General features: G+C 69.7%; 42 protein-coding genes, 3 tRNA genes, 1 other RNA gene and 1 pseudogene (1 of these 47 only partly in view). 15 read left to right on the top strand and 32 right to left on the bottom strand.

Going from position 1 to position 45,173, the window contains the following annotated elements:
- Positions 1-1,370: 1,370 nt before the first annotated feature.
- Positions 1,371-1,443, bottom strand: a tRNA-Ala gene (locus AC07FN_RS03080).
- Between the two features lie 148 nt (positions 1,444-1,591).
- Here AC07FN_RS03080 and AC07FN_RS03075 point away from each other — a divergent pair.
- Positions 1,592-2,926, top strand: coding sequence for a phenylacetate--CoA ligase family protein (locus AC07FN_RS03075; protein WP_478394072.1), 1,335 nt, complete (start codon positions 1,592-1,594; stop codon positions 2,924-2,926).
- On the opposite strand, the gene AC07FN_RS03070 is transcribed toward AC07FN_RS03075, so the two are convergent.
- From AC07FN_RS03070 to AC07FN_RS03050, 5 genes are all read right to left on the bottom strand, one after another.
- The gene (locus AC07FN_RS03070) at positions 2,909-3,538 is read right to left on the bottom strand and encodes a UdgX family uracil-DNA binding protein (RefSeq protein WP_478394071.1); all 630 of its coding nucleotides are present in this window, start codon (positions 3,536-3,538) and stop codon (positions 2,909-2,911) included. The genes AC07FN_RS03075 and AC07FN_RS03070 overlap by 18 nt on opposite strands.
- A 4-nt stretch (positions 3,539-3,542) precedes the next feature.
- Positions 3,543-4,880, bottom strand: coding sequence for an NAD(P)/FAD-dependent oxidoreductase (locus AC07FN_RS03065; protein WP_478394070.1), 1,338 nt, complete (start codon positions 4,878-4,880; stop codon positions 3,543-3,545).
- Complete coding sequence (locus AC07FN_RS03060; RefSeq protein WP_132482330.1) at positions 4,873-5,112, bottom strand: DUF6158 family protein; 240 nt, start codon at positions 5,110-5,112, stop codon at positions 4,873-4,875. The genes AC07FN_RS03065 and AC07FN_RS03060 overlap by 8 nt, the downstream gene beginning before the upstream one ends.
- Before the next feature lie 216 nt (positions 5,113-5,328).
- Positions 5,329-6,597 (bottom strand): MFS transporter, encoded by a 1,269-nt coding sequence (locus tag AC07FN_RS03055; RefSeq protein WP_478394069.1) that lies wholly within the window; start codon positions 6,595-6,597, stop codon positions 5,329-5,331.
- A 136-nt stretch (positions 6,598-6,733) separates the two neighbouring features.
- On the bottom strand, positions 6,734-7,555 hold the full coding sequence (locus AC07FN_RS03050; RefSeq protein ID WP_452617928.1) for a GNAT family N-acetyltransferase: 822 nt from the start codon (positions 7,553-7,555) through the stop codon (positions 6,734-6,736).
- Positions 7,556-7,718: 163 nt separating this feature from the next.
- Between AC07FN_RS03050 and AC07FN_RS03045 the strand changes: the two genes are divergently transcribed.
- Both AC07FN_RS03045 and AC07FN_RS03040 read left to right on the top strand, forming a co-directional pair.
- Complete coding sequence (locus AC07FN_RS03045; protein WP_478394068.1) at positions 7,719-9,368, top strand: DUF885 domain-containing protein; 1,650 nt, start codon at positions 7,719-7,721, stop codon at positions 9,366-9,368.
- A gap of 230 nt (positions 9,369-9,598) precedes the next feature.
- Positions 9,599-11,557, top strand: coding sequence for a UvrD-helicase domain-containing protein (locus AC07FN_RS03040; RefSeq protein WP_478394067.1), 1,959 nt, complete (start codon positions 9,599-9,601; stop codon positions 11,555-11,557).
- Positions 11,558-11,604: 47 nt separating this feature from the next.
- Here AC07FN_RS03040 and AC07FN_RS03035 read toward each other — a convergent pair whose 3' ends face one another.
- A complete protein-coding gene (locus AC07FN_RS03035) occupies positions 11,605-12,009 on the bottom strand; it encodes a MarR family winged helix-turn-helix transcriptional regulator (protein ID WP_478394066.1) in 405 nt (134 codons plus the stop codon).
- Between the two features lie 83 nt (positions 12,010-12,092).
- Here AC07FN_RS03035 and AC07FN_RS03030 point away from each other — a divergent pair, with 83 nt between their 5' ends.
- Complete coding sequence (locus AC07FN_RS03030) at positions 12,093-12,821, top strand: SDR family oxidoreductase (protein WP_478394065.1); 729 nt, start codon at positions 12,093-12,095, stop codon at positions 12,819-12,821.
- A gap of 65 nt (positions 12,822-12,886) precedes the next feature.
- Here AC07FN_RS03030 and AC07FN_RS03025 read toward each other — a convergent pair whose 3' ends face one another.
- Positions 12,887-13,882, bottom strand: coding sequence for an aldo/keto reductase (locus AC07FN_RS03025; protein ID WP_478394064.1), 996 nt, complete (start codon positions 13,880-13,882; stop codon positions 12,887-12,889).
- A 61-nt stretch (positions 13,883-13,943) separates the two neighbouring features.
- Here AC07FN_RS03025 and AC07FN_RS03020 point away from each other — a divergent pair, with 61 nt between their 5' ends.
- From AC07FN_RS03020 to AC07FN_RS03010, 3 genes are all read left to right on the top strand, one after another.
- Complete coding sequence (locus AC07FN_RS03020; RefSeq protein ID WP_478394063.1) at positions 13,944-14,843, top strand: LysR substrate-binding domain-containing protein; 900 nt, start codon at positions 13,944-13,946, stop codon at positions 14,841-14,843.
- A gap of 164 nt (positions 14,844-15,007) precedes the next feature.
- Positions 15,008-16,222, top strand: coding sequence for an MFS transporter (locus AC07FN_RS03015; protein ID WP_478394062.1), 1,215 nt, complete (start codon positions 15,008-15,010; stop codon positions 16,220-16,222).
- A gap of 84 nt (positions 16,223-16,306) precedes the next feature.
- Complete coding sequence (locus tag AC07FN_RS03010; RefSeq protein WP_478394061.1) at positions 16,307-16,972, top strand: hypothetical protein; 666 nt, start codon at positions 16,307-16,309, stop codon at positions 16,970-16,972.
- Here the strand turns inward: AC07FN_RS03010 and AC07FN_RS03005 are convergent.
- Both AC07FN_RS03005 and AC07FN_RS03000 read right to left on the bottom strand, forming a co-directional pair.
- Positions 16,945-18,216 carry an MFS transporter gene (locus AC07FN_RS03005; protein WP_478394060.1) on the bottom strand — a complete coding sequence of 424 codons (1,272 nt, stop codon included), beginning with the start codon at positions 18,214-18,216 and terminating at the stop codon, positions 16,945-16,947. The two genes, AC07FN_RS03010 and AC07FN_RS03005, sit on opposite strands and share 28 nt — an antisense overlap.
- The gene (locus tag AC07FN_RS03000; RefSeq protein WP_478394059.1) at positions 18,213-19,706 is read right to left on the bottom strand and encodes an amidohydrolase family protein; all 1,494 of its coding nucleotides are present in this window, start codon (positions 19,704-19,706) and stop codon (positions 18,213-18,215) included. The genes AC07FN_RS03005 and AC07FN_RS03000 overlap by 4 nt, the downstream gene beginning before the upstream one ends.
- Before the next feature lie 126 nt (positions 19,707-19,832).
- Between AC07FN_RS03000 and AC07FN_RS02995 the strand changes: the two genes are divergently transcribed.
- The gene (locus tag AC07FN_RS02995) at positions 19,833-20,831 is read left to right on the top strand and encodes an Lrp/AsnC family transcriptional regulator (RefSeq protein ID WP_478394058.1); all 999 of its coding nucleotides are present in this window, start codon (positions 19,833-19,835) and stop codon (positions 20,829-20,831) included.
- Between the two features lie 138 nt (positions 20,832-20,969).
- On the opposite strand, the gene AC07FN_RS02990 is transcribed toward AC07FN_RS02995, so the two are convergent.
- From AC07FN_RS02990 to AC07FN_RS02975, 4 genes are all read right to left on the bottom strand, one after another.
- The gene (locus AC07FN_RS02990; RefSeq protein ID WP_478394057.1) at positions 20,970-21,632 is read right to left on the bottom strand and encodes a response regulator; all 663 of its coding nucleotides are present in this window, start codon (positions 21,630-21,632) and stop codon (positions 20,970-20,972) included.
- Entirely contained in the window at positions 21,629-22,771 is a 1,143-nt protein-coding gene (locus tag AC07FN_RS02985; protein WP_478394056.1) for a sensor histidine kinase, read from the bottom strand. Before AC07FN_RS02985 ends, AC07FN_RS02990 begins: the two co-directional genes overlap by 4 nt.
- 17 nt (positions 22,772-22,788) lie before the next feature.
- Positions 22,789-24,240 (bottom strand): alpha/beta fold hydrolase, encoded by a 1,452-nt coding sequence (locus AC07FN_RS02980; RefSeq protein ID WP_478394055.1) that lies wholly within the window; start codon positions 24,238-24,240, stop codon positions 22,789-22,791.
- A gap of 160 nt (positions 24,241-24,400) precedes the next feature.
- Entirely contained in the window at positions 24,401-24,862 is a 462-nt protein-coding gene (locus AC07FN_RS02975) for a MarR family winged helix-turn-helix transcriptional regulator (protein WP_452618305.1), read from the bottom strand.
- A 70-nt stretch (positions 24,863-24,932) separates the two neighbouring features.
- On the opposite strand from AC07FN_RS02975, the gene AC07FN_RS02970 reads away from it, so the two are divergent.
- Positions 24,933-25,331, top strand: a complete 399-nt coding sequence (locus tag AC07FN_RS02970) for a tautomerase family protein (RefSeq protein WP_478394054.1) — start codon at positions 24,933-24,935, stop codon at positions 25,329-25,331.
- A 92-nt stretch (positions 25,332-25,423) separates the two neighbouring features.
- Entirely contained in the window at positions 25,424-26,296 is an 873-nt protein-coding gene (locus AC07FN_RS02965) for a DUF3626 domain-containing protein (RefSeq protein ID WP_478394053.1), read from the top strand.
- Positions 26,297-26,347: 51 nt separating this feature from the next.
- Here AC07FN_RS02965 and AC07FN_RS02960 read toward each other — a convergent pair whose 3' ends face one another.
- The 9 genes and pseudogenes from AC07FN_RS02960 to AC07FN_RS02920 all read right to left on the bottom strand — a co-directional run bounded on the left by AC07FN_RS02960 (position 26,348) and on the right by AC07FN_RS02920 (position 32,721).
- Entirely contained in the window at positions 26,348-26,482 is a 135-nt protein-coding gene (locus tag AC07FN_RS02960; RefSeq protein ID WP_478394088.1) for a hypothetical protein, read from the bottom strand.
- A gap of 13 nt (positions 26,483-26,495) precedes the next feature.
- Positions 26,496-26,945 (bottom strand): annotated as a pseudogene (locus AC07FN_RS02955) (TetR/AcrR family transcriptional regulator C-terminal domain-containing protein); the annotation flags it as partial.
- Between the two features lie 171 nt (positions 26,946-27,116).
- Positions 27,117-27,487: a transfer-messenger RNA gene (gene ssrA, locus AC07FN_RS02950) on the bottom strand.
- 83 nt (positions 27,488-27,570) lie between these two features.
- Positions 27,571-28,470 (bottom strand): amidohydrolase family protein, encoded by a 900-nt coding sequence (locus tag AC07FN_RS02945; protein ID WP_478394052.1) that lies wholly within the window; start codon positions 28,468-28,470, stop codon positions 27,571-27,573.
- Positions 28,470-28,946 (bottom strand): SsrA-binding protein SmpB, encoded by a 477-nt coding sequence (smpB, locus tag AC07FN_RS02940; RefSeq protein ID WP_132482298.1) that lies wholly within the window; start codon positions 28,944-28,946, stop codon positions 28,470-28,472. Before smpB ends, AC07FN_RS02945 begins: the two co-directional genes overlap by 1 nt.
- A gap of 78 nt (positions 28,947-29,024) precedes the next feature.
- Positions 29,025-29,927, bottom strand: a complete 903-nt coding sequence (gene ftsX, locus AC07FN_RS02935) for a permease-like cell division protein FtsX (RefSeq protein ID WP_478394051.1) — start codon at positions 29,925-29,927, stop codon at positions 29,025-29,027.
- Between the two features lie 266 nt (positions 29,928-30,193).
- Positions 30,194-30,883, bottom strand: coding sequence for a cell division ATP-binding protein FtsE (gene ftsE / locus AC07FN_RS02930; protein ID WP_093262250.1), 690 nt, complete (start codon positions 30,881-30,883; stop codon positions 30,194-30,196).
- Between the two features lie 114 nt (positions 30,884-30,997).
- Positions 30,998-32,104: a peptide chain release factor 2 gene (prfB, locus tag AC07FN_RS02925; protein ID WP_478394050.1), complete on the bottom strand. Its 1,107-nt coding sequence runs from the start codon at positions 32,102-32,104 to the stop codon at positions 30,998-31,000.
- Positions 32,105-32,223: 119 nt separating this feature from the next.
- Complete coding sequence (locus tag AC07FN_RS02920) at positions 32,224-32,721, bottom strand: PadR family transcriptional regulator (protein ID WP_478394049.1); 498 nt, start codon at positions 32,719-32,721, stop codon at positions 32,224-32,226.
- A gap of 276 nt (positions 32,722-32,997) precedes the next feature.
- Between AC07FN_RS02920 and AC07FN_RS02915 the strand changes: the two genes are divergently transcribed.
- The gene (locus AC07FN_RS02915; RefSeq protein WP_452618312.1) at positions 32,998-33,297 is read left to right on the top strand and encodes a hypothetical protein; all 300 of its coding nucleotides are present in this window, start codon (positions 32,998-33,000) and stop codon (positions 33,295-33,297) included.
- A gap of 62 nt (positions 33,298-33,359) precedes the next feature.
- Here AC07FN_RS02915 and AC07FN_RS02910 read toward each other — a convergent pair.
- The 3 genes from AC07FN_RS02910 to AC07FN_RS02900 all read right to left on the bottom strand — a co-directional run bounded on the left by AC07FN_RS02910 (position 33,360) and on the right by AC07FN_RS02900 (position 36,965).
- A tRNA-Met gene (locus AC07FN_RS02910) sits at positions 33,360-33,433 on the bottom strand.
- A 408-nt stretch (positions 33,434-33,841) separates the two neighbouring features.
- Positions 33,842-33,918: transfer RNA gene (locus tag AC07FN_RS02905), tRNA-Met, on the bottom strand.
- A 152-nt stretch (positions 33,919-34,070) separates the two neighbouring features.
- The gene (locus AC07FN_RS02900) at positions 34,071-36,965 is read right to left on the bottom strand and encodes a UPF0182 family protein (protein WP_478394087.1); all 2,895 of its coding nucleotides are present in this window, start codon (positions 36,963-36,965) and stop codon (positions 34,071-34,073) included.
- Positions 36,966-37,165: 200 nt separating this feature from the next.
- On the opposite strand from AC07FN_RS02900, the gene AC07FN_RS02895 reads away from it, so the two are divergent.
- Positions 37,166-37,696: a PPA1309 family protein gene (locus AC07FN_RS02895; protein ID WP_478394048.1), complete on the top strand. Its 531-nt coding sequence runs from the start codon at positions 37,166-37,168 to the stop codon at positions 37,694-37,696.
- 54 nt (positions 37,697-37,750) lie between these two features.
- Here AC07FN_RS02895 and AC07FN_RS02890 read toward each other — a convergent pair whose 3' ends face one another.
- A complete protein-coding gene (locus tag AC07FN_RS02890) occupies positions 37,751-38,776 on the bottom strand; it encodes a YlbL family protein (protein WP_478394047.1) in 1,026 nt (341 codons plus the stop codon).
- 80 nt (positions 38,777-38,856) lie between these two features.
- Here AC07FN_RS02890 and AC07FN_RS02885 point away from each other — a divergent pair, with 80 nt between their 5' ends.
- Positions 38,857-40,266 carry a zinc-dependent metalloprotease gene (locus AC07FN_RS02885; protein ID WP_478394046.1) on the top strand — a complete coding sequence of 470 codons (1,410 nt, stop codon included), beginning with the start codon at positions 38,857-38,859 and terminating at the stop codon, positions 40,264-40,266.
- Positions 40,267-40,311: 45 nt separating this feature from the next.
- On the opposite strand, the gene AC07FN_RS02880 is transcribed toward AC07FN_RS02885, so the two are convergent.
- Positions 40,312-40,869 carry a M48 metallopeptidase family protein gene (locus AC07FN_RS02880; protein WP_452618316.1) on the bottom strand — a complete coding sequence of 186 codons (558 nt, stop codon included), beginning with the start codon at positions 40,867-40,869 and terminating at the stop codon, positions 40,312-40,314.
- A 224-nt stretch (positions 40,870-41,093) separates the two neighbouring features.
- Here AC07FN_RS02880 and AC07FN_RS02875 point away from each other — a divergent pair, with 224 nt between their 5' ends.
- Together AC07FN_RS02875 and AC07FN_RS02870 are read left to right on the top strand one after the other, a co-directional pair.
- Positions 41,094-41,243 (top strand): DUF5679 domain-containing protein, encoded by a 150-nt coding sequence (locus tag AC07FN_RS02875; RefSeq protein ID WP_010693945.1) that lies wholly within the window; start codon positions 41,094-41,096, stop codon positions 41,241-41,243.
- Positions 41,244-41,566: 323 nt separating this feature from the next.
- Positions 41,567-42,877, top strand: coding sequence for an ABC1 kinase family protein (locus tag AC07FN_RS02870; protein WP_452618317.1), 1,311 nt, complete (start codon positions 41,567-41,569; stop codon positions 42,875-42,877).
- A 33-nt stretch (positions 42,878-42,910) separates the two neighbouring features.
- Here the strand turns inward: AC07FN_RS02870 and AC07FN_RS02865 are convergent, their stop codons facing one another.
- The 4 genes from AC07FN_RS02865 to AC07FN_RS02850 all read right to left on the bottom strand — a co-directional run.
- On the bottom strand, positions 42,911-43,795 hold the full coding sequence (locus AC07FN_RS02865) for a class I SAM-dependent methyltransferase (protein WP_478394045.1): 885 nt from the start codon (positions 43,793-43,795) through the stop codon (positions 42,911-42,913).
- A 232-nt stretch (positions 43,796-44,027) separates the two neighbouring features.
- Positions 44,028-44,246, bottom strand: coding sequence for a hypothetical protein (locus AC07FN_RS02860; RefSeq protein ID WP_452618319.1), 219 nt, complete (start codon positions 44,244-44,246; stop codon positions 44,028-44,030).
- On the bottom strand, positions 44,243-44,626 hold the full coding sequence (locus AC07FN_RS02855) for a WhiB family transcriptional regulator (RefSeq protein WP_132483284.1): 384 nt from the start codon (positions 44,624-44,626) through the stop codon (positions 44,243-44,245). The genes AC07FN_RS02860 and AC07FN_RS02855 overlap by 4 nt, the downstream gene beginning before the upstream one ends.
- Positions 44,627-45,105: 479 nt before the next feature.
- Positions 45,106-45,173: the end of an ATP-dependent DNA helicase UvrD2 gene (locus tag AC07FN_RS02850; protein WP_478394044.1), read on the bottom strand. The gene runs 2,020 nt beyond the window's last position; only the last 68 of its 2,088 coding nucleotides appear in the window; the start codon falls outside the window, past its right edge — the gene reads right to left on this strand; its stop codon occupies positions 45,106-45,108.

The raw sequence follows: 45,173 nt of genomic DNA, 5'->3' as shown, positions 1-45,173 counted from the left end.
GAATACGGATCGTTCGTGCGGACTCGAAGTTCTACACAGCCGGCGTGGTCGCCGCCTGCCGCCGGGCCGGAGCGCATTTCTCGTTGTCCACAGGCCAATAAAGATCTGGCCAGCGATCTGCTTAGAGCTCGTTGGATCGGCGCTTTCACAAGCCGCGGTAACGAATTAACGAGGGATAGCTTTGACGCGGTGTTCCGGAACAATTCCAGCCTTGAGTCAGTGCGCATACTACTACCCGATCCCGACGTGAATGGACCAGGCTCATGGCTTGGTCGGCGAGAAGCGGAGGTCTCCCGACATGACCCTGGATTTCATGAAGGATCGCTCGCTAACCAAATTCAAAGCAACATCAACTACATATCCGAACGGATCACGACGCTATCCGACACAGAATTGCGACTGTACAACTTCCCCCACCTTTGCCGAATCATCGCAACTGATAGCGTTGTTTATATGACCGTATACACTGCAGGCGACCATGGTCGCAACTCACCGTGCCTGGTATTTCGGCGCCCCAGTGTGATGTACGACTTTGCTATTCGCATATTTTGGTCCGCATGGAAAGACGCGCGCTCACCACATCATACCCGAAGATAGCCTGTCCGGTGTGGCGCTCTAGGGTGCGCGGACATTTGCCATCCACGGCCGATCAGGCTTCGAAATAAGACCCTCTTCAATTGGCAAGTAGATACAATACACGCAATCTGAACTCGCGAAATGAGACACCCTCTTAGATAACCACAGCCAGGCAACCACATTCGTGCAGCACGACTTGAATCAAATTGGACCTCGCGTGCTTCCATCGCAGAGGGGCCACAGCCGGGAAACCGCTTACGCCGCCGGAGCGTTGGCATGCCCGTAGGAACTGGCAAGCCGCCCACCCTCGCAGCATGCCCAGCACTGGTCCGTTGAACCTGTTCGGGAGAGCACCTAAGACGCGGGCGTCTCCGGCTCGGAATCCAGGTGCATCTCTCGATGCCTCGGCGGCATAGTGCTCGCCGTGCTCCTGGCTCTGGTCGTTCTGGTGCTTGGGCTTCGGTTCATCATTGCGGCTCCTGCGCGGTTCCTGGCCGCCTGCCTTCCTTCTGCGCCCCGGCCGCCGGGGTCGCCGGGACCGGCGCCAGCCGCAGCCCGGCGTGCCCCAGGCCTGGCCGGGGCTCGCATACAGCAGGCAGGCGGCCCCGCAGGGGCCGCCCTTGGTGAAGTAGAGAAAGTTGAACACCGCACGCTAGGGCGAAAGGCCAGATCAGCCTGGTCCCCAGATGGTCCCCAACTCCGAGCCGTGCGAGTCGCCGTTCAAGTCGCCCGCAGAACGACCAGAGGGCCGGTTACCTGGGATTTCTCCCTGGTAACCGGCCCTCTGAATTGGGTGGAGCTGACGGGATTCGAACCCGTGACCCCTTGACTGCCAGTCAAGTGCGCTACCAGCTGCGCCACAGCCCCTTGTTCTGTTTTCCCGAGGTGTTCGGTTCGTTTCCGCCCCGCTCACCTCGTGTGCCATAACAGTACAACAGGCTCCGGAGGGGTTTTCAGGGGGGTCCCCCCTGTTGGATCTACCCACGGGCTCGGTCGAGCTGCTACACCGTGGGGCGTGGCGACAGCACAGCGCGTGCATCCTCCGCTGGTGGCTCCCGAGGCCGAGGGCGTGACCCCCGAGCAACGCCGTGAGCTGCAGGAACGACGGTTGCGGCAGTTGGTCGACCGGCTGTTGGCCGCCGGGGGCCTGCAGGCCGGGCGGCTTCGGGAGCGCGGCGTCTCGGCCGGCTCCGACGTGCGGCTCGAAGACCTGCACCGGTTGCCGTTCGTCTCGAAGCAGGACTTCTGGGATCACTACCCGTTCGGGCTTCGCGCGGCGGCCGAGGACGACATCGTCTGCGTGCACGGCACGTCCGGCACGATGGGCCGCCCGACCCTGGTGCCCTACACCGCGCATGACATCGAGGTGTGGACACAGGTCATGGCCCGGGCGCTGGGCGGCGCCGGCGTGACGCGGCGCAGCGTCGTGCACTGCGCCTACGGGTACGGCCTGTTCACCGGCGGGCTCGGCGTCCATCACGGGGCGACGCGGCTGGGTGCGACCGTGCTCCCGGTTTCCAGCGGCGCGACCGATCGGCAGCTGCGGTTGTTGCTCGATCTGAGTCCTGATGTGTTGTGCTGCACACCGTCGTACGCGACCTACCTCGGCGAGGCGCTCGCTTCTACCGGGATCACCGCCGATCAGCTGTCGCTGCGGGTGGGCTTGTTCGGCGCCGAGCCCTGGACCGAGGAGATGCGGCAGGGCATCGAGGGGCTCCTGGGGTTGCGGGCGCTCAACGTCTACGGGCTCGCCGAGGTGATCGGGCCGGGCGTCGCTTGCGAGTCGCTGGACTCCGGGGGCTTGCTGAACATCGCCGAGGACCACTTCTTCCCCGAGGTCGTCGGCCCGGACGGCGAGCCGCTGCCCGACGGCGAGGTCGGGGAGCTCGTGTTCACGACCTTGACGAAGTCCGGCACCCCGCTGCTGCGCTACCGGACCGGCGATGTGGCGTCGCTGAGCGGGCCCGCCCCCGGTTCGCCGCGGACGCTGCGCCGGATGAGCCGGGTGCTGGGGCGCACCGACGACATGGTGGTCATCCGCGGTGTCAACGTGTTCCCGTCGGAGATCGAGGCCGTGCTGCTGGCCGATCGGCGGGTGGCGCCGCACTACCTGATCGTCGAGGACCGCCGGGACCGGTCGCGCCCGGAGCTGCGGGTCGCGGTCGAGCCGCGGGATCCGAACGGCGACACCGAGCTCCTGGCGCGCGAGCTGGCGGCCGCGCTGCTCGCCCGGCTCGACATCTCGTGCATCGTCCGGGTGCTCGACCACGTGCCGCGGGTCGCCACCGGCAAGGCGCAGCGCCTGGTGCGGTGGGAGCACGGGGTCAGCCCGCTACCCGGCATCGAGTGAGCGCAGGGCCCGCGCCGCCACCCGCAGGTCCGCGACGAACCCCTGGTACATCGCCTCCCTGTCGTCGGAGCGGAGGATCGCCGACGGGTGGATCGTGGCGAGCACGTGGGCGTCGCGGTCCGGGAGGTCCAGCACCGTGCCGCGATCCTTCGTGATGCGGAACGACGTGCCCAGCATCGCCTGCGCGGCGGTCGCCCCGAGGCAGATCACCAGCCGAGGCGCGACGACCCGCAGTTCGGCATCCAGCCACGGGCGGCACGCATTGACCTCGGTCTGGGACGGCTTCCGGTGGATTCGCCGCTTCCCGCTGGTGCGCTCGAACTTGAAGTGCTTGGTGGTGTTGGTGACGTAGACGTCGTCACGCCGGATGCCGGCCTCCGCCAGCGCGCGGTCCAGCATCCCGCCCGCAGGCCCGACGAACGGCACGCCCCGCCGGTCTTCCTGGTCGCCGGGTTGCTCGCCGATCACCACGACCTCCGCCGTCTCCGGGCCGGCACCGAACACGGCCTGGGTCGCGTCGCGGTAGAGGCCGCAGCCCTGGCAGTCCTGAACCGCTTTCCGCAGGCCGGGCAACCGGGCCCTGGACGGGACGAACTCCTCGGCGCCGGACATGGGGTCAGACGGCGTGGCCGTGGGGTTTCGGGAGGCCGCGGGTATTGGCCGCCTTGACGAACTCGGCGCGGGGATCGTGCAGTTCGCCGAGCGCGACGACCTGGCGGCGGAACGGCAGTTCCAGCAGCCAGTCGCCGAGGATGCGCGCCTTGTGGGACGCGGTCGGCATCTTCGCGAGGTGGTAGGTGCGGTGCAGCAACCACGCCGGGAAGCCCTTGAGCTTGATCCCGTAGACCTCGGCGGCGCCCTGGAACAGGCCGAGCCCGGCCACCGATCCCGCGTACTTGTGCTTGTAGTTGACGAGCGGTTCGCCGCGCAGCATCGCGAGGAGGTTGTCCGCCAGCACCTTGGCCTGGCGGACCGCGTGCTGCGCCGACGGACTGCACAGCGCGTCCGGGTCGCTGCTGGTCAGGTCCGGCACCGCGGCGCAATCGCCGGCCGAGAACGCGTTGTGGGTGCCGCGGACCTGGAGCTTGGCCGTGCATTCGAGGCGGCCCTTGGCATCCCTCGGCAGGTCGCTGTCCTCCAGCATCGGGTGCGGCTTGACGCCCGCCGTCCACACCAGGGTGTCGGTGTCGAACTCGTCTCCGTCGGAGAGCACCGCATGTCCGTCCACGAAGGACTTCGCGGTGGTGTTCAGCTTCACCTCGATGCCCCGTTCCTCCAGCCGCTGCCTGGTGTACTCGCTCATCGGCGGGCTGACCTCGGGCATGATCCGGCCCATCGCCTCCACCAGCACCCAGCGCATGTCCCTCGCCGAGACCTGCGGGTAGCTGCGGATCGCGTAGCGGGCCATGCTCTCCAGCTCGGCCATCGCCTCGATGCCCGCGTAGCCGCCGCCGACGAACACGAACGTCAGCAGCCGCCGGCGGAGTCGCTCGTCGGTCGTGCTCGCTGCGATGTCCAATCTGGACAGCACGTGGTTGCGGAGGAAGATCGCCTCGCCGATGGTCTTGAACCCGACGCCCTGCTCGGCCAGGCCGGGGATGGGCAGCGCCCGCGAGATCGACCCCGGGACCACCACCAGCATGTCGTAGCCGAAGCGCTCGACGGTGCCGTCGCCGAGGGTCGCGGTCAGCTGCTGGGTGGCGTGGTCGATGGCGGAGACCTGCGCGGTCAGCACCTCGCACCGGCGCAGCGCCTCCCGCAGCGGCACCACGACGTGCCGCGGTTCGAGCGATCCGGCCGCGGCCTCGGGCAGGAACGGCTGGTAGGTCATGTGCGGCTGGGTGTCGATCACCGTGACCTTGGCCTCGCCGGGCTTCATCTTCCGCTGCAGGCGAAGCGCGAGCGTCAGGCCGACGTGTCCGCCGCCGACGATCACGACACGTGGTTCAGGCATTTTGCGGCTCTCCTCTCGCACCGGATCGGGTGCGGCGGGGATCCACCTCGCGCTCCGGGTGCCGCCGCAGGTACTCCTGTTCGAGCTCGAAGGTGCGCGCCGTGTGCTCCCGCAACGCGTCCGGCGAGCCGTGCAGGAAGGTGTCGTTGCGGGTCGCGTGCAGGTGGCGGAGCTCCTGCAACAGCAGTTCCTCGGCCAGCTCGAAGCCGGGGATTCCGGTTGTCGTGCTCATATCGTCCTCCCGCATCGCAGGCAGACTCGGATCACGACGCCGCGGGATCGACGTCAGTGCCGGGATACCCAACGATCCACGGCCGGACACCTGCCCCATCGTTCCCCAGCCTGCGGCGCGACGGAGCGTTCGGCGACTCGATCGAGTTCAGGGTTCCGCTAGGCCCGGAGCGGGGTCGGGGGTGGCGATTTCGCGCGAAATCGCCCTGGCCGACGGTTACGCCGCGTCGGCGGCCGGGGCGGGACGGGGCGCGGCGGACGGGCGGGTTTCGGGGGCACCGATCCAGGCCACCAGGCCGAGGACCGCGGTGAAGCCGGTGACGGCGAACGCCGCCTGGTAGGACACCGTGTCGGCGAGGACCCCGGCGATCAGCGGGCCGAGGATCGCGCCGAAGTCGGCGGACATCTGGAACGCGGCCAGCACCGGCCCGCCCTTGCCCTTCGCGCCGACGATGTCGGCGACCGCCGCGTTCTGGGCCGGGTTGAGGATTCCGGCGCCCATGCCCGCGATCAGCGAGGCGGCGAGGAACCACGGGACGGAGTCGGCGAAGCCCAGCGAGGCGGTGGCCAGGCCGGAGACCAGGAGGCCGACGAGCACCAGCGGTTTGCGGCCGCGCTTGTCGGCCATCCGGCCCGACAGCAGCAGCACCGCGGCGTTTCCGACGGCGAACACGGAAAGCGCGACGCCGGCCATCGACTGGGTGGATCGCAGCGCCTCGACCACGAACAGCGGCACGAGCGCGATGCGGACGCCGTAAACGGCCCAGCCGTTGCTGAAGTTCGACAGCATGGCCGCCCGGTAGGCGCGCTGGCTCAGCGCTTGGCGGACCGTCATCGACGGCGCTCCGTTGTCGGGCTGCGGCGCGGCGAGCGTCGACTTCCGCAGCAGCAGCCAGCCGATGAACGCCGCGATGAACAAAGCGATCCCGTAGGTGATGAACGGCAGGCGCAGCGAGTAGCCGACCATGACGCCGCCGATGATCGGCCCGGAGACGTTGCCCAGCAGGAAGCTCGTCGCCCACACGCCGGAAGCGCGGCCGCGCAGGTGCGGCGGGGCGAGGCGGACCAACAGCGCCACGGCCGACACCGTGAACATCGTCGAGCCGGTGCCGCCGAGCGCGCGGAAGATCAGCAGCTGCCAGTAGGAACCCGCGAACGCGCAGGCGGCGGTGCTGATGCCGACGATGGTGATGCCCCACACGTAGATCGAGCGCTCGCCGAAGAACGACACCAGGCGGCCGCTGACCGGCGCGAAGGCCAGCCGCATCAGGGCGAACGCGCTGATCACGAAGGAGGCGGCGGTGACGCCGACGTCGAAGCTGGTGGCGAACGTCGGCAGCGCGGGCGCGACGATGCCCATGCCGACGGCGACGATGAAGCTGCCGACGACGAGGATCCAGATCTCGCGGGGTAGGGAGCTGATGCCGGCGTCGCCGCTGTCGACGGGTTCGGTGGTCTCGTCCGCCGTGACCGGGCTGCTCGACACCGTTCCTCCCAAGTGTTTAGGCAAACTAAGGGAAGCAGCGCACTGCGGCGCGGTCAATCGAGTTACCGCGCCGCAGGCACTGTTTCGTCAGTGTTAACGCCTGCCCCGCACCGCTATTCCGGGCGAGCGGCGCACATCACAGGAGTTCGTCGATCCGGCGCGCGTAGGCGGTCACTCCGTAGACCACCTCGAAACCGCAGGCCTCCGCGAACCGCTCGGCCGTGCCGCCTTCTTCGGTGTGCGCCGCGACCAGCAGCGATCCCCGCTCGCGCAGCTCGTCGACGACGTCGGCGACCAGCTCCCGGCCCACGCCGCGGCGCCGGCGACCGGGCCGCACGATCACCTGCTCGACCAGGCCGATGCCGCGCTCGATGAAACCCTGCGCGAACCCGGCGATGCGGTCGGCGCCTGGGTCGTCGACGACGCGCAGCACGCAGCGCGGGTCGTCGATCCGGTGCCCGAGGTTGCGCAGCAGCCGGCGCTCGCCCGCGTCGGAGAGCTCGGCGTCATCGGCGATCAGGTCCACGATCGCGGGCAGGTCGCGGTCTTCGGCCGGGCGCGCTTCTCCCCTGGCGTACTGGCGATTCCTGTGCAGCATCGCCACGAGTTCTTCCACCGCACGCCATCCGGCGTCGTCGGCGATGCCCTCGATCTCCGCGACCGTCGTCGGCGAGGCGTAGACGACGGCCTCGTCGCGGCCGGCCTCGGCGAAGACCTGCTCCAGTTCCAGCAGGGTTCCGGCGACCTCGGCGAGCGTTCCCCACAGCGCGCAGGCGTGGTTCGCGGCCGGCAGCGGGTTGTCCTGGTTGAGCACCACGGTCGCGGCGCCCACTCGTGTGCGCAGGCCGTACCGCACGATGGCCGAGGCCAGCCTCGCGGTCTCGACGAGCCCGGCGAGATCGCGGGCCTGGCGCGGGTCGAGCAGGGCTTCGTCGTCAGGGTCGTGCAACGGGTCCACGCATTCATTGTCCCCGCCCCATTCGATGCAGCGCGCAGAAGAGTGGTTCAAATGTGGTTTGCGTGGCGGCGCGGGTAGCGGAACAAGCTGTGTCCTAGACCGCAAGCCGCTACCGCCGCTCAAGACAGACTCCCGTCGGGAGATTGAGGCAGGATGGAGTGCTGTGAGCACGCCCACTGAACTCGCCGACGAGCTGCTGTCCGTCATGTTCGACGCCGACCCGGTCAGCGCGACGCTTTACGGGATCCGGGACCGCGACGACCGGCTGCCGAGCATTTCCGCGGAAGCCGAGCTGGCGCTGCGAACGCGCGCCGAGGACATCCGCGTCCGCGCGATGGCGGTGGACACCTCGCACGCCGACCTGGAGCAGCGGCTGACGATCGCGGTGGTCGTGCAGCAGGCTCAGGCGCTGGTCGACGAGTTCGACGCCCGCCCCGCCGAGTACACCGTGATCGGGAACCTGTTCGCGCCGGTCGCGGGCCTGCTGTTCCACCTGGGCCAGGTGCCGGTGGCCGACGCCCGGCAGGGCGAGGACTTCCTGCAGCGGTTGCGGCGGATCCCCGAGTTCACCGCATCCGCGGCGCAACGGCTCCGCGACGGGATCGCCGCCGGACGCGTCCCGGTGCGGCCGCTCGTGGGCAACGCGATCGAGCACCTCGACGACTACCTCGCCACGCCCGAAGCCGACCCGCTGCTGACCCCGGAGCTGCCCGAACCGACCCTCGAAGCCGAGCGCAAGCGCCTGCTCGCCGACGCGGTGCACCCGGCGCTGCGGCAGTACCGGAACGTGCTCGCCGAGGAGATCGCGCCGCACGCCCGCCCCGCCGACGAGCCCGGGCTGTGCTGGATCAACGGCGGCCGCGAGACCTACCGGCGGCTGGTGCACGCCCAGACCACCACCGATCGCACCCCGCAGGAGCTCCACGAGACCGGACGGTCCCACCTCGCGTCGCTGCGCGGCGAGGTCGGCGAGCTCGGCACGAGGATCTGGGGCGAAGCCGATTCCGACGCGGTGTTGCGCCGCCTGCAATCCGATCCGGAGCTGTACTGGCGCGACGGCGAGGAGATGCTGGCCGCGGCGCGCGAGGCGATCAGCCGGGCCGAAGCCGTTGCGCCGCAGTGGTTCGGGCTGCTGGCGAGCCAGCCGTGCGAGGTGCGGCCGGTGCCGGGCACCGCGTCGGACAGCACGCCGATCGGCTTCTACATCTCGCCCGCGCTCGACGGATCGCGGCCCGGCGTGTACTTCGCGAACACCCAGGGGGCCGAGCAGCGACCCCGCTTCGCCGCGGAGGTGATCGCCTTCCACGAGGTCGTGCCCGGCCACCACCTGCAGCTCGGCCTGGCCCAGGAACGCACCGATCTCCCGCTGCTGCGCAGGCTGGTCGGCATCACCGCCTACAGCGAGGGCTGGGGCCTCTACACCGAGCGGCTGGCCGACGAGATGGGGCTGTACTCCAGCGACCTGGCACGGCTGGGCATGGTCGTGCAGGACCTGCTGCGCGCCGCCCGGCTGGTGGTCGACACCGGGCTGCACGAGTTCGGCTGGAGCCGGCAGCAGGCGCTCGACTTCATGCTCTCGCACACGACGTTGTCCCCACTGGAAGCGGCGTCCGAGGTCGACCGCTACATCAGCATTCCCGGCCAGGCGCTGTCGTACCTGGTGGGACGGTTGGAGATCGAGCGGATCCGCGCCGCGGCCCGCGACCGGCTCGGCGACGCCTTCGACATCCGCCGCTTCCACGACGCGATCCTGCGGCACGGCGCGCTTCCGCTGTCCACGCTGGACGTTCTGGTCCGCGAGGAGCTCGCCTGACGGCTCCTGCGACATCCAGGTGATCCCGCCCGAGGGCGCCCGAAAACGACACGCAACGCATTAATGTCGATACCGAGCGTGCTCTTACCGTGGTCGACCCTCGGCGGCTCCGGCCGTCGACCGGGGGCGGGTTTCCCATCGGATGCCGGAGGCGTCATGAGCGACGATCTCGATTTCCGCGCTCGTGCCGGCCGTCCGGCCGTGGGTGCCCCGCGAGATTTGGAGGCGCCGTGACCGGGACCTTCCACCACCGCCAGGAGAGGCTGCGCCGCGAGGCCGAGGCGGAACTGCGCGACAGGCTCCTGCCGACCTGGCAGAAACGGGTGCTGCAGCGGTTCGCCGTGGAGCGCGACAACGGCTGGTACCCGCTGCTCAACCAGTTCGCGCCGCACACCCCGGCCAATCGCCCCGATGCCGTGCTGGTCGGGCCGACCGGGGTGCTGGTGATCCTGCTGCGCGAAGCCGAACCCGGCTGGGAGGACTCGCGGGCGGCGTTCCTGTGGATCGCGGAACTGCTGGCCGGGGCGTCGATCGGGCCGGGCGTGCTGACCGAGTCCGCGGCCCGGACGGTGGTCGTGCATCCCGTCGACCACCAGGGCCGCCGCGGGCACACCGGCGAGCACCTCGCGATCACCGAGGCCGAGCTGGACCGGATCCTGGGGCGCGGCGACGAGGTGTTCACGGCCGCGGATGCGCTGGCGATCGCCCGGTACCTGGACAGCCGCACCTTCGACCTGACGCCGATCATGTGGAACCCGAAGCGGATCCCGCAGCAACGCGGGCCGGGCCAACCGGGCTCCGCGGGCCTGTTCGACGTGCGGGACCTGCGTCGCGAGCGCGTCGAGCACGCCCTGGACCGGCCGTTCCGGGACTGGCGGATCTTCCTGGACGACACCCAGCACGGCGCGGTGCGCAGGCACTACTCCGGTCCGGCGCGGATCACCGGCCCGGCGGGCACCGGCAAGTCCGTGCTGGCCCTGCACCGGTTGGCCTACCTGGCGCGGCGGAGCACCGGGCCGCTGCTGTTCACCACGCACCTGAGCAACCTGCCGAAGATCGCCGAGGCGCAGTTCCGGTCGCTGGCCCCGCACCTCGCGTCGCGCATCGAGTTCACCCACCTGCACACCTGGGCGCGGGATTTCCTGGAGGACCGCGGCCGGGCCGCCGATGTCGACGAACCGCAGGTGGAGCAGGCCCTGGAAGCGGTGTGGCAGCGCGCCGAGCTGTCCACTCCGCTGCGGAACTTCCGGGCCGCGCGCGGCTACTGGAAGGACGAGATCGACCGGGTGATCAAGGGCCGCGGCATCCGGTCGCTGGAGGCCTACCGGGCGGTGCCGCGCAAGGGCCGCGGCGCGAACCTGCCCGCCGAATTCCGGGCCCACGTCTGGCACTTCTACTGCGAGTACGAGCGCGCGCTGGGCGAGCGGGGCGTGTCCGACCACAACGACGTGCTGATGCGGGCGCTGGCAGAGCTCGAACGCAGCCCGCTGCCCCGGCAGTACACCGCGGTGGTCGTCGACGAGGTCCAGGACCTGACCCTGATCGGGCTGCGGCTGGTGCACGCGATCAGCGGCGACGAGCCGAACCAGCTGCTGCTCGTCGGCGACGGCCAGCAGCAGGTGTACGCCGGCGGCTGGCGGCTGTCCGAGGCCGGGATCTCGTTGCAGGGGCGCGGCGAGATCCTGCGGCGCAACTACCGCAACCGCACCGCGATCGTCGAGCAGGCCGGGGAGCTCGACGCGGTCAACCGGTTCGACGACCTCGACGGCGGCCCGACCGTCCCGCTGCGCTCGGCGCTGCCGGTGCTGCGCGGCGGGCGAGTCGTCGAGTGGCAGGGCGACGACCAGGACGAGGCGCTGGTGTCCGCGCTCCGGCGGCTCGAAGACGACACCGCCGCAGCCGTGCTCACCTGCACCAACGGCGCCGCCGAGCACTGGGAACGGGTGCTGCGCAAGGCGGGTTTCGCGGTTCGGCCGCTGGACCGCTGGGATGGCCGGGAGTCCGGGCCGATCCACGTCGGCACCGTGCACCGTGCCAAGGGCACCGAGTTCCGCAGCGTGTTCCTGCCTGACGAGCGGTTGCTGTCAGGCGGCTACCGGGAAGAGCGCGAGGCGCTGCACCGGCAACGCCTGGTGGCCCTGACGCGAGCCCGCGACTTCCTGTGGATCGGCACCGTCGTCGCGTCGTGAGCGCGGTTCTCACCGCTCACGAACCGCAAGAGCGCTGAATCCGGTTCTCACCGCTCACGATCGGCTTGCGCCAGGCACACGATCGCCGCGGTGGCCGACGACGGCAGGGCACCCCAGCGCTCGGCGACGTGCACGGTGAAGGCCTCGCGGAGCTCGTTGCCCAGGGCTTCGCCCTCGTCCGTCAGGCTCAGCCGGCTGATCCGGCGGTCGCTGCTATCCGCCACGCGCGTCAGCAGGCTGCGCCGCTCCAGCCGGTCGACCATGCCGGTGATGTTGGTCTTGTCGCAGCCGAGCAGGGCCGCGAGTTCACCGAAGGACGGCGTGCGGTCCTTGAGCAGGCACAGCAGCTCCACCTGTTGCGGTGTCAGCCCGAAGCGGCGAGCGATGACCGCGTAGAGCCCGCGCAGTTCGCGATGCAGGGCCATCAGGGCGCGCGAGAAGTCCGGGTCCATCCGCGCAGGCTATCCCGAATGTTGACAATCTCGACAAATTTAGTTAATGATCTCGACTATTATCTCTACCGACGGAGGAGAACGTGGACGGAGTCGCCCTGGTGACCGGGAGCTCGCGCGGCATCGGCCGGGCCATCGCCGAACGGCTCGGTGCCGACGGCATGAGCGTGGTCGTCAACTACCGGTCCGACCGGGCCGCCGCCGACGAGGTCGTCGCCAAGATCGAAGCCGTCGGCGGGCGGGCGACGGCGGCGCAGGCCGACGTCACCGACCCGGCCCAGCTGCGCGCCCTCTTCGACGCCGCGGAACAGCACTTCGGCGGCCTCGACGTCTTGGTGAACAACGTCGGCACCGCCCGCTTCTCGCCCATCGCCGAGGCGACCGACGACGACTTCGACGTGCTGTTCGGCACCAACGCCCGCGCCACCTTCATAGCCCTGCGGGAGGCGGCGAACCGGCTGCGCGACGGCGGCCGGATCGTGGTGATCTCCAGCGGCGTCACCGCGGTGAACCGGCCCGGCACCGGCCTCTACGGCGCCGCCAAGGCCGCCGGCGACCAGCTGGTCCGGGTGCTGGCGAAGGAATTGGGGCCGCGCCGGATCACCGTGAACAGCGTGTGCCCCGGCGCGACCCGAACGGATGCGCTGACCACGATCCAGCCCGGGTCGGCCATCGAGAAGATGGCGGCGGAAACGCCGCTGGGCCGCATCGCCGAGCCCGGCGACATCGCCGACATCGCGGCGTTCCTGGCCTCCGACGACAGCCGCTGGGTCACGGGCCAGGTGATCAACGCCGGCGGCGGCACGTTCTGAGCCGTCCGGTCGTGAGTGGTGGTGGCCGCTCCAGCGACCACAGCCACTCACGACGGCGAAAGGCGTCAGCGCAGGTTCCCGGCGCCCATCGGGGAGAACTCGCGCAGCGCCCGGTCCACCCTGGCCAGGGTGTCGGCGTGCAGGCCGATCCGGGCCGCTTCGAGGTTCTCGGTGATGTGCGCGGGCGTCCGCGATCCGGGGATCGGCACCACGGCCGGATCCTGGTGCAGCAGCCAGGAAAGCGCGAGCTGACCGGGCGAGATGCCCAGTTCTGCGGCCAGCGACCGGATCGGCGCGTAGCGGTCGTTGTTGGCGGCCAGGTGCGCCGCGTCGAAGCGCGGGATGTTGCGCCGGAAGTCGCCCTCGGAGACCTCCCGGACCGTGCCGGTGAGGAACCCGCCGCCCAGCGGGCTCCACGCCACCACGCCCACCCCCAGTTCGCGGGCGGCGGCGAGCAGGTCCGCGTCGATCGGCTGCCACATCGACCACTGGGTCTGCACCGCGGCGACCGGGTGCACGGCGTGCGCCCGGCGCAGCTGCTCCGCATCCACATTGGACAGACCGAGGTGCCGGACCAGCCCGTCCCGGATCAGCTCGGCGACCGCGCCCACGGTGTCCTCGATCGGCACGACCGGGTCCGGGAAGTGCGGGTAGTACAGGTCGATCCGGTCGGTGCCGAGGTTGGCGAGGCTCTGCTCGGCGTAGCCGCGGACGTGCTTCGGCTCGGCGTTCACCGCCAGCTCGCCGAAGGCGTAGTTCACCGGGAACTGGTGCGACTCCGCGCCCTCCGGGATCCGGAAGCCGAACTTCGTGGCGATCACGACGTCATCGCGCCGGCCGCGCACGGCCTCGCCGATGATGCGCTCGTTGTGCCCGTCCGCGCCGTAGCCGTCGCTGGTGTCGATGAACGTCGTGCCCGCGTCGAGCGCGTGGCGCAGCGCCCGGACCGCCCGGTCGTCGTCGATCTCGCCGTACATGCCGGGCGACAGCACCATCGCGCCGAATCCGATGGCCGAAACGTCGAGGCCGCCCAGGGTCCGGGCGGGAAGTTCTCCAGTCATGGCAACGATCTTCCGGCCGATCCGGCACGATGTCGAAGATCCGCTGCTATAACCGATGGTTATGGACGTCCACCTGCGACACCTGCGGTACTTCCTCGCGGTGGCCGAGGAGCTGCACTTCACCCGGGCCGCGCAACGGCTCTTCGTCTCGCAGCCCGCGCTGTCGAAGCAGATCCGGGTGCTCGAACGCGAGCTCGGCTTCGACCTCTTCGAGCGCCGATCGCGCGACGTGCTGCTCACCCCGCAAGGCGAAGCGCTGCTGCCCGGAGCCGCCGCGACGGTCGCCGCGTGGGAACGCGCGCAGCAAGCCGCACGAGAAGCGGCGGAGCAGCGCGAACTGGTCGTCGGCATGCAGACCGCCGTCGGCCGCGGCCTGCAGCGCCGGGCGATGCGCCGGTTCGGCGAGCAGATGCCGGACTGCCGCGTGGTCCTGCGGCTCGTGGACTGGACGGACCCGACCGCGGGACTCGCGGACGGCAGCTCCGACGTCGCGTTCGTCTGGCGGCCGGTGCAACCGCGCGACATCAGCACCCGGACGTTGTTCAGCGAGCGGCGGGTGATCGCCCTGCCGGACGATCACGCGCTGGCGGGCAAGGCGGAAATCCCGTTCGCCGACCTGCTCGACGAACCGTTCATCGCGCTCCCACCGGAAGCGGCCGAGCTCCGCGACTTCTGGCTGGCCACCGATGCCCGGCAGGGCCGCGCGCCGGTGATCGGCGCGGTCGCGGAGGCGGCGGACGAGGTGTTCGAGGCCATCGCGGCGGGGCTGGGCGTGGTGCTCCTCGCGGAGGGCAACGCGGAGCTCTACGCCCGCCCCGGCATCACCACGCGGCCGGTCGCCGGGTTGTCCCCGGCGGAGCTCGCCATCGCCTGGCGCGCCGAAGACACGCGCCCGGCGGTCCGGGCCTTCCTCACGGCCCTGGCAGCTGAGCCGCCGCGCTCGGATTCCTCCCGGTTTTAGGCGAAATCGGAAACCACCAGGCAGCCCCGACTCCGGCAGAGATGTCCGATTTTGCCTAAATTCGGGCGTTTTCGCGCCCACTGGGTGGAATTGCGGGCCGCGGCAGGAATTGTCCGGCGCCGGGCGACGTCTCCCAGAACGTCGATCCTCGCTTAGGAGAACAGGTGACCTCTGCCCCGCCGGCCCCGCATGCCCCGGCGACCGACAAGCCCCAGCCCGGGCGTCTGTCACGCAACGCCGCGTTCTGGACCCTCGCCGCCACGCTGCTCGCCTTCATGTGCGCCGCCGCGGCCCCGTCCCCGCTCTACTCCGTCTACCAGGCCGAATGGCACTTCTCCGCGATCACGCTCACAGTGGTCTTCGCGGTCTACGCGATCGCGCTCCTCGCTGCGCTCGTCACCGTCGGCGCCCTGTCCGACCACATCGGTCGGCGCCCGGCGCTGCTCACCGCGCTCGCCACCCAGGCCGTCGCCATGCTCGCGTTCATCACCGCCGATAGCAGCGGCTGGCTCCTCGCGGCACGCATCTTGCAAGGCCTCGCAACGGGTTTGGCGACCGGCGCGACCAGCGCCTGCCTGGTCGACCTCCGCCCGAAGCTGGCCCCGCTGATCAACACCGCCACCCCGGGCATCGGCCTCGGCGCGGGCGCGATCGGTTCGGGCCTGCTCGTCGAGTACGCGCCCGCCCCGACCACGCTGGTCTACGTGCTGCTCCTCGCGGCGTGCGCGGTGGCCGCCGTCGGCATCGCGCTCATGCCCGAGACGTCGCCGCGACGGCCAGGTGCGCTGGCTTCGCTGCGGCCCAGGATCGGCGTGCCCGCCGACGCCCGCGGCCGGTTCCTCACCGTGGTGCCGATCCTGATCACCACCTGGTCGATGACCGGCTTCTACATGTCGCTGGGCCCGTCCCTGGCCATCGAGCTGCTGGGCATCACCAACCACCTGGTGGGCGGCTTCGTGGTCTGCTGCCTGATGGGCACGAGCGCGATCGGGTCGGTCGCGTTCCGCAGCGTCGCCCCGCGCACCGCGATCATCGCCGGCGTGCCGACGCTGCTGGTGGGCCTGGCCGGCACCCTCGCCGCGCTGGCCACGACCTCGGCGCCGTTGTTCTTCGGCAGCACGGTGATCACCGGATTCGGCTTCGGCGCCGCGTTCCTCGGCGCGTTCGGCAGCGTGTCCCGGCTGGCTGCGCCGGACAGCCGCGCGGCCCTGTTCGCGACGGTGTACACGGTCAACTACTCGGCCTTCAGCCTCCCGGCGGTGGCGGCGGGCATCGCCGTGACGTGGGTCGGCCTGGGCGTGACCGCCAACGCCTACGCGATCGCCGTCGCGGTGGTGGCCGCCGTCGGCCTGCTCGCCGCGCTGCGGGCCGAGCACTGATTAGCGAGCCCTAGGGGCCGGATCGGGGAGATTCCCGGGGTGCCGCCGGATGTCCGCAGGTGAGGCGATCCGCAGTCTGGTGCGGTGTCGAAGCGAAACTCGCAGCGGTGGCGGCAGGCCGTCGTCTGGCTGCACGTGATCACCTCCGTGGGCTGGATGGCCCAGGCACTGGTGCTTTTCACCCTGCTGGCGACGAGCACCACCAGCGACGACCCCGCGGTCCGGATCGGCGCGACCTCGATGGCGCACGTCGTGGACACGCAGCTGCTCGCGCCGTTCGCCAACGCCGCGGCGTTCACCGGCTTCATGCTCGCGGCGTCCACGCCCTGGGGCTTCTTCCGGAACTGGTGGGTGCTGGCGAAGTTCGCGATCACCATCGTCCAGCTCTACGCCGGGATCTTCCTCCTCTCCGACGCGCTGGAAGCCTCGGTCGAAGCCGCCCGGGCGGGGCTGGCCCCGCCACCGGCGCTGCTGGTCGGCACCGCGCTGATGGCCTCGGCGATCGCCTTCCAGGCGTGGCTGTCCGTCGCCAAGCCCTGGCGCCGCACCGGTTGGGCGGCGAAGGAGAAGCTGCCGACAGCCTCGAACCGCGTCTTCGCCGCGACGGTGGCCGCGCCGCTGATCGACATCGCGATCGGCCTGGCCCTCGGCTTCCCCTCCCCGCTGTGCCAGCTCGTCGTCCTGGCCGCCCGCCTCATCGCCCGGCGACGGCAGCTCCGGCCTCAGCTCGCCGGGAGCCGGTTGGCGTAGATCGCGACGCTGCCGATCAGCAGCAGGGCGACCATCGAGAGCAGGCCCACCACCGTGCTCCCGGTGGCGTCCTTGACGAAGCCGATCAGCGTCGGGCTGATGAACCCGCCGAGCAGGCCGATGCTGTTGATCAGCGCGATCCCGCCGGCCGCCGCCGTGCCCTTCAGGTAGGTCGACGGCATCGCCCAGAACACCGTGTACGACGCCCACATGCACGCGGTGGCGACGATGATGGCGATCAGCGAGATGGCGAAGCTGCTGGCCGTGAAGGCAGCGACAGCGAGCGCGATCGCGCTGATCAGCGCGGTGATCGAGCTGTGCAGCCGGCGCTCGCCGGTGCGATCCGAACGCCGCCCCAGCACGATCATCAGCACGATCGCGAACGCGTACGGCAGCGCCGAGTAGAGGCCGATCGTGACGGTGTCGGTGAGCCCGTTCTCCTTGAGGATCGTCGGCAGCCAGAAGCTCACCGCGTACAGGCCGCTGATCAGGCAGAAGTAGCCGATCGCCAGGGCGTAGACGCGCGGGTCGCGCAGCACCTCCCGGAAGTCGTGCTTGCCCTTGCCCCGGTCCACCGCGAGGTCCCGGCGCAGCAGCTCCTTCTCCTCGGCGCTGAGCCACTTCGCCTGGTCCGGGGTGTCGACCAGCGTCAGCCAGACGACGACCGCGAGCACCACGCACGGCAGGCCTTCCAGCAGGAACATCCACTGCCAGCCGTGCAATCCGGCGACGCCCTCGAAGTGGGTGATCAGCCACGAGGAGACCGGACCGCCGAGCATCGAGCCGATCGGGCCGGGCAGCATCAGCAGCCCCATCGCCGCCGCCATCCGCGCCGGCGGGTACCAGTAGGTGAGGTAGAAGATGATGCCGGGCGCGAAGCCGGCCTCGAACACGCCGAGCAGGAAGCGCAGGACGTAGAACGACGTCGCGTCGCTGACGAACATCATCGCCGCCGAGGTGAGCCCCCAGAGGACCATGATGCGGAAGATCGTCTTGCGGGTGCCGATCTTCGCCAGCAGCAGGTTGCTGGGCACCTCGAAGATCACGTAGCCGAGGAAGAAGATCCCGGCGGCCAGCCCGTAGACCGACTCGCTGATCCCGACGTCCTCCTGCATCTGCAGCTTGGCGAACCCGATGTTGACGCGGTCCAGGTACGCGAAGGTGTAGCAGAGGATGAGCAGCGGCAGGATCCGCCAGCCCACCCGCCGGTACAGGGCGTCGGGTGCCACGGCGGTGTTGGTCATGGTTGCTCCGTGCGGTTGCGGTGGCGACCGAAGATCGGTTCGCCGGGCAGGCGGTCGAGTTGGATCTGCTCGTCGCGGACCACGAAGGTGCCGCCCACGAGCACGTGGTCGATCCCGGTGGAGGGCCGGACCTGGGTTGCGGTGGCGCCGCTGGCGATCGCGCCGGGGTCGAACACCACGATGTCGGCGTCGGCGCCGACCTGGATCCGGCCCTTGCGCCTCATCGCGGGCGCCGCGGCTTCGAGGATCTGCGCCGGCAGCAGGGTGCAGCGCCGGACGGCTTCGGCCAGCGACAGCACGCCGAGCTCGCGGACCAGCCAGCCGAAGGTCCGCGCGTAGCAGCCGACGCTGCGCGGATGTGTGAGGACGTCGCCGGCGACCGGCCAGGCGTCGCCGGCCTGCCCCGCCAGCGGCACCGCGTCCGAAGCGATCGCGGTGTCGGCGAACAGCAACGAGCGCTGCAGCGTCGCCAGATCCGCCGGATCGGTTTCGTCGAGCCAGTCGAAGAGGATCAGCGCGCCGGGATCGGCTTCCCGCAGCTCCGCCAGCCGCGCGGCGTCCGCGACGCGCTCCCCCGTGGCCAGGCAGAGGATGTTCTTCGGCACCATCCCGAGCCGGTGCAGCAGCTCGGGTGCCAGGAACGCCGCACCGATCACCGTCGACGCCGAGCCGTACGGATACGCCTCGGTGGTGACCTGCAGGCCGTATCCCCTGGCGCGGTCCACCGCGCCCGCGATGTCGTCGATCATCCGGTTCGACGTGCTGTTGATGTGGCACATGTGCATGTGCGCGCCGGTCCCGGCCGCCGCCGCGATCACCTCCAGCGCGCCTTCCAGCGAGGTCCCGGGCTCCTCCGTGGAGATGAAGCGGGTGTGGGTGAAGGTCGGCACGCCGAGCCGCGCGGCCAGCGAGGCCACCGCGAAGTACTCGTCGCGGCCCGAGTCGGGCGCGTAGCCGACGAGCACCCCGATGCCGAGAGCCCCGTCGTGGATCTGCTCTTCCAGCAGGTCCAACACCCGAGCCACATCGCGGGCACCGGCGGGCCGACGCCAGTTCGGCGCGCCCTGGTGCTTCGAGAACATGCCGAACGACGTGCCCAGCGCAGCGTCGTCGAGCAGCCGCATCCGGGCCAGCGCCCAGCCCGCGGAGTAGCCGAAGTTGATCGGCCGCCCTTCGGCGGTCGCCTCGGCGTAGGCGGTCCGGACCGGCAGCGCACCGGCTTCCAGCTCCAGCGCCGTGGTCACGCCGTCGAGGGCCTGCAACCGCAGTCCGGTGACCGTCTGCGCGTGGCTGTGCATGTCGATGAAGCCCGGCGCGAGCACGCGGTCGGAGACGTCGACGACCGCATCGCCGGTCAGCCGGGACGCCGAGACGGCCGCGATCCGGCCGCCGCTGATGCCGACGTCGCGCACCTCGTCCAGGCCGGTCTCCGGGTCGATCACCCGCGCACCCGCCAGGACCAGTTCGAACCGCTGCTCGCCGCTCACCATGCGATGCAGCGTGGGGAAACCTCGTCACAACAACCGCAGAACGATGGATATCTCCGCGAGGTGCGGTTTGAATGTCGGAAAACGACGCGGCCGTCATCCGGCCGTCACGCGCGAGGAGGTCGCCCGGTGCTGGACGAAGTGGATCTCGCGCTGGTGGACGCCCTGCAGATCAACCCGCGAGCGAGCTGGACCGCGCTGGCGGAGGTGCTGGAGCTGGCGCCGATCACGCTGGCGCGCCGCTGGCAGCGGCTCACCGACGCCGGCGCCGCCTGGATCACCGTGGCGCTGGGCAACAGCTCGGCGAAGGGCGCGACCATCGAGTTCGCCTGCGCGCCCGGCACCGAGCTGCGGGTCGCCGAGAAGCTCGCCGAACTGCCGCACGTGATCACCGTCGGCGTGACCACCGGCGAGTACCAGGTCTTCGCGCTCGTCATGGCGCCGACGCTGGGCGCGATCTCCAACGTGCTGGTGCGGACCCTGCCGGTGCCGGCGGAGGTCACCAGGCTCCGCAGCCACGTCTTCGGCAGCACCTTCGGCGGCATCATCTGGCGGCTCGGCGTGATGAACCGGAGCCAGGCCGAGCAGGTCCGCGAAGCGGTCGGGCCGAGGCCGCGCGAGATCCGGCCGTTCGGCGCCGCCGACCGGGCCCTGTTCCTGGCGCTCGGCGACGACGGCAGGCGCAGCTACGCGAGCCTGGCGGCCGAGCTGAACACCTCGCCGCAAGCGGTGAAGCGCCGCCTCGACCGGCTCCGCCGCCACGGCGACATCGCGTTCCGCTGCGACGTGGCCCGCCCGCTGGCGGGCTGGCACGCGATGGCGCTGCTGTGGCTGGCGGTTCCGGACACGGAGGTGCAGCGCATCGGCAAATCCCTCGGCGGCTGGCCGGAAACCCGGCACTGCGCGGCGGTCGCGAGCCCGGCGAACCTGGGCCTGATCGTGGGCCTGCGCTCGCTGAGCCACCTGGACGAACTGCTGATCCGGATCGCCCACGACCACCCCGACGCCGAGGTGGTGGACCGGAAGCTGGTCCTGCGCACGACCAAGGTCCACGGCCGGATCCTCGACGACGAGGGCCGGAGCACCAGGGTCGTCCCGGTGGATCCCTGGGCGGCCCTCCCGGCGTAGCGGAGTCCTTTGGACTTGCTGCAGAGGCCGGTGCGGTAGGGCGGGGTTTCGAAGGGGCGCAGCCGCTTGGCCCACCTGCGCAACCGGCACCACCACGCAGAACGAGTCTGGAACGAGCTCGATGCCGACCCGAAAGACTCACGGGTCGGCCGACAGCGTCAACCCGTGCTCGTGCGCGTAGATGACCGCGTGCACCCGGGTCCGCAGGCCGAGCTTGGCGAGGATCCGCGCGACGTGCGTCTTGACCGTGCCCTCCTCGATCCACAACGCCCGCGCGATCTCGCCGTTGCTCAACCCGCGCGCGACCTGCAGCAGCACTTCGTGTTCCCGTGCGGTCAGCCGGGCGAGATCCGAGCCGGCGGGCTGCGGTGAAAGCCGCGCGAAGCGGCGGACCAGCCGCCCGGTGACCTGCGGATCGATCAGGCCCTGGCCACGGGCGGCAGCGCGCACGGCGTCGACGAGTAGCTGCGGATTGTTGTCCTTGAGCAGGAATCCGGTGGCGCCGACCCGCAAAGCCTCGAAGAGGTACTCGTCCAGGTCGAAGGTCGTCAGCGCGATGACCGCCGGAACGTGCGCGGCATCCGGCGCGGTGAGCGTCCGGATGACGGCGATCCCGTCCAGCCTGGGCATCCGGATGTCGACAACGGCGACGTCAGGTCGGCGGGATCGCGCCTGCCGGATCGCCTCGGCACCATCGGCGGCCTCGGCGACCACCCGCACGCCCGGCGTTGTGTCGAGGACGAGCCGCAGCGCGGACCGCACCGCCGCCTGGTCATCGGCGATCAGCACCCGAATCGTCACCGCGTCGCCCTCTCCGTCGGCAGGGTCGCCCGAACCAGCCAACCGTGCGGCCGCCTGAGCGTGATCAGCAGGCTGCCACCGAGCAGGTGCGCGCGTTCCCGCATGCCGCGAATGCCGTGTCCCTCGGCTGCGAGGTCACGCGACGGGCCATCGTCCTCGACCGCGATCGTGACCTCCTCGGCCGCGTACCCGATCTCCACCCTGATCCCGTCGGCGCGGGCATGCCGGACGGCGTTGGTCAGCGCCTCCTGGGCCAGCCGATAGCCACCGTGCTCGACCAGCGGCGGCAGTGCGGTGACCTTGCCGTGCCGGACAACGGTGATCGGGCACTCCGATGTGGACAACCGATCGGCCAACGCGTCGACGTCGTCCAGGGCGGAGCCACCGGGGTCGTCGTCGTGACGCAGCGTCTCCAACAGCTCGCGAACCTCCCCCAAAGCGGCTGCGGCGAGGGAATCGACCGTGCCGAAAGCGGTCCCCGCAGCGGGCGGGAGGTCGCGCAGTGCGTAGACCGCGGAACCGACCTGCATCCGGATGGCCGTCAGATGGTGCCCCACCGCGTCGTGCACCTCGCGGGCGATCCGGCCGCGCTCCTCGGCCAACGCCCGGCTCGCTTCCGCTCGATGCAGCCGGGCCGCCTGCTCGGCGCGTTCCCCGTGCAACCGCATCGCGTAGCCGACCGCCACCGGAGCGATCCCGGTGATCACCGCCTCGGCGAACAACTCAGTGCCGAACTGCCCGGCGGGCAGCACCGACGCGTACATCAACAGCCAACACACGGACGCCGCGAACACCGGCGCAACGCGCTGCGGACGGTTGTAGGCGGCCGAGCAGAACGCGATCATCGCCACGGGCTTCCCGGACCAGCCCTGCAACGACGATCCGGCCAGCACGACTACAGCTGCGACGACGGCGACGGACAGCGGCAGCCTGCGGCGCAATGCCAGCGGCGCCGTCACAGCGAGGCTGAAACCAGCGACCGCGAACACCGGCGCCGTGCCCTGCCACATCGCCGCAGCGGCCACGACCACGGCAGCTACGCCGGCCAGCACGGTGTCCCGCGTCGTCGGGCCGAGGCGACGCCACAAACGCCCTGGGGGCGAGGCCGGCAGCCCCGCCCCCGACATGCGCACGCTCATCGGACGTTTGTAGCCGATCAAACGGCCGAGCAGTGCGCGTCCGGAGGCGGCAGCTCACCAGCGGTCAAGTAGCGGTGCACGTGGTCCCGTACGCACCTGTTCCCGCTCAGGTAGAGCGCGTGGTTCCCCTCCGCGGGCAGGTACCGGGCACCAGGCAGCTGCGATGCCACGAGCCGGCCGTGTTCTGGCGGGGCGCCACCATCGTTGCTGCCGTTGGCGATCAGGACCGGCGGCAAGCCCGGGGCCGGCTGAAGCGGGTGCGGCGGGAAGCTACCGGTGCGCGGCAGCCCGGCGCACCTGCCGACAGTCGTCCAGAGCATGCCCCAGCCCAACCGCGGTGCCACCTCGGCGCGAAGCCTGGCCTCGGCGCGCTTCATCTCGTCGTAGCCGGTGGGGTATGCGAGATCCACGCACGACGCGATCCCCATCAACGCCGCCCCGGGCACGTCCGGTTGCGGAGGCGGCGCCGATGGCGGAGCGAACGCCGTCGCATCGCCGGAGTCCGCAGCGGCCAGGCCGGTCGCCAACGCGGGCCAGTTGTCCTCCCGACGCACCTTCTCCCCGGTCGACGCGACGATCCGCTCGGCCCCGACGACGACGTCCGGGCCGGCCCCGGGAGCGGGGATCGGTTCCAGCCCGGCCCCGGCGATCAGTTTGTCCCATGTGGACAGAACATCCCGGCCCGCCAACGCGCAGCTGGATTCCGCCTGGCACCAATCGGCGAACCGCTGCAGGTTGTTCTCGAGCGTCGCAGCCTTGGGCGCGACCCAGTCGTACAGCTCGCGGCTGATGTGCTCGCCCACGCTGTCCAGGTACATCCGCCCGACGCGCCCGCCGAACAGCTCCGCATACGCCTGGCCGTACATGGTGCCGTAGGAGTTGCCGAAGTAGTTGAGCTCGGGCTCGCCCAACGCCACGCGGATGGCGTCCAGATCGTGGGCCACCTGCCAGGAGCTGAGGTTGCCGTGCAGCGGGCCCATCGCGGGTTCGCAGGCCTCGGCGAAGCGGCGATCGGCCAGCGCGTACTCCCCGTAAGCCTCGCGATCCGGGGGCGGCAACTCCGCCGCGAACGGCATCGGCTCCGGGCACGTCACACCACTGCTCTCCCCCATGCCCCGGGGATCGAAGAGCACCACATCGAACCAGTTGGTCAACTCGTCGAGCTGGCGTTGCACGGCAGGCAAGGCGAAGAGCACCGGGTTCGGCCCGCCGGGGTTGACCACCAGCGTGCCGAGCTTGGTCGCCTGATCGCGGGCGGGAAGCTTCCCCAATCCGATCTCGATCTGCGCTCCCCCGGGCTGCGACCAATCCGCGGGAACGGCGATCTCGCCGCACCGCAGACCGTCGAAGCAGTCCCGCCAGGCGACGGAATCCCCGCTCGCACGTGGCGGCTGCGCCGACGCCGAACCCGCCACCACCCCGCCGAGCACGGCGACGGCACCGAGCAAACTCGCGATCTTCGTCTTCATGCCGCCAGCCTGGTCGCCCGAGCCGCGGCCGGTCGTCAGCCTTCCGGCAGATCTTCCTCCCCGCCGATGGCTTCCGCCTGGACAAACGCTCGACCAGGCGGGTCCCGTGAGTGCTTTTTGCCGCTATATCGACAAAAAGCACTCACGGCCCGGAGCCGGCTCAGGACTCGCCGGCGACGCCGAGTTCGTAGGCGTGCAGGGTGTCGATGAACATCCGCCGCTGCTCGGGCGTCAGCGGCGCGAGCGCGTTGCGCCACGCGTCGGCGCCGCGGGCCAGCCAGCCGTCGATCGCGGGCAGCATCTCGTCGGTGATGCTGACGATCCGCCGTCGCCGGTCCGCCTCGTCCTCCCGCCGCTCCAGGACGCCTTTGCGGCTCAGCTCGCCGACCATCAGGCTCACCGTCGTCGGCGCCACTTCCAGCCTGGTGGCCAGCTCGTTCACCGTCATCGGCCCGTCGAAGAGCAGGTAGGACAGCAGCGAAAGGTGCCGCGGCGCAAGCGCGAGCGACTGGAGCTCGTCGGGGATCCGCAGCTTCTTGGCGCGCCCGACCAGCCGCGGCATGAGCAGCAGCAGCGCCCGGATCGCATCATCGACGCCCGGATCACGGTCCTTCGTTGACATTGACCACGTCCAACCAATATCTTTGTTCACAAAGAAGCTTTGCTTTCAAAGCAAACCTTCTCCTCCATCGATGCTACGACGACCGAAGGGGCCGACCATGCCGCACTTCACCGTGAAACTGCACGAAGAGATGCTCGACGGGAGCACCGAGCGCAAGCTCATCGAAGCCCTGACCAATGCGGCGACCGAGGTCTACGGGGAGAACTTCCGGCCACTGGTGGTCGTGGAACTGTTCGGAATCCCCCGCCACCGCTGGGGTTCCGGCGGAGCGCCGGCGACGCGGGAGGCGGTGCAGGTCACCCTGAACATGCGCGAAGCGGGCCTGACCCGCCTCGACCCGGCGGTACTGATCACGTCGATGACCGAGGCGGCGACGGAGGTCTTCGGCGACCAGATCCGGGGGGACGTGACCGTCCACCTGGTCGGCGTCCCCCAGGGACGCTCGGGAGTCGGCGGCGAGGTCGCCTGACGGCGGCCATACCGGCGCTGCGATCCACCTCGGCGATGAACTGATCCGAACACCCTGGCGGCAGCGGAGCTCCTCACGAGAAACTGACCACCATGAACCGGTCGCCGCGGCTGTCCCGCGCCCAGCAGCGTGCGATCGAGCGGGTGGCCTCGCGCAGCGGAGGTGGCACCGTCGACCCGTCGCTGCGGGTGACACTGCACTTCCACCCGGATCGGCTGCTGGCCGGGGTGCCGATCCTGGAAGCGATGGCACGGGACGGCGTCTACCGGAGCCAGTTCGAGACCGGCACCAGCAACGGCGGGCTGACGGCGCATCCGGGTGGCGATCGGTGGGAGTGGGAGAGCCGCATCTTCGCGGGCGCGTACGACCACTCGCCCCCACCGGAACGACCCAAGTACGGATCGTTGAACTACCGCCACCGGCTGGTGGGCGCCTCTCCCCGCTTCGGCTCGGCACACCTTCGACTGCGGCCGGAGACCATGGAGCGGGTGACGTTCTGCTACCCGGACAGCGTTTTCGAACCGACCGACTTCGGGGTGGCGGCCAAGGCGTCGCCGTTGATCGCCATGGCGACCGGTGACGCCAAGGACGCGTTGGACGACTACATCGAGGCCCAGATCCACGGCCCGGTGACCCTGGCCGAAGACGTAGAAGCCCTGGTCCTCGATCCCTGCTATCGCGACACGAACATCGAGCACGCGGCGAACCGGCTGGGGTGCCGACTCGAATTCCACCCCGGATTCCGCCTGCGGGCAGCGGAGTTGCGCCGCAATCCGGAGTACCGAGGACGCCAGTACGTTGAGCTCGGCCTCTCGCTGATGGACCAGGAGGGACTGACCCCGAAGGTCATCGGAGATGCGTCCCGAACGGGAAGCTACGACGAACAAGCACTGAAGCGCGTCTGGCACTGCACAGCCCGCTTCGGCACTCCAGAACTGGCGAACGACGACCACCGCCCCCAGTAGACGAGCGGAGCCGTTCCCAAGACCGGCCCCGGACACACCGGATGTCCCGAACTACGCGGTCCGGACGGCCTCGAACCCGGTCAGCATGGCGTCGAGCGCGAAGTCGAAGCGGGAGTTCGCCCCCGGGGCGGCGTTCGACGCGGGCGGCGGCCTCGGCCAGCAGCGGGAACTCTTCGCTGTCCACATCGGACAACTGCTGCACCTGCTCGAACGCCTCCAACCGACCACCTTCGGGACGCATGGTCGTCACGACGTGCCCGACGACGAATCCGGACAACGAGTGCAGCACGTCCAGGCCGACGTCCAGCGGGAAGCCCGCGGCGCACAACGACCCGAGCGCGTCCTCCATGATCCGCAGGTTCCTCTCGGTCACCGCGGGCCGCGACACGACCAGAGGGATCGCGTTCGGGTGTGCGAGCAGCGCAGCCAGCAGGGAGTGCGCGTAGGCACGGAGCCCGGCCTGCCACGACCCGCTCTCGATCCGCGGCGGAACGGCCTCGGGCCCCACAAGCGCAACCCCATGAAACGACCAAGACAAGGCACTGCCCCCAACCAGCCCGGAAACGCCCCGCAGGATCGACCCATGGAACGACCAAGACAAGGCACTGGCCCCCAACCAGCCCGGAAACGCCCCGCAGGATCGACCCATGGAACGACCAAGACAGGGCGCTGGTCGGCGACCAGGCCGGGAACGCTCCGCCCGCAAGGAGCCCGCGAAAGGAGCCCATCGCACCGTGGGGGGCTTGGGGGGCTCGGCCCCCCAAAATGATCCGAAAACGAGGAGAGGCGAGCGCTCTACGCGAGCACTCGCCTCCCACCGAAGTGGAGGTGCCGGGAATCGAACCCGGGTCCTCCGTCGCCTCACCAAGACTTCTCCGTGCGCAGTCCGCTGTGTCTCTGCTCGGCTTCACCGGTCCCGCGAACTAGCCGGTGTGACAAGCCCAGTCGCTGTTCGATGTCCCACCAGGTCCCGCGACCGGACCTGGCGGTTAGAGCCTCCTAGCTGATGCCGGATCCCGGGTCGGAGGCAATCCCGGTCCGACAGAGTCGCTCCTCGCTCAGGCGGCGAGGGCGAACTCGCGCTGACTCTTGTCGGCGCTTATTCGATTGCGGCGACGCTCACGGTGGCCTCCCGCCTACACCGGCACGCTTCCCTTGGATCAACGTACGGAGTCGAAACCGTTCACCCCCTTGCAGCCGGCTCGTCTTTCGAACCGGTGTACACCAGCATAACGCCTCGCGCCCCGGCGATCATTCCCATATCCCGTAAACGATCAAGTTCCGAGCCCGAGCAGCCGGGACGGCGTGCCGTGCAGCACGGCGCGCAGGAAGTCCGGGCCGAGGCGGTCGTCGGCTTCGGCCCAGCTCGCGATGGCCGCGAGCTGTTCGGCGTACGGGTACGGGATGTTCGGGAAGTCGGTGCCCAGCACGATCCGGTCGGGGTGGGCGGCCAGTCTGGCCGGCCAGTCCGCGGGCAACGGCGCGATCCGTTCGGTGAATGCGGTTCCGATCATCGTGGTGTCGAGGTGCACGCCCGGATAGCGGTCCACGAGGTCCAGCGCCACCCCGTAGTCGGGCATGCCCGCGTGCGCCAGCACCGCGAGCAGCCGCGGGTGGCGCCGCAGCACGCCTTCGAACACGTCGAGCCCGGTGTGCTCGCCCTTCCGCGGGCCGTCGCCGCAGTGCACCACGGCCGGCACGCCCGCCTCGGCGAGCAGTCCCCATGCCGGATCGAGCAACTCGTCGCGCGGGTCGAAGGCTCCGACCTGGACGTGCACCTTCACGCACCGCGCCCCAGCGTCGAGCGCTTTGGCCAGGTAGTCCGCGACGTCGGGTTCCGGGAAGATCGTCGCCGTCGGCACCGCGTCAGGCGTGCGCCCGGCGAAGTCGATCGCCCAGCCGGTCAGCCAGGCCGCCATGTCCGGCCGGTGCGCGTAGACCAGCGGCGCGAAGGTCGTCACCCCGAGATCGCGGAGCGCCTGGATCCGGGCCTCCTCGGCGTACCGGTAGTGGATCGGCCACTCGAAGCCGTAGTTCGTGCGCGCCGCGTCGAAGTAGGCCCAGACCTTGTTCAGGACTCGTTCCGGCAGGAAGTGCGTGTGGATGTCGACCAGCCCGGGCAGCCCCAGCTCGGCCACCCAGGCGGGCACATCCGCGTCGCTGCGCGGCGGCACTACCGCATGCCCTTGCGAGCCCGACCGATCGCCTTCTGCATCTCGCGGTCCGCGTCGCGCTTGGCCAGGTCCTGCCGCTTGTCGTGGGCCTTCTTGCCTCGTGCGAGGGCGAGTTCGACCTTCGCCTTCCCGTCGCTGAAGTACAGCGTCATCGGGATCAGGCTCAGCCCGCTCTCCTTGATCTTGCCGATCAGCCGGAGGATCTCGTGCTTGTGCAGCAGCAGCTTGCGGGACCGGCGCGGCTCGTGGTTGGTCCACGTGCCCTCGGTGTACTCCGGGATGTGCACGTTGCGCAGCCAGACCTCGCCGTCGTCGACGGTGGCGAAGCCGTCGACGAGCTGCGCCTTGCCCTGCCGCAGGCTCTTGACCTCGGTGCCGGTCAGCACGATGCCGGTTTCGTAGGTGTCCAGCACCGCCCAGTCGTGCCGCGCCTTGCGGTTCTGCGCGATGACCTTGCGGCCGCGTTCCTTCACCATACGAACAACTCTAGCTTTCGTGTCACGTGACTTTCGGTGCCGCAGCCTGCAACGCAGGCCGCGGCACCGGTAATCCCGCTACAGCCGGACGTACAGGCGGAGCGTCACGTAGCCGGTGATGGCCGAGACGGCCGCCGCGACGAGGAGCAGGATCGGCGAGATCAGCGCGATGTCGCCCCACTCGACGTTGGGGATGATGCCCGTGCCGAACACCGGCGACATGACCCGGTCGATGAAAGCGGCCTTGGAGATCAGCAGGCCGCCGATCGCCAGGACCGCGCCGATGAGGCCGGAGACCACGGCCTCCAGGAGGAACGGCAGCTGCGTGTACCAGCGGGTGGCGCCGACGAGGCGCATGATGCCCGTCTCGGTGCGCCGGGTGAACGCGGACAGCTGGATGGTGTTGGAGATCAGCAGCAACGCGGCGAGCGCCTGCACCAACGCGATCGAGAACGTCGCGTTGCGGACCCCGTTGAGCACGTCGAACAGCCGGTTCAGGTACTCGGCCTGGTCGACGACGCTGTCCACGCCGGGCCGCCCGCTGAACTGCTGCTGCAGCGCCGGGAAGCGCTCCTGATCGGACAGCTTCACGCGCAGCGAGGCGGGCATCGCCTCGGCGCGGGCCACATCACGCAGTTCGGGCTGCGACTCGAAGACCTTGTTGAAGTTCTCGAACGCCTTCTGCCGGTCCTCGAACTTCACCGACTCGACGCCCGGGACGCGATTGAGGTCGGCCATGATGTTCGCGCACGGCTGCTGGGTGCAGTCCTTGTCGTTGGCGCTGACGTCATCGGTCATGAACACCACGACCTCGACGCGGTCCTGGTAGGTCTCCTGCATCTTGTCGATCATCCGGACCACGAGGAGACCACCGCCGAGCAGGCCGACCGAGATGGCGGTCGTCAGGATCATCGCGATGGTCATCGTCACGTTGCGCCGAAGGCCGTTGACGACCTCGCTGAATACGAAGCTCGCGCGCATCTTGTGTCAGCTTTCCTGCCGGTCGGGGGGGGTGTTGTCCTCAGGTGCGGGTCGACCGCCGTCGGGGCTAGGTCGTGTTTTATAAGCGGCGGTAGCCGCTTGCGGTGTGGGACTCAACTCGCACCGCCGCGGGTTCTCAGATGTCTCCTCGCGAGGACAGCCCCGACGTGGTGAATTGGCATTCATGATGTCGGGGATCCCACAGCGAGGGGGCATCTGAGGTTCCGCCACCCGCACCGCTACGCAAACCAATTTCGAAACACTCTCTAGCGGCCGACGCCGTAAACGCCGCGGGCATCGTCGCGGATGACCCGGCCGAGGCTTAGCTCGACGACTCGGCGTCGCATCGAGTCGACGATGGAGTGGTCGTGGGTGGCCATGACGACCGTCGTGCCGGTGCGGTTGATCCGCTCCAGCAGCAGCATGATGTCCTGGCTGGTGTCGGGGTCGAGGTTCCCGGTGGGCTCGTCGCAGAGCAGCACCAGCGGCCGGTTGACGAACGCCCGCGCGATCGCCACGCGCTGCTGCTCACCACCGGAGAGTTCGTGCGGCATCCGGTCGGCCTTGCCCTCGAGCCCCACCAGCTGCAGCACCTGCGGCACCACGCGGCGGATGTCGTTGCGGGGCTTGCCGATCACTTCCAGCGCGAAGGCGACGTTCTCCGCGACGGTCTTGTTGTTCAGCAGCCGGAAGTCCTGGAACACGCAGCCGATGCGCTGACGCAGCCGCGGGACGCGGCGCCGCGGCAGCTTGGCGACGTTCCAGTCGGCGACGAAGACCTGACCGCGGGTGGGCACGTCCTCGCGCAGCAGCAGTCGCATGAACGTCGACTTGCCGGACCCGGAGGGCCCGATGAGGAACACGAACTCGCCCTTTTCGATGCCCACCGAGACATCGTCGAGAGCGGGCCTGGTCGACGTCTTGTACGTCTTGGACACGTGCTCAAGGCGGATCACGGGGCGTGAGTTTACCTGCGACCGTTAGGGGGACATCACTCACCCGGACCGGCGGCGGAACCGTCGATCACCTGCGACTTCGTCGCCGGTCAGGGCCTCGGCGCGCAGTGCGGGTCAGGCCACGCTCTGCTGCTGGCGCCGCCAGCGGATGCCGGCCTCCAGGAACCCGTCGATGTCGCCGTCGAGCACCGCGTCGGGGTTGCCGACCTCGTGCTCGGTGCGCAGGTCCTTGACCATCTGGTACGGGTGCAGCACGTAGGACCGCATCTGGTTGCCCCAGCTCGACCCGCTGTCCTTGAGGGCGTCCAGCTCGGCGCGCTCCTCTTCCTTCTTGCGGGCCAGCAGCTTGGACTGGAGCACGCGCATCGCGGCGGCCTTGTTCTGCAGCTGCGACTTCTCGTTCTGGCAGGACACCACGATGCCGGTCGGGATGTGCGTGATGCGCACGGCGGAGTCGGTGGTGTTCACGCTCTGCCCGCCGGGCCCGGAGGAGCGGAAGACGTCGACGCGGATGTCCTTCTCCGGGATGTCGACGTGGTCGGTCTCCTCCACGACCGGCAGCACCTCGACGCCGGCGAAGGAGGTCTGCCGCCGCCCCTGGTTGTCGAACGGCGAGATGCGCACCAGCCGGTGCGTGCCCTGCTCGACGGAGAGCGTGCCGTAGGCGTAGGGGGCGTTGACCCGGAACGTCGCCGACTTCAGGCCCGCCTCTTCGGCGTAGGACGTGTCGTAGACCTCGGCCGGGTAGGAGTGCCGCTCGGCCCAGCGCAGGTACATGCGCATCAGCATCTCGGCGAAGTCGGCCGCGTCGACGCCGCCGGCCTCGGCGCGGATGGTCACCATCGCCTCGCGAAGGTCGTACTCGCCGGAGAGCAGGGTGCGCACCTCGAGGGCTTCGAGGTCCTTCCGGAGGCGGTCCCGCTCGTCGTCGGCCTCGGACAGCCCGGCCGGGTCGCCTTCGTCCTCGCTGAGCTCGTAGAGCACTTCGAGGTCTTCGACGCGCTGCCGCAGCTCGGTGATCTTGCGCAGTTCGGCCTGCCGGTGCACCAGCTGGCTGCTGACCCGCTGCGCGTGCTCGACGTCGTCCCACAGATCCGGCTTGGCGGCCTCGGCCTCGAGCTCGGCGATATTGGCGCGCAGGGCGTCCAGATCCATCACGCTCTCGATGCCTTCGAGGGTGTTGGACAGTTCCTTGAGCGAGGCAGCGACGTCGGGATTCACAGTGCTCAGCGTACTTCACCGGGCACGGGCCGCCCACGAGGACGGCCCGTTTCCGGTCATGAGCGGTTTTGGCCGTTGTGGCGACCGCCACCGCTCACGACTGTTCGTTCCGGGGTGGTTCAGTCCGGAATCGAGTCCAGCAGCTTGATGATCGCTCGGTTGTAGGACACGGTGAAGTCCGCGGCGGCCTTCTCGTACGGGTCGGTCGCGCCCTTGGCGGCGTTCTTCGCCTCGTCCATCTTCACCGCGTACTGGGCACGGGCCGCCTCGACCAGCCCGGAGCGCTGCTTCGGGGTCAGGGAACCCGAGTAGACCAGGCGGAGGATCAGCGGGCTGCGGACGTTGTCCGGCCCCGGCTCGGTGTTCAGCCACGACTTGAAGGCGCGCTTGCCGGCGGCCGTGATCGCGTACTGCTGGCTGGAGCGCGGACCCTGCTTGCCGAGGCGCAGCAGACCGGCGTCGGTCAGCGCGGGCAGCTCGCGGTAAACCTGGCTGCGGGTCACGCTGAAGAATCCTCCGAAGCGCTCGGTGGCGGCCGCAACCAGCTGGCCACCGGTCTTCGGACCTTCGTGCAGTAGTCCCAACAGGGCAGCGGATGTCGCATTCAGCTCGGTCACATCTGCCACGGTGCCATGCCTCCGCTTCGCTGTCCACAGTGGTCCCCAGTTCTGTCCACAGTGGTTGCAGTGGACTGGTCCAAGTGGACGAACGGTTGCGCCATTGGCGCGCGCTCCGGACGACTGGCGAGGCGGCGGCCCCGGACACGGGGCGCACACGCGGGCGGCCGAGCGTCCGCACTCATTGCGACGAGCATTACCGGGGTTCGCCTGGATGGGGGGTCTTCCTGGCGCAATGAGGTGCTATCACGCCCTGGAGCTGCCCTACTACGACAGGTGACACGCACCCTGCACTTGGCCGACCAGTCGGCGGCCGATGAGGGGCCGGTTCAGGAGGTGCGGAGCGTGCATCGCAGTTGGTTGCGTACCAAGGTCAACGAGAGCAAGACCAGGGTGACCAACAAGGTCACCGAGCAAGCGAAGCGAGCCAAGGCACTGGTGCCCATGCAGAGAGAGGGCGAAGCCGACGCCTGCATCGTCTGCGGCCGAGCGATGCGCCCGACGAACACGGTCCGAGGAGATGGCCGGGTCTGCTCCCCGGCGTGCGCCCGCCAATGGGCCAAAGGCCTCTCGTAGGAGAACGACCTGATAAAAACGGAAAGCCCCCGACCGAAGTCGGGGGCTTTCCGTTCGAATAGTAGCGGGGACAGGATTCGAACCTGCGACCTCTGGGTTATGAGCCCAGCGAGCTACCGAGCTGCTCCACCCCGCGCCGTGTGCGTTTTTCTGTTGTACGGAGTACTTTACACACCCCGAAAAAGCCCCGAACAAGGGGGGTCCCCAAACCCCCGAACCCCCACCCCACCAGCCAAAACCCGAAGAACCCCGACAGAGGGGCAGCAGAGAGCCAACAGAGGACCAACGACCCACGAACGCCCCAAGCACCCCAAGTGCCGAGCCCACCCCAACGCAAGAGCCCCGCCCAAAGTCTCCACACCCAGCCCACCCCAGAACCAAAAGGCTGGTCCGGAATCCAGGCCGGGAACGCTCCCCGAGCAAGGAGCCGACGAGAAGAGACCACCGCACCGTGGGGGTCTACGGGGGCTCGGCCCCCGTATGGGAATCAAAACGACGGAAAAGAAGCCCCCCGACGAAGTCGGAGGGCTTCTGACCATTCAAATGGTAGCGGGGACAGGATTCGAACCTGCGACCTCTGGGTTATGAGCCCAGCGAGCTACCGAGCTGCTCCACCCCGCGTCGTTGTGTCACCAACTTTACGGGGTGCTGAACCGTAGTGCAAATCCCCTGGCCTCAGAAGTGACGCACGTCATTTGCACTCGATCGGACGCCGGAAAGACGACGGGGCGGGGACCGCCTGCGCGATCCCCGCCCCTGGTCGCCGTTGCCGATCAGCCGCCGGTGCCCTGCGCCTGCTCGAAGCGCTTGATCGCGTCGTCGAGCTGCTGGTAGGCCGAGCCGAGATCGGCGAAGTTGCCGGACTGCTGGGCCTTGCGGACGTGTTCCAGGGCCGCCCGGATGTCGGTGACCGCCTGGGACAGCTGGGGGCTGCCGGGGGTCTGCTGCGGGGGCTGCTGGTTCTGGGCCGGCGGCGGCTGCTGGCCGTTCTGACCCGGGTTGGTGGCCTGCCCGGCGCCCGAACCGAACACCTGCTCCAGCGCCCCGGACAGCGTCTCGGAGAAGCCGACCTTGCCGCCGAAGGACACCAGCACTCGGGCCAGCTGCGGATAGGAGTTCTGCTCGTTGCGCTGGATGTAGATCGGTTCGACGTACAGTAGGCCGCCGGCGACCGGGAGGGTCAGCAGGTTGCCGAAGATCGCGGTGACGTTCGGGTTGTTGAACAGCGTCCGGTTCTCGGTGACCGCCGGGGTCGACTCCATCTGGTTCTGGACCTGGTTCGGACCCGGTGTCGAGTTGTTGGTCGGCAGCCGCAGCACCGTGAGCTTGCCGTAGTTGTCCGGTTCGGACGACGCCGACACCCACGCCGCCAGGTTCTCGCGGCGCAGCGCGGTGAGGGCACTGGTCAGCTGGAACTGCGGCTCGCCCTGCTCACCGACCTGGGCGAGCACGTAGTACGGGGGCTGCTGTCCCTCGGCGTTGGCGGCGCTGCCGCGGCCGGTCGGGTCGGACGGCACCTGCCAGAAGGTCTGGTTCGAGAAGAAGTCGCCCGGGTTGTCGACGTGGTACTGGGTGAGCAGCGAGCGCTGCACCTTGAAGATGTCCTCCGGGTACCGGAAGTGGTCGCGCAGCTCAGGGCTGATCTCGCTGGCCGGCTTGACCACGCCGGGGAAGACGCCTTCCCACGCCTTGAGCACCGGGTCCTTCTCGTCGACCGAGTAGAGGTCCACGGAGCCGTCGTAGGCGTCGACGGTCGCCTTCACCGAGTTGCGGATGTAGTTGATCTGCTGGTTGGGCTGCCGCTCGACGCCGGTGAGGGTGTCGTTGGTGGCCTCGCCGAGCTCGGTCAGCTCCGCGTACGGGTAGTTGTTCAGCGTGGTGTAGCCGTCGACGATCCACTTGATCTTGCCGCCGACCACGGCCGGGTACGGGTCGCCGTCGAGCTTCAGCCACGGCGCGACCTTCTGCACCCGCTCCCGCGGGTTCCGCTCGTAGATGATCTTCGAATCATCGCCGATCGCGCCGCTGAACAGGAAGTTCCGCTCGCCGTAGTAGGCGGCGAACACCAAGCGCTGGAACAGGTTGCCGACCGGGACACCGCCCGTGCCGGTGTAGGTGTACTGCTGCTGGTCGGTGTCGTACTCGCGGGGCGCCTCCCCCGGGTTGCCACCGACGATCGCGTAGTCGTTGCGGCCCACCAGCTCGCCGTAGTACACGCGCGGCTGCTCGACCGGGATCGCGCCCTGGCCGTTGTTGGCCACGTCGCTGATCTGGAACACCGGGTAGCCGCCCTGGGTGGCGCCTTCCTTGAACGTGGAGTCGACCCGGTCGGCCGGCGCGGCGATGAAGCCGTTGCCGTGCGTGTAGACGGTGTGCCGGTTGATCCAGTTCTGCTGGTTCACGGCCAGGCCGTCGGTGTTGATCTCGCGCAGCGCGACCAGGTAGTCGCGCAGCTGGCCGTTGGCGTCCCGGTACCGGTCGACGTCCAGCTTGTCGGTGAACCCGTAGAAGTTGTACTGCTGGGTCAGCTGGGTGAACGTCGGGGCCAGCACGTTCGGGTCGAGCAACCGGATGTTCGGGATGGTGCCCTTGTCCGCGGCGACCTCGGCCGGCTGCAGCTGGGTGCGGCCCGGGTAGTCGACGAACTGGACGTTGGGCTCGCCGATGTTGAAGGCCGACTTCGTCGCCTCGAGGTTGCGCTCGATCGACTGCGCCTCCCGCTCGTTCGCGTTGGGGCGCACCGAGAACTGCTCCATCAGTGCCGGCCACACCGCGCCGACCACCACGCTGGAGAGCACCAGCAGCACCGTGGCCAGGGCCGGGATCTGCAGGTTCTTCAGGAAGATCACCGCGAAGAACGCGATCGCGCAGAACACCGCGATGCACATCAGGATCAGCTTCGCCGGCATCACCGCGTTCAGGTCGGTGTAGCTGGCACCGGTGAACAGCGGGTTGCGCTGCGACAGCAGCAGGTCGTAGCGGTCCAGGAAGTAGTCGACCGCCTTCAACAGCACGAACAGGCCCGCCAGCACGGCCAGCTGGACCCGCGCCGGCATGGACAGCTGCCCGGAGCGGCCGGCCAGCCGGATGCCGCCGAAGATGTAATGCGTGATCAGCGCGCCGATGAAGGACACGGTGATCGCGATGAACGCCCACGACAGCAGGAACCGCCAGAACGGCAGCTCGAAGGTGTAGAAGCTGATGTCCTTGCCGAACTCGGGGTCGACCTGCCCGAACGGCACGCTGTTGAGGAACAGCTGGAGGGTCTGCCAGTCGGCCTGCGCGGCGAGCCCGCCGATCACGCCCACCACGATCGGCAGCCCGAGCCCGAAGAGCCGGGAGCGCTCGGTGGCCACGGTGCGGTACCGGGCCAGCGGGTCGTCGGGACCGCTGACCGGCACGAACACCGGCCGGTTGCGGAAGGCCAGCCACAGGTTCAGGGCCAGCACGCCGCCGAGGAAGACCGCCGCAGCCACCCCCAGTCCGGCGCGGGACAGCAGCTGGGTGGTGAAGACCTGCCGGTAGTTGACCTCACCGAACCACAGCCAGTCCACGTAGGTGCCCAGCATTCGCGATCCGGCGATCAGGGCGACCAGCACGATGCCGCCGAGGATCAGCAGGATCCGGCTTCTCCGGGACAGTTTCGGCATTCCTACCGGGGGCCGCATGGCCACAACGCACGCTCCTGGTGACGATCAGCAGGCCTGGACGGTACCGGTGGTTCGGCCGCCCTCGTGATGTTCAACTCTACGACCCCTTCGTGAAGTTCCTGGAAGCGGCTTCGCGAACTGGATTAAGCGGACATCTTTCGCAGGTCATCGGATCAGCCGGCGGCGGCCGCCCGGCCCGGCGGTGCGACCATGGCGGCATGCCACCGGAAACCCCCGAGGACCTGGCCGCGGCGCTGCCGTCGGCCGCTCGCGAGATCGAGGAGTTCGTCCACGCCGCGGGCTGGGACCAGCCCACCCAGGTGTTCGCCCTCGTGCCCACCGACCAGCTGCTGGCCGCCGAACCCGGGCTGGCCGACCAGCTGGACCCGGCCTCGGCGCTGACCCCGATCGCGCAGGAAGCGCTGCCCGCCGAAGACCTCGCCGAGGCGTTGAGCGGCATCGCGTGGCCGGAGCAGGTGGCCGGCTGCGCGGTGGTGCAGGAGATCGTGGTGCTGCCGCCGGAGGCGGAGGCGGAGCTGCCCGGCGACAGCGAGCGGGACCGGCAGATCGCCGCCGAACACCCGGACCGCCACGAGGCGCGGCTGGTCGCAGCGGTGCTGCGGGACGGTGGCGAGGCGTGCGTGATGCGCTTGCGCGTGTCCGATCCGGAGACCGGTGGCGAGCTCATCCAGGACCCGTCGCTGGCCCCGAACCTGCTCTCCGCGCTCCACGCCACCTTCGCGGACTGACCGGTTCGCGGTGGAGGTCGGCGTGCCGATCTCCACCGCGAACGCCGTCGCGGATCAGCAGCCGGCGGGGACCTGGCCGCCGCGCAGGGCGTCGAGGGCCTTGGTCGCGTCGTCGAGGTTCTCGACCTTGGCGAGTTGCAGCCCCTCCGGCGCCTGCGTCTTGGCCTCGGCGCAGTTGTCGGCCGGAACGAGGAAGGTCGTCGCGCCCGCTTCGCGGGCCTTGACCATCTTGAACGGGATGCCGCCGATCGGGCCCACCTCGCCGGTCGGGCTGATCTCGCCGGTGCCCGCGATGAACTGACCGCCGTTGAGCTCGCCCGGGGTCAGCTTGTCGATGATCGCCAGGGTGAACATCAGCCCCGCGGACGGTCCGCCCACATCGGCCAGGCTGATCTTGATGTCGAAGTTGACGTCCGGCCGCTCGATCGCGGCCACGCCCAGGAAGCCCTGCGGGTCGGTGCCCGGGTTCGGGCCCAGCTGCACGCTCGCGACCTGCTCGGGCTGATCGGTGTGGCGGAACCGGATCTCCACCCGGTCGCCGGGCTTGGTGCCGACCAGCGCCGCCTTCAACGAGGCCGGATCGGTGACCGGCTTGCCGTTGGCGGCCAGCAGGTGATCGCCGGGCTCCAGGACGCCGTCCGCCGGGCTGCCCTTGACGATCTCGCCGACCAGGACCTTCATCGGGTAGCCGAGGTAGCGCAGGGCCGCGGTCTCGGCGGTGGTCTGCGAGTCGCTGAAGGCCTTGGTGTTCTCCTGCTCGATCTCCTGCTCGGACTTGTCCGGCGGGAAGTACAGCTCGCGCGGCGCCAGCGCGTACCGGCCGCTCACCCACAGCCCCAACGCACCGAACAGGGACAGCTGATCGGTCACCGACACCGTCGTCATGTTCAGGTGCCCGCCGGTCGGGAAGGTCTGCTGCCCGTCGATGCCGATCACGGGGACGTTCCCGTCCATCCCGAGGGTGTCGTAGGTCGGACCCGGCCCGAGCGCCACGTACGGCACCCGGACGAACGCGCCGAGCAGACCGAAGGCGACTACCAGTACGACACTTGTCAGCAGCGTCCACGTACGGCGGTTCACGAGGTGACAGCGTACGTGTTCGCGTCCAGCGAGCTCCGGACACCTTCTGTGAGGTGGCGAAGGCCGCGTACCGTGGAACTATGACCAACTTGCCGTTCGGGTTCAGCTCGCAGGACCCCGACGATCCCGACAAGGGCGACTCGTCGCAAGGCCGCTCTGAGGGCGGCGCCGGTGGCTCCGGGGACCTTCCCGGTTTCGGCTTCGGCGGCATGCCCGGACCGGGCGGCATGCCTAACTTCGACATCGGCCAGCTCGGCCAGATGTTGACCCAACTCGGCCAGGCGCTCAGCCACTCCGGCAGCGGCGGCTCCGGGCCGGTGAACTACGAGCTCGCCAAGCAACTCGCGGTGCAGCAGCTGCACAACAACCAGCGCACCGAGCGCCCGAGCCAGGACCAGGTCAAGGCGATCGAGGACGCGATCCGGCTGGCCGAGCTGTGGCTGGACGCCACCACCTCGCTGCCCGCCGGCGTCCGGTCGGTGCAGACCTGGTCGTCGGTGGACTGGGTGGAGAAGACCCTGCCCACCTGGCAGCGGCTGTGCGACCCGGTCGCGCAGCGGATGTCCAGCGCCTGGCTGGAGGCGCTGCCGGAGGAAGCGAAGCAGGCCGCGGGCCCGCTGCTGTCGATGCTCGGCCAGATGGGCGGGATGACCTTCGGCTCGCAGCTCGGCAACGGCCTCGCCCAGCTCGGCGGCGAGGTGCTGACCTCCACCGACGTCGGCTTGCCGCTCGCCCCGGCCGGTACCGCGGCACTGCTGCCCGCGAACATCGAGCGCTTCATCGAGGGCCTGGACCGGCCCATCAGCGAGGCGACCGTGTTCCTCGCCGCCCGCGAGGCCGCGCACCACCGGCTGTTCAGCCACGTCCCGTGGCTCGGCCAGCGGCTCCTGGCGACCGTGGAGGAGTACGCCCGCGGCATCCACATCGACACCTCGGCGCTGGAGGACCTGGCCGGCAAGGTCGATCCGACCAACCCGAGCTCGATGCAGGAGCTGATGGGCTCCGGGATGCTCGAGCCCAAGACCACTCCCGAGCAGCAGGTCGCGCTGAACCGGCTGGAGACGCTGCTCGCGCTGGTCGAGGGCTGGGTCGACGTGGTCGTCGCCGACGCCGTCGGCGATCGGCTGCCGGGTGCCGGTGCGCTGGGCGAAACCGTCCGGCGGCGGCGCGCGACCGGCGGGCCGGCGGAGCAGACCTTCGCCACGCTCATCGGCCTGGAACTGCGGCCCCGCCGGATGCGGGACGCCGCGAACCTGTGGCGGCTGATGACCGAGCGGCACGGCGTCGAGAGCCGGGACCGGGTCTGGGACCACCCCGACCTGCTGCCGGACAGCTCGGACCTGGACGAGCCGCTGGACTTCGCCGACCGCTGGGGCTCGGGCTCCGCGGACCTGGACGACCCGATCGCCGCGATCCGCCGCGCGGAGGCCGACGAAGCGGCGGAGGCCGACGACGAGGGCGACGAGTCGCCGAAGCGCGACGAGAACTGACCGAGCGCCGGCGGGGCACTTCCGGACTCCCGGAAGTGCCCCTCGTCATGTGCGGGCTTCGGCCTCTTCCGCGTCGTCGTCCAGCCCGATGCCGAGCTGGGCGGCCGCGGACACCCCCTCCAGGTAGCCGATGGCCCGCTCGGTCTTCGGGTAGCGGCGGACCCACTTCCAGAAGTCGGCCCCGTGGCCGGGCACCAGCAGGTGTGCGAGCTCGTGCACGAGCACGTAATCGAGCACCCATCCGGGTACATCTCGGAGGCGCTGACTCACCCGAATGGTGGCATCGCTGGGCGTGCAGGAAGCCCACCTCGTGCGCATCGGTGGCACCCACCGAACGCCCTGCGGTTGCGCCCTGCCTTCGAGGTGCTTCGCGGACAGCTCGCGGCACCGCTGGAGCAGTGCTTCGTCGGATTCCCGCGCGGGCGAGCGCCGACGCGTCTCACTGCGTTGGAGGCGGCTGAGCATGTCCGCCACCCAGCGCTTTTCCTCCGCGCGGCTCATCCGCGCCGGGAGAAGCACCACGATCTTGTCACCGTCGCGATAGGCGCTCACCGTCTGTCGGCGGCGCTTGCTGCGGCGCACCTCGACCTGGGGTTCAGCCACGGGAGTGGACCTTAGCGAGTGCGCCTGACAAACGGCCCGCGCTGTGAGCCGGACCTCAGCGCCTACGCATCGTGATCCCCCGAGGGATTACTCCATTAAGTCGAACATGCGATGCTCGTAATGCATGCATGTCGAATGGCCCACATGTACCGTTCCCCCAGCCGCCCGGAGGTGGGCAGAAGAGCCAGCAACGACGCTGGATCACGACATGAAGGAGGGGAGCCGTGGCCGAGACGTACAACGGCTACTGCGTGAAGTGCCGGGAGAAGCGCGACTTTTCCGGTGAGGTCTCGGAGACCAACGGTCGCCGAATGGCGAAGGGCACCTGCCCGGTCTGCGGCACCAAGATGACCCGCATCCTCGGCAAGGCGTGACCGGGCACGGGTGGGCCGCCGCTCGGGCCGCCCACCCGCCCGCATCTCCGACGCATCGCTCCGGCATTCGACATCGCACCCGCCGCGCCGGAGCGCCAGGGGGATATATCCGTGCTCAGCTCGGCCCGGAGGGCTGACGAGCCGACTCGTTCGCCCTTGTCCGGCGGAATCAAGAATGCGACCGGTGGCGCAAACCTGACGGCCAACACGTCGATCACGCCCCAAGGCGCCGCAGGGAACCTCTAGCATGTGAGTGGGTTTCTCGATTTCGAAAACGTCTTCGGACATCGAGAGGGTTTTCCTGCGCGCACCAAGGAGAATTCGTGGCCGACATTCCCCGCCGGGCGGCACACCGCACCGCGAAGCTCGCCAGCCTGCCGCTCGGTGTCGCCGGCCGCCTGGCCGCCGGGTGGGGGAAGCGGCTCACCGGGCAGAATCCGGCAGAGATCAGCGCCGAGGTGTCGGCCAAGACCGCGGAGCAGGTGTTCGCGGTCCTCGGCCAGCTCAAGGGCGGCGCGATGAAGTTCGGCCAGGCGCTGAGCGTGTTCGAGGCCGCCGTGCCGGACGAGATGGCCGGCCCGTACCGCGAGGCGCTGACGAAGCTGCAATCCGCCGCGCCCCCGATGCCCGCGAGCAGCGTGCACCGGGTGCTCACCGAGCAGCTGGGCTCCGCCTGGCGGAAGCGGTTCGCCGAGTTCGACGACGCCCCCGCCGCGGCGGCGAGCATCGGGCAGGTGCACCGGGCGACCTGGCACGACGGCCGCGAGGTCGCGGTCAAGGTCCAGTACCCGGGCGCGGACGAGGCGCTGCGCTCCGACCTGCGCCAGCTGATCCGCTTCTCCCGCCTCTTCCAGTCGCTGGCCCCCGGCGCCGAGGTCAAGCCGCTGCTCGCGGAACTCCAGGACCGGATGGTCGAGGAGCTCGACTACCGCACCGAGGCCGACAACCAGCGGGCGTTCGCCAAGGCGTTCCGGGACGACGATGCCGTCCTGGTCCCGGCCGTGATCGCCAGCGCCCCGAAGGTGGTCGTCACGGAGTGGGTGACGGGCAAGCCGTACGCCCAGATCATCGCCGACGGGGAACGGGAGGAGCGCGACGCGGCGGGGCGGCTGCTCGCCGAGTTCCACTACTCCGCGCCCGCCCGGGCCGGCCTGCTGCACGCCGACCCGCATCCCGGCAACTTCATGCTGATGCCGGACGGCAGGCTCTGCGTGATCGATTTCGGCGCGGTCTCCCGGCTGCCCAACGGCGTGCCCGCGACGTTCGGCCGCATGGTCCGGCTCGCCCTGGAGGACAAGTCCGCCGAACTGCTGGAACTGCTGCGCGCGGAGCGGTTCGTGCAGGGCGACCGGGAGATCCAGGCCGAGGACGTGCTGGCCTACCTGGCGCCGTTCGTGGACCCGATCCGCACGCCGAAGTTCCACTTCACCCGGCGCTGGTTGCAGCGCCAGGCCGAGCGGGTCGGCGACCTGCGCAGCCCGGACTTCCGGACGGGGCGGTCGCTGAACCTCCCGCCGGACTACCTGCTGATCCACCGGGTCACGCTGGGTGCCACCGGGATCCTCTGCCAGCTCGACGCCGAGGTCGGTGCCCGCGACATCATCGCCCGGTGGCAGCCGGGCTTCTCCGACTGATAGCCCACCGGCGGACCGCGGCCCGGACGGGCCTCAGCTCGCCGGCCTGGTCCCGACGTGGACCGTGTTCGCCGTCAGGTAGTACACGTCGTCGCGGTTTCCGGCGTAGTGCTCGCCGGATTCGTCGAGCAGCTCGTCCAGCGCCGCCAGGTCCTCCGGCCCGACGCGGTTCTCCGCGTCCCTGCGGAGGAACTGCAACCGGCGGAGCACCGCCTGCAGGGCGACTCCGGACACCGGAGCCGGGCGGTCCACGAGGTAGCTCCACGACCGCACGTCGGCCAGGCCGGCCTCGGACAGCGCCTTGCCCCACCCCACCGGCATCCGGACCGTGCCGGTCATCTCCGCCCGCATCTGCCGGAACCAGTCCTGGCGGGCGGCGGTCAACCGGGCTTCCAGCCCCGGCTCGGCGAGGCCGACGTCCGGCGGCAGCACCTTCGTGTCGAGCCCGAACTCGACGATCGCCAGCCGCCCGCCCGGGCGCACCAGGTTCGTCAATCGGCGCACGCCGGCCAGTTGGTCGGGCAGGTGGTGCACGACGAACGCCGCGAAGACCACGTCGGCCTGCGCGGGAGCCCCGGCCTTCTCGGCGGCCTCCGCGAGCGAGTCGTCGGCGGCGTCCGCCTGGACGGCGTGGACCTCGACCCGGTCGGAGACCTCCTTGACGCGGGCTTCCGCCGCCGCGAGCAGTTGCGGCGCCGTGTCCACGATGGTGAGCGCTCCGCCGGTATCCGCCAGCTCCGCCGCGAACGCCGCCGCCGTTCCGCCCGCTCCGGCGCCGATCTCGATCACGGTGCGATCGGTCGGGCGCAGCAGCTTCGCGACGAGTTCGGCGATCTCCGGCGCGTTCAGCTCATCGCCGTCCCGGAGCCGCTGCAGGTGTTCGTCCCAGTCAATGTTGTCGTGCGAGTGTCCGGCCACGAGGCATCACGATACGGGCAATGCCCCGGCCGGTGCTCTGTGTTGTCAAAGTGCGCGAGCGCTCGAGCGCATCGAGTCTCGTCCTGCGCAAGGGATTCCGGTCGCCGGGGCCGCGGGCTTCCCGACCGGCGGACGCGGTCGGGAAGCCCGCATGGGACGGCTCCTGGAACCCGTTGCGGCGCAAGGTGGTTCAGCACCGCCATCGAGTCCTACCGAGCCGATTCCGGGCGGCTCACGGACATCGGGACGCCTCCTGCGCGCGGCGACCGGCGTAGTCGGCGAGCCAGCGCCACCAGCGGCCGGCCGAGATCTCCCGGGCCAGCCGTTGTCGGTGCGCTTCGTCGATCAGCTCGTTACTTCGTATCCGGGACAGGTCCTCGGGCATGAACATCCTTACCTCGCTCTTGATCCGGTTTCCGGTGATGGGGTCGATGGTTCGGTGGTACGTCATGCCGCTCGCTCCTGACCTCGCCGCGCGGGCCGGCCCGCGGCCGGGGTGTCGGCGGGCAGCGGGTGCTTGCGCGGACGGCCGCGCGGACGCTTGCGGGCGACCACCGCGCCGCGCTCGAAGATCTCGCCACCCCAGACGCCCCACGGCTCGCCGCGGGACAGCGCGCCGGCCAGGCACTCGGCCTTGATCGGGCAGTCGGCGCACAGCGACTTGGCCTGGTCCAGCTCCCGCGGGTTCTCGGCGAACCACAGGTCGGGGTCCTGGCGGCAGGGCAGTCGGCTTTCGAGCGTCGTGGGGCTGCCGAACAGGCCGGCCACGGTGTCCTCGTCTGCCAGCAAGCCCTCGCCCGAGCTGGATATCGGCACACTCGCGGTCAACATGAAACTTCCTCCAGTAGTCGATCGGCGGCAGGTTGTGGATGAAGGGAAAACGGGAACGACAAGAAGGCCGCGGACCCGTTTGCGGGTCCGCGGCCTTCGAGAAGCCTGAGAGACGTTCCTAGATCAGTGGATCGAGGAATCGCCTACGAACGGACCGGCATGGGTCGACAACGGTCTGCGGAACCGCACGGAACCAACGCGGCTTGAACTCACGACCATTGCCAGCTTCGTACTCGGCAACAGCTGGGATTGGCGCGAAAGTGCCGCGGGACAGCGCGATGGCCCCGGCCATGAGGTGGCGCGGGGTGCTCGACATCAGAATCGTGGACACCAAGGCCACCTCCCTTCGGGGATCAGGGCCGCGGTTTCTCCCAACCACGGCTCGCGCTCTTGCAGGTTATTGGCACCACCGTGCCGGTCGCAACGTATTTTTCGAAGAATCCGCTCGATCACCTGAAAAACCCTTACGACCAGGCGTTTCAGCGCATGTCGCGGCGGTCACCCTGGGTCAGCGCGAGGACGTCGGAACCGAACTTCTGCAGCTTCG

Source organism: Saccharopolyspora sp. NPDC045941 (assembly GCF_056431445.1).
This window is presented reverse-complemented; position numbering and strand designations above follow the sequence as displayed.

Bases quoted from the DNA above. Each gene is read 5' to 3' on its own strand.
- AC07FN_RS03070 (WP_478394071.1), bottom strand. From the start codon at position 3,538: ATGTCCGGCGCCGAGGAGTTCGTCCCGTCCAGGGCCCGGTTGCCCGGC.
- AC07FN_RS03065 (WP_478394070.1), bottom strand. From the start codon at position 4,880: ATGCCTGAACCACGTGTCGTGATCGTCGGCGGCGGACACGTCGGCCTG.
- AC07FN_RS03060 (WP_132482330.1), bottom strand. From the start codon at position 5,112: ATGAGCACGACAACCGGAATCCCCGGCTTCGAGCTGGCCGAGGAACTG.
- AC07FN_RS03035 (WP_478394066.1), bottom strand. From the start codon at position 12,009: ATGGACCCGGACTTCTCGCGCGCCCTGATGGCCCTGCATCGCGAACTG.
- AC07FN_RS03025 (WP_478394064.1), bottom strand. From the start codon at position 13,882: ATGACTGGAGAACTTCCCGCCCGGACCCTGGGCGGCCTCGACGTTTCG.
- AC07FN_RS03020 (WP_478394063.1), top strand. From the start codon at position 13,944: ATGGACGTCCACCTGCGACACCTGCGGTACTTCCTCGCGGTGGCCGAG.
- AC07FN_RS03005 (WP_478394060.1), bottom strand. From the start codon at position 18,216: ATGACCAACACCGCCGTGGCACCCGACGCCCTGTACCGGCGGGTGGGC.
- AC07FN_RS03000 (WP_478394059.1), bottom strand. From the start codon at position 19,706: ATGGTGAGCGGCGAGCAGCGGTTCGAACTGGTCCTGGCGGGTGCGCGG.
- AC07FN_RS02985 (WP_478394056.1), bottom strand. From the start codon at position 22,771: ATGAGCGTGCGCATGTCGGGGGCGGGGCTGCCGGCCTCGCCCCCAGGG.
- AC07FN_RS02980 (WP_478394055.1), bottom strand. From the start codon at position 24,240: ATGAAGACGAAGATCGCGAGTTTGCTCGGTGCCGTCGCCGTGCTCGGC.
- AC07FN_RS02975 (WP_452618305.1), bottom strand. From the start codon at position 24,862: ATGTCAACGAAGGACCGTGATCCGGGCGTCGATGATGCGATCCGGGCG.
- AC07FN_RS02970 (WP_478394054.1), top strand. From the start codon at position 24,933: ATGCTACGACGACCGAAGGGGCCGACCATGCCGCACTTCACCGTGAAA.
- AC07FN_RS02965 (WP_478394053.1), top strand. From the start codon at position 25,424: ATGAACCGGTCGCCGCGGCTGTCCCGCGCCCAGCAGCGTGCGATCGAG.
- AC07FN_RS02960 (WP_478394088.1), bottom strand. From the start codon at position 26,482: ATGTGGACAGCGAAGAGTTCCCGCTGCTGGCCGAGGCCGCCGCCCGCG.
- smpB (WP_132482298.1), bottom strand. From the start codon at position 28,946: ATGGTGAAGGAACGCGGCCGCAAGGTCATCGCGCAGAACCGCAAGGCG.
- ftsX (WP_478394051.1), bottom strand. From the start codon at position 29,927: ATGCGCGCGAGCTTCGTATTCAGCGAGGTCGTCAACGGCCTTCGGCGC.
- AC07FN_RS02900 (WP_478394087.1), bottom strand. From the start codon at position 36,965: ATGCGGCCCCCGGTAGGAATGCCGAAACTGTCCCGGAGAAGCCGGATC.
- AC07FN_RS02895 (WP_478394048.1), top strand. From the start codon at position 37,166: ATGCCACCGGAAACCCCCGAGGACCTGGCCGCGGCGCTGCCGTCGGCC.
- AC07FN_RS02885 (WP_478394046.1), top strand. From the start codon at position 38,857: ATGACCAACTTGCCGTTCGGGTTCAGCTCGCAGGACCCCGACGATCCC.
- AC07FN_RS02860 (WP_452618319.1), bottom strand. From the start codon at position 44,246: ATGACGTACCACCGAACCATCGACCCCATCACCGGAAACCGGATCAAG.
- AC07FN_RS02855 (WP_132483284.1), bottom strand. From the start codon at position 44,626: ATGTTGACCGCGAGTGTGCCGATATCCAGCTCGGGCGAGGGCTTGCTG.